Below are 55679 nucleotides of genomic sequence, written 5' to 3'. Positions count from 1 at the left end.
CCGCGCACCGGAGCGGGCGGCGCGGGCGGGTGCGGTGGCACGTGAACTGCACGCACGCCTGACGGCCGCGGGTCTGGAGGCGGTGCGTCCGGACGCCGCGGTCGTCTCCGTGCGCGCCCCGTCCCCGGAGAAGGCCGTGCGCTGGGCGGCCGAGTGCCGTGCGGCGGGCCTCGCCGTGGGCTGTTTCCGTCCTCCCTCCGTCCCCGACGGCATCTCACGGCTGAGGCTGACCGCCCGCGCGGACCTCTCCGAGGCCGAGATCGAGTGCGCTGTTCGAGTGATCGGCGAGACACGACCATGAGTCGGCGTGACACGGCCCTGCTCGCACGCGGGATGGAACTGATCAGAAACGGTCAGAGTTGATCGGACTGGTCAGGGCTGGAACGCGGCCGTGAATCCCGCCCAGCTCTCGGGGGAGAAGAGCAGCGCGGGGCCGGCCGGGTTCTTGGAGTCGCGCACCGCGAGCAGCCCGGACCATGGGCCGCAGCGTGCTCGCGCCGTCTCGACGCAGTTGTTCGCACCGGTGCTGTAACTGCTGCGCAACCAGCGCGCACCTGCTAGTTCGGTGCTCGACATGACGTTCCGAGGCAGTGCTGTCATGGTGCCTCCTTACGCGCCGCCACCTAGCGCGGCGATGTAATCCAACGATTCCTCGGGCGAAAGGGCGTGGATCCGAAGGGCGTCGAAGGCCTCCGTGTAGGCCTGGAGGTCTTCTTTCCGTTCGAGATAGAGGCTACTCGTCAAGTGGTCGAGAACAACCACATCCAGATCAGAAGTGCTCGAAAATGAGAAGATAACGAAAGGGCCCGTCAGGCCGATATGTTCGCCGGCTCTGAACGGCAGCACCTGAAGGCGGACTTGGGGCAGCCGCGCCGCCTCCATCAGCCGGCTCAGCTGCCGCGCCATCACCTCCGGCCCGCCGATCTCCCGGCGCAGCACCGCCTCGTCCAGCACCGCGCTCAGCTTCAGCGGGGGATCCGCGCGCAGCACGTCCTGCCTGGCCAGACGCACCGCGACCAGCGCGTCCAGACGGTCGTCCGCATCGCCGTCCAGCCCGCCGACGGCGGCCCGGGTCACCGCTCTGGCGTACTCGGGCGTCTGGAGCAGTCCGGGCACCACCGACGTCTCCAGCGTGCGCATCGCCCTCGCCTGGGACTCCAGGCTGATGAAGTCCCGGTACGTCGGCGGCAGCACTCCGCGGTACGCGTGCCACCAGTGATGCCGGCCGCCACCTTCGTCGGAGCCCGCCAACACCAGCAGCAACTCCCGAAGTTGGGCATCCTGTACGCCGTAGACGTCGAGCAGTAACCGCACATCGGCCGGTTTCACCCCGCTGGCGCCGGTTTCGATCCGGCTCACCTTGGACTGATGCCAGCCCGCCAGCCGGGCCGCCTCACCGCTGGTGAGCCCCGCCCCGGTGCGTAACGCACGCAGTTCTGCGCCCAGTTTCCGGCGGCGTACCGCGGGACCGTGCTGCATGGGCTACTCCTTACTCCAACCGAGTCGCCCAAATACGGTCTGCCGTCGCAGAGTTCACCGCTTCGAGCGACAGATATATGCATATCTTGGTGGATCGCCACCCGTGACGGGTGCGGTAATGGCAGTCTGGCGACGAAGCACCAGTCCGGGACCGTACTCGAACCATCCGCTCCGTGTCGGACTGCGGTCCCGTGGGAAAGGGACGACGTCGCCATGGCAGATCACCTGGAAGCATCCGTCACTCTGCCGAGCGATCCCGCCTCGGTGTCCGCGGCCCGGGCCTATGTGCTCACCACCCTCGCGGAATGGGGCCTGCCACCGGACACGGAAGTGGCCGACACCATCCGCCTGATCGTCTCCGAACTGACCACCAACGCCGTACAGCACACCCTGGGCCAGTCACCCACCTTCACGGTGGACCTCGTGCTGGACCGTGACGAACACCTGCGCATCGGCGTCACCGACAGCCATCCGCGTTTCCCCAAGCGTCTGCCGGCCGCCGTGCAGCAGGACAACGGACGCGGCATGGTCATCATCCGCTGGCTGACCGCGGAGTGCGGCGGCAAGCTGAGAGTGCGCCCGACACGCGAGGGCGGCAAGACCGTCTCCATCGAACTGCCGTGGACGGTCCCCGCGGCACCCGTGGCGAGCGGTCCGCGAGAACTGCCGTGACGGGCCGTCCGTCCTCCGCGGCGCCGCGGCGCCCGGCGCCACCACGCGGCGCGGCCGCACATCGACACAGCCCCGTGCCCCTCAGGACGGGGACTGCTGGGCCCGGCTGAAAGTGCCGCGCAGGACCGCCCGGAAGGCATCGACCGCGGGAGCCGCCTCGTCGCCGCGATGAGCGACCGAGATCGTACGGCGCAACTGCCCCCCTTCCAGCGCACGCACCCCCACCGGGGCGACCGACGTGCGCGCCACCATCTCCGGTACGACCGCGACCCCGAGCCCCGCACTGGCCAGGGCGCACACCAGCAGATAGCCCGGCGTCGCCACCAGCACCGACGGCATGGCCCCCGCCGCCGTCAGGGCCGCCTCCACACCCCGCCGCGCCGGAGCGTCCGGCGCCATGCTGATCAGCGGCTGCCCCGCCAGCTCGGTCAGCGGCAGCCGCGTGGCGCCGCTGGTGAGCACATGGCCCGGAGCGGACACCAGGACGAGTTCCTCGACGAGGATCGGCTCGACGCGGACGGACGCGGGCAGCTGCGTCGGTCCCCCGGGCTCGTACGCGTGCGTCAGCGCCAGATCGACCTCGCCCGCCGCCACCGCGGCCACGCCTTCCGACGGCTCGTAGTCGGCGACCGTCAGCTCCACGTCCGGATGAGCCCGGCGGAAGGCGCTCAGGGCGGGCGGCAGCAGATGGATGCCCGCCGTCTGGAAGGTGCCGAGGCGCAGCGTGCCGCCGGTCAGGCCGGTCAGCCGGGCCAGTTCGTGCCGGGCCCGGTCCAGCTCGTCGAGCACCCGTCGCGCCCGGCTCACCAGCAGCTCGCCCGCGCCCGTCAGCCGCGTCCCTCGGTGGTGCCGTACCAGAAGGGCCGTGCCCGCCTCGCGCTCCAGCTTGGCCAGCTGCTGGGAGAGCGCGGGGGTGGTGTACCCGAGCCGTTCGGCGGCACGGGTGATGGATCCCGCCTCCGCGACCGCCACCAGGGCGGCGAGCCGGACCGGGTCGTACATGCGGCCCTCCTGCCACCTCGGTCACGCATCTGCCTTAAGAAGTGCTTTAGGGATTGCCAGACTATTCGAAATACCTACTGAAGGCTTGCGGACGGCACGCTGGGCTCCATGGACGCACAGCTCATCGCCTTCACCGGGGTCTCCGCCGGCCTGGTCGCCATGCCCGGGGCCGACTTCACCGTCGTCGTACGCAACGCCCTCGTCTCCCGCCGGGCCGGCATCGCCTGCGCGCTCGGGATCGGGGCGGGGCTTCTGGTGCACGTGACGATGGCGGTGGTCGGGGTGGCCGCGGTCCTGGCCGCCGTACCGGCGCTGTTCCGCGCGCTCCAGATCGTCGGCGGTGTCTATGTGCTGTACCTGGGCGTGCAGACGCTGCGGCAGCGGCCCACCGAAGTGGTGGACACGCGCGCGGAGTCCACCGCGCGGCCACTGCGGCAGGGCTTCGTGACCAACGCCCTCAACCCGAAGGCGTCGCTCACCTTCCTCAGCGTGCTGCCGCAGTTCGTGCCCGCGGGCGCTCCGGCGCTGCCCCGGACGCTGCTGCTGGCCCTGATCGTGCTGGCGATCGCGCTGGTGTGGTTCCAGGTGGTCGCCCTGCTGGTGGACCGGCTCGGCAGGTGGCTGCGCCGGCCGCGGGCCGCCCGTGCGGTCACGGTGGCCACCGGCGCGGCGCTGACGGCCTTCGGCGCGGCCCTGCTCGCGGGACCGCTGCTCGCCCTGTGAGGCCCCGGGGGCGGTGACGGCGCGTCAGGACGCCGCCCCCGCCCCCGGGAAGGTCACTTGACCCGGCCGTACCAGACGCTCCTGGTCCAGATCTTCTGCAGCTTGACCACGTCCCCGGTCTTGGGGGAGTGCCAGATCTTTCCCTTCCCGGCGTAGATGCCGACGTGGTAGACGTACGACCCCGAGTGGAAGAACACCAGGTCTCCGGCCCTGCGGTTGCCGGCGGAGATGTGGCGGGTCTTGTTGTACTGCTGGGCAGCCGTGCGGGGCAGCTTCTTGCCCGCCTTCTTGAACGAGTAGAGCGTGAGCCCCGAGCAGTCGAACCGGTTCGGCCCGGTGGCGCCCCAGCGGTACGGGGAGCCCTTCTTGGAGGCCGCGACCTGAAGTGCCTTCGACGCCGGCGTGGCAGCCTCCGCCTCGGAGGTGAAGCCGGGCGCCACGATCGAGCCGCCCACTGCGGCGATGGTGAGGGCCGAAGCCGTGCCGGCCCGAGCCATCAGCGACGGGACACGATTGAGCGCAGTCATGCGCAACCCTTCGTCAGCCGCCTGAGAAGGATGACCTGTCGGATTCGGGCTGGCGAAGTTGCCCGGCCGCGTTGCCGCGGCTTCACCCCAAGGGCTGCTCGGATCGAACGAACGTCCGCTCCGGCGACCCGTCTTGCTCGGGTCCTCCACTCCTGCCGATCCACTCCTGTCGACCGGTCATCCGGGCGGCGGCAGGACTCGGCGTCCGCCCGGACCGCCCCGCCGCTGTGGCGGGGGCTTGTCGTCAGACAGGGATCTTGACGCACGGATGAGCGAAATACCCAACGGAATCGGGGGTTTGTGGTGTTACTCACCACTCACCCGTTCGGGTGGGTGACCCCCCTTTCGGGTGAGTGTCCAGATGCCCGAGGAGTCTCGGACCAGGGACGGAGCGTCTGATTCCGGCTGGCACTCATGCCCGTTGCGCAACCCTGACGGCCACGCGGAAGGAGGAGCGGATACGCCGAAAGGGGGTACGCCGTTCGGTCCGTTTGAGCTCGGCCCCGGACGCCTCGTCAGTGGGTCGGGACGCCCGGAACCCGGCTGTACGGATCGTCAACTGTCGGAGCGCGGGGGCACCGTGACACGAGCCGTGCGGCGCTCTCCGTCCAGCACGCGCAACGCACGCGCCAGCGTGGGAGCGTGCAGCTCCGTCTCGCCCCGCTGGTGCATGAGCGCCAGCGCGTCCCGCAGCTCGGTGGCCCTGCTCACGAGCGCCTGGGCGGCCCGCAGTCCGCGATAGGTGTCGCCGTGGTGTGCCGGGTTGATCCGGCCGAGCAGGTCGACGACGTCCAGATAACGGTCGATCAACTCGCCCTCCGCACGCGTCAGTGCAGGCAGAGGCGGCAATTCAGGTGGAAGCACCGGCCGCTCACCGCCCTGTCGGCGGAGCGATCGTGTGTGTACGGCTGGGGATGATCCCATCCACCAGTCCGTACTCCAGCGCCTCTTGGGCGGTCAGGATCTTGTCCCGCTCGATGTCCCGCGCCACCTGCTCGCGAGGGCGCCCGGTGTGCCGCGCGAGCATCTCCTCGAGCCGGGTCCGCACCCGCAGCAGTTCGTCGGCCTGGATCGCCAGATCGCTCGCCTGTCCTTCGACCGGTTCGGGCAGCGCCGGCTGATGGATCACCACCCGGGCCCCCGGAAGCGCGAACCGCTTGCCCGGCGTGCCCGCCGCCAGCAGCACGGCGCCGGTCGAGCCGGCCTGGCCCAGACAGATCGTCTCCACGTCACAGGAGACGAACTGCATCGTGTCGTAGACCGCCGACATGGCGCTGAACGAGCCGCCCGGCGAGTTGATGTACAGCGAGATGTCCTGGTCGGGGTCCTTGTGCTCCAGGTACATGAACTGGGCCATCACGTCGTTCGCCGACGTGTCGTCGACCGGCGTGCCGAGAAAGACGATCCGTTCCTCCAGCAGCTTCGAGTACGGATCCTGCGTCCTGACGCCTGAGCTCGTGCGTTCGGTGAACTCGGGCAGTACATAGCGGGCGGACGGTCGGGTCATGGCTCGCGCCTCCCTTGCCGGGGTGCCTGTAAAAAATGTACAGGACGTACATGACGTAATGTGGGGAGCATGGCCTACGAGATTCCGGTGACGCAAGCCAGGGCTGAGCTCGCCGATCTGATCAATCGCGTGGTGTACGGCGGTGAGCGCGTCGTGGTGACGCGCCACGGGAAGCCCCTTGTCGCCCTCGTCTCCGCCTCTGACCTCGAACGACTCGAAAAGCTCGGGGAGCCGGCGGACCTCGCCGAGGAGCAGGTGATCAGCGCGGTCTCCAGCGTCCGCGAGGTCGCTTCCGCTCCCCGCGAACGCCGGCGTTTCGGCATCGCGGCCGAGCACCGCGGGCCGAGCCCTTCCTAGCGCCGGCCCCCGCCGGCTCCGGAAACGACGAGACCGTGCACCCCCGTCCGCTACAGCGGGGGTGCACGGTCGGTTCGGTGTGACCGCGTGCGGCCGGCGGACGCCGGTCAGCCGATGGCGGCCAGTTCCCGGTCGGGTGCGGGCTCGGCCCTCCTCGCGCGGGCCTTGAGCGCGCTCCCCAGCAGGACGGCGCCCAGTCCCAGCGCGGCCCACCAGGCCAGGGTCAGGGCCGGCCCGGTCGCCGCCGCGCCGTCGAAGAAGGACACCGAGCGCAGCAGGGTCGTGCCCGCCCCCGGCGGCAGCCACTGGCCGATGACGCCGACCGGCTCCGGCAGCATCTGCGGGGCCGAGGCCGCCCCCGAGAAGGGGTTGCCGATCAGCATGATCGTGGCCGCCGTGATCCCGATGCCGGCGGTGCCGACGAGGGCGGCGAGCCCCGCGACCGCGGCGCCTACGGCCAGGGTCGTCAGTGCGAACACCCCGGCCTCGGCCCACCAGTCCCCGGCGAGCACGCCCAGCCAGCTGTGCGCGATCGACGCCGCGACCACGCCGATCAGGGCGGCGGCACCGACGAGGGCCCCGACGGCGCGGACGCCGCGCAGCCCGAGCAGGGTCACCGCGGCGCCCGCGGCCAGGCCGGCCAGGGCGAGCGGCAGGACGCTGGAGGTCAGGCCCGCACCGCGCGGGTCGTTCTCCGGCGCGGCCACGACGTCGACGGTCCTGACCGGGGTCCCCTCGGCGGCTGTCTGCTGTGCCACCGCCTGCTGGAGCAGCTGGGCGACGGCCGGGCTCGCCGCGGACGCGGTCAGCAGCTCCGGGCCCTGCGGGGTCACGACGACCGCGCCGTACACGGTCCGGTCCTCGATGGCCGCCCGGGCGGCGGCCTCGTCGGCGTAGCGGTGGATGTCGAAGGCGCCTTCGTGCGCGCCGAGCCGCTGCTCCACCTGTGCGGTGGCGGCGGTCGGCCCGGCCACGCCCAGCGGCAGGTCGCGCGGGGCGGTGCGGGCGGCCGGCCAGGCGAAGGCCCACAGGGCCAGGGCGGCGAGGAGCGGGACGAGGACGACGACCGCGATCAGGCGCCGGGGTGCGGCGTTCCTGGGCGGTGTAGCGGACCGGGTGGACATGCGGGCTCCCTGAGATCTCTAAAAAGAAGGATCGTTCGTTTTACCTGTGCTCCCACCGTGCGCGCAGCGGCCGTTGCTTGTCAAGAAGGAATGTTCGTTTTAGTTTTGGGGCATGGCCCGCGTATCCCAGGAACACCTCGACGCCCGCCGCCGGCAGATCCTCGACGGCGCCGCGATCTGCTTCGCCCGCAACGGCTTCCACGCCACCTCCATGCAGGACGTGCTGAAGGAGGTCGACCTGTCGGCGGGGGCCGTGTACCGGTACTTCAGCGGCAAGGAGGAGCTGATCGGCGCGATCGTCGCCGAGGTGCTCGGCTCGGTCCGCGAGGCCTTCGAGGAGGCGGCGCGGCAGAGCCCGCCCCCGCCGCCGGACGAGCTCGTCACCGCGGTCCTCGGCCGGACGCTCGCCGCCCGCGAGTCCCTCGTCGTCGACGGCAGGCCCGCCTTTCCGCGCCTGGTCGTCCAGGTGTGGACGGAGACGCTGCGCAACGAGGAACTCGCGGCCGTCCTGCGCGAGGGCTATCTCTCGGTGCGCGCGGCCTGGGGGCGGATCGTCGAGGGCTACCAGAAGGCCGGGATGATGCGGACCGACATGGAGCCGGACCGTGTGGCCCGCACCATGATCGCCGCCGTGCTGGGCTTCATCGCCCAGCAGTCCCTCTTCGGTCCCGCTCCGGTCGAGGTCCTGCGGGACGGACTGCGGGCACTGATGAGCATGCGGGACGACGGCGCCGTAACCGATGGATCACAGCTTGGTTAACTTGCCCGAAACGCGGTCCAACTAGCCTGCCGATCCACGCCACCAGGCCCTTTTGCCAGGTGGCCGCGGCAACCGGACCCCGCACGGTCCGGAGCGAGGACTGTGAGGTGGGACGTGCAACTGACCCCGCACGAGCAAGAGAGGCTGCTCATCCACGTGGCGGCCGACGTCGCCGAGAAGCGCCGGGCCCGCGGGCTGAAGCTGAACCACCCCGAGGCGGTCGCCCTCATCACCTCGCACATCCTGGAGGGCGCCCGGGACGGCCGTACGGTCGCCGAACTCATGTCGTCCGGACGTAAGTTGCTCACCCGGGACGACGTCATGGAGGGCATCCCCGAGATGATCCACGACGTCCAGGTCGAGGCGACCTTCCCCGACGGCACCAAGCTGGTCACCGTCCACGACCCGATCGTCTGAGGGGGCCTCGATGATTCCCGGAGAGATCCTGTTCGCCGACGGGCCGATCGTCTACAACGCAGGCCGTGAGGTCACCCGGCTGACCGTCCTCAACGCCGCCGACCGGCCCGTCCAGGTCGGCTCCCACTACCACTTCGCCGAGGCCAACCCCGGCCTGGACTTCGACCGCGGGGCGGCCCGCGGCAGGCGGCTGAACGTCGCCGCCGGCACCGCCGTGCGCTTCGAGCCCGGCATCCCCGTCGAGGTCGAACTCGTCCCGCTCACCGGCGCCCGAGTGGTGCCAGGACTGCGCGGGGAGACCGGAGGTGCCCTCGATGCCTGAGATCTCCCGTGCCGCGTACGCCGACCTGTTCGGCCCCACCACCGGTGACCGTATCCGGCTCGCCGACACCGATCTGCTCGTCGAGATCGAGGAGGACCGCTCCGGGGGGCCCGGACTCGCCGGGGACGAGGCCGTGTTCGGCGGCGGCAAGGTCATCCGCGAATCCATGGGCCAGTCCCGCGCCACCCGCGCGGACGGCACCCCGGACACCGTCGTCACCGGTGTGGTGGTCATCGACCACTGGGGCATCGTCAAGGCCGACGTCGGCATCCGCGACGGCCGGATCACCGGCATCGGCAAGGCGGGCAACCCCGACACCATGGACGGGGTGCATCCGGACCTCGTCATCGGCCCCGAGACGGAGATCATCGCCGGCAACGGGCGGATACTCACCGCCGGCGCCATCGACGCGCACGTCCACTTCATCTGCCCCCAGATCGCCGACGAGGCCCTCGCCTCCGGGATCACCACGCTCGTCGGCGGCGGCACCGGACCCGCCGAGGGCTCGAAGGCCACCACGGTGACGCCCGGCCCCTGGCACCTGGCCCGGATGCTGGAGGCGATGGAGGAACACCCCGTCAACTTCGGCCTGCTGGGCAAGGGAAACACCGTCTCCCACGAGGCGATGCTGTCCCAGATCCGCGGCGGCGCGCTCGGTCTGAAGCTGCACGAGGACTGGGGCTCCACCCCGGCCGCCATCGACGCCGCGCTGACCGTCGCCGACCGGACCGGCATCCAGGTCGCCATCCACACGGACACCCTGAACGAGGCCGGTTTCGTGGGCGACACGCTCGCCGCGATCGCCGGACGCGGCATCCACGCCTACCACACCGAGGGTGCGGGCGGCGGACACGCGCCGGACATCATGAGCGTCGTCTCCGAGCCGCACGTGCTGCCGAGCTCGACGAACCCGACCCGGCCGTTCACGGTCAACACCGCCGACGAACACCTCGACATGCTGATGGTGTGCCATCACCTCAACGCGGCCGTGCCCGAGGACCTCGCCTTCGCCGAGTCACGGATCCGGCCGTCGACCATCGGGGCCGAGGACATACTCCACGACCTGGGCGCCATCTCGATCATCTCGTCGGACTCGCAGGCCATGGGACGGGTGGGCGAGGTCGTCCTGCGGACCTGGCAGACCGCCCATGTGATGAAGCGGCGGCGCGGGGCGCTGCCGGGGGACGGGCGGGCCGACAACCATCGGGTGCGGCGCTACGTCGCCAAGTACACGATCAACCCCGCGCTCGCGCAGGGCCTGGCTCGTGAGATCGGTTCCGTGGAGACCGGCAAGCTCGCCGACCTCGTGCTGTGGGAACCGGCGTTCTTCGGTGTGAAGCCGCAGCTCGTCATCAAGGGTGGGCAGATCGCCTACGCGCAGATGGGCGACGCCAACGCGTCCATCCCGACGCCGCAGCCGATCCTGCCCCGGCCGATGTTCGGCGCGATCGGACGGGCCCCGGCCGCGAACTCGGTGAACTTCGTGGCGCCGCTCGCCATCGAGGACGGGCTTCCGGAGCGGCTCGGGCTCGGGAAGCGGTTCGTGGCCATCGACTCGACGCGGGGGGTCACCAAGGCCGACATGCGGGAGAACGACGCGCGGCCCGACGTACGGATCGACCCCGACAGCTTCGCCGTGCACATCGACGGGGAGCTGGTGGAGGCGACGCCCGCCGCCGAACTGCCCATGGCACAGCGATACTTCCTCTTCTGACGGCCGGAACCGCGATGACACGAGCAGCACTTCTCGTCCTGGCCGACGGCCGCTTTCCCGCCGGCGGGCACGCGCACTCCGGCGGGGCCGAGGTGGCCGTCGAGGCGGGGCGGATCACCGGGGCCGCGAGCCTGGAGGACTTCTGCCGGGGGCGGCTGCACACGGCCGGGCTGGTCGCGGCCTCGCTCGCGGCGGCGGCCGCCGCCGGGGGTGACGCGGTGGAGCTGGACGTCGCCGCCGACGCCCGTACACCGTCGCCCGCGCTGCGGGTCGCCGCGCGGAAGCTGGGGCGGCAGTTGACGCGGGCCGCCCGGGCCACATGGCCCTCGGCGGAGCTGGACGAGCTGGCCCGGCGGTTTCCCAAGGGGGCCCATCAGCCGGTCGTGCTGGGGGTCGCCGCTCGGGCGGCGGGGCTGGGGGCCGTGGAAGCGGCGTACTGCGCGGCGTACGAGAGTGTGAGCGGGCCGGCGAGTGCGACGGTGCGGTTGCTGAGTCTGGATCCCTTCGACGCCACGGCCGTGCTGGCTCGGCTGGCGCCGGAGATGGACCGGGTGGTGGATCGGGCCGTGGAGGCCGGGCGGGAGGTGGTCGTGGAGGGGGTCGATGTGCTGCCCGCGGCTTCGGGGCCGTTGCTGGAGATCGGGGCGGAGGTGCATGCGGCTTGGGCTGTGCGGTTGTTCGCATCCTGAGTGTTCTCGCCCCCGCCGCCCCTGCCCGTCCCTTCCTGAGGGGGCTCCGCCCCTTCGACCCCGCCGGGGCTGCCGCCCCGGACCCCGCTTCGGCCTGAACGGCCTCGTCCTCAAACGCCGGACGGGCTGAAAGACACGGACGGGCTGAAAGACCAGTCGGGCTGAAAGACGCGGGCGGGCTGAAAGATCAGTCGGGCTGAAAGTCCAGTCGGGCTGGAAGACGCGGGCGGGCTGAAAGATCAGTCGGGCTGGAAGACGCGGGCGGGCTGAAAGACCAGTCGGGCTGAAAGACGCGGGCGGCTGGAAAGACACGGGCCGGCGCTGGAAGCGAAGGCCCCTATGAAAGGAACCGTCGATGCACCTCGACCACTCCCACGACGGCCCCGCCGCGATCGGCGCGGACGCCCGGCGTCCCGACGGCTCGCGTCGTGCGCTGCGTATCGGGCTCGGTGGGCCCGTCGGATCCGGGAAGACGGCCACCGTCGCCGCGCTCTGCCGGGCCCTGCGCGAGGAACTGTCCCTCGCCGTCGTCACCAATGACATCTACACCCGTGAGGACGCCGAGTTCCTGCTGCGGGAGGCCGTGCTGCCGCCCGAGCGGATCACCGCCGTGGAGACGGGGGCGTGCCCGCACACCGCCATCCGGGACGACATCTCCGCGAACCTGGAAGCCGTCGAGGACCTGGAGGACGAGGTCGGGCCCCTCGATCTGATCCTCGTCGAATCCGGCGGCGACAACCTCACCGCCACCTTCTCCAAGGGACTCGTCGACGCGCAGATCTTCGTGATCGACGTGGCCGGCGGGGACGACATCCCCCGCAAGGGAGGCCCCGGCGTCACCACGGCCGACCTGCTCGTCGTCAACAAGACCGACCTCGCGCCGTACGTCGGCTCCGATCTGGCGCGGATGGCGGCCGACGCCAAGGCGCAACGCGCCGAACTGCCGGTCGTCTTCCAGTCGCTGAGGAGCGAACCCGGGGTGACGGACGTCGCCGCCTGGGTGCGGGGCCGGCTCGCGGCGTGGACCGCGTGACGACCGCGACCGGGGGCGTACGGGCGCACGCGCGGATCGTCGCCCGGGACGACGGGCGGGGCGGCACGTCACTGCCCGTGCTCGACGGCGGCGGGCCGCTGGCGGTCAGACGGACCCGGGGCAGCGGGGACGGGGCGCGGGTCGCGCTGGTCGGCGCGATGAGCGGGCCGCTCGGCGGCGACCACTTCACCGTCGAGGCCGACGTCGAGGAGGGCGCCCGGCTGAGCGTCGGATCGGCCGCCGCCACGATCGCGCTGCCCGGGCAGAGCAAGGGCGAGGCCCGCTACGACGTACGGCTGTCCGTCGCGGACGGGGGCGAACTGCAGTGGCTGCCGGAGCAGTTGATCTCCGCGCGCGGCAGTGACCTGCGGGTCACGACCCACGTCGAGGTCGGCGCCGCCGGGCGGCTCGTGCTGCGCGAGGAGCAGGTGCTCGGGCGGGTGGGGGAGGAGCCGGGGCGGCTCGGCAGCCGGATCCGGGTGCGTGTCGCGGGGCGCACGGTGCTCGACCAGGAGCTGGCCTGCGGGCCCGGCGCGCCGGGCGGCTGGGACGGACCCGCTGCTCTTGGTGGGTTTCGCGCCGTCGGTCAACTCGTCGTCGTACGGCCCGAGTTCGCCGAGCGTCCGATGGCGGCCCGGACGCTGGGGGAGAGTGCCGCGGTGCTGCCCCTGGCCGGGCCCGCCGTGCTGGTGAGCGCGGTGGCGGCGGACGCGCTGCGGCTGCGCGGGCTGCTCGACGAGGCGCTCGACGCCGTCGCCTGAGCAGCCACTCGGCCGACGCCGCCGTCAGCTGATGGGCAGCCTCGGGAACCTGCGTTCCTTCTCCGCCTTGGCCGCCTTCGCCGCCGCCTCTTCCTCGGCCTTGACGACGGCCGCGTACTGGTCGACGTACTCCTGCTCGGACAGTGTCAGGATCGCGTACATGATCTCGTCGGTGATGGCGCGCAGGATCGCTTTCTCGTTCTCCATGCCGGCGTAGCGGGAGAAGTCGAGGGGCTTGCCGAAGCGGATCTTCACCGGGTGGATGTTGGGGATGACCTTGCCGGGCGGCTGGGCCTCGAACGTGCCGATCATCGCGCAGGGGACGACCGGGACGCCCGCCTTGAGGGCCATCACGGCGACGCCGACCTTGCCCTTGTAGAGGCGGCCGTCGTGCGAGCGGGTGCCCTCGGGGTAGATGCCGAGGAGTTCGTCCTTGCTCAGGACGCCGAGCCCCTCTCGGATCGCGGCCTGGCCCGCCTCCTTGCCGGTGCGGTCGACCGGGATCTGGCCGGCGCTGCGGAAGAACGCGGCCGTGAGGCGGCCCCTGATGCCCGGGCCGGTGAAGTACTCCTTCTTCGCCAGGAAGGTGATGCGCCGCTTGAGTATCGCCGGCATCAGGAAGTGGTCGGAGAACGACAGGTGGTTGCCGGCGACGATGGCCGCGCCCGTGGCCGGTACGTGCTCGAGGCCTTCTATGCGCGGCCGGAAAACCAGTCTCAGCAGCGGTCCCAACAATACGTATTTGAGTACGTAGTAGAACAAAGGGGCGCTCCTCACTCAGGGGGATCAGCTCGGGCCGCCGCGTTCTGGCAGGTCAACCAGCGTGCCGTGGGGAGGCCAGTGTAGGCGCAGGGTTGAACGGCCGGAACCGGGCCGGACGGGACCGATACCGACTCATGCCGACTTTCCTGACCGGATGTCAGGCTGCCGGTGGGCGACGTCGTTTGCGGGTGGGGAGGACCGCCGGACCAGCCTTGTCCGCGGGACGGGTGCGCGGCAACCCGATGGCCGGGTTTGGCGTGATCACGATCGCCAGGCGGCGGGTGGTCCGTCCGCGCGATCGGCCGCCGCCGCTGCCCGTCCATCACAGGCGCACGATGATCAGTGCCGTGTCGTCGGTGGCGCCGCCCGGCGGCAGCAGCTCCAGCAGGACGGCGTCGGCGAGGCGCTCCGGGTCGGCGGTGCGATGGCGCACGAGCGAGTCGGCCAGGCGGGCCAGCCCGGTGTCGATGTCCTCGCGACGGCGTTCCACCAGGCCGTCCGTGTACAGCGCGAGGGTGGCGCCGTCCGTGTAGGTGGTGACCGCCTGGGGTCTGGGGATCGGGTCGGGGCGGGCGTCCAGCGGCGGGTCGGTGGCCTGGTCGAGGAACTCCACCCGGCCGTCGGGATGGACCAGCACGGGCGGCGGATGGCCGGCGCTGCTGTAGGTGACGGTGCGGGCGTCGAAATCGACGAACGTCGTGACCGCGGTGGCCGATTCGGCGCCGTCGACGACATGGGCGTACCGCCCCAGCACGTCCAGCGCCTGTGCCGGGCCGTCCGCGACCCGGGAGGTGGCGCTCAGGGCGCTGCGCAGCTGCCCCATCACGCCGGCCGCGCCGAGGCCGTGCCCGACCACGTCGCCCACGGAGACGCCGATGCGGTTGCCGCCGACGAGGTCGACCAGGTCGTACCAGTCGCCGCACACGTTCAGCGCGCCGACCGCGGGCCGGTAGCGCACGGCGGCCCGGCGGGTGCGGACCTGCCGGCGCGGCGGCAGCATCGCCTCCTGCAGGGCGAGGGCGACCTCGCGCTCGCGGGCGTGGGACTGCCGCAGCCGTTCGTTGACCTCCTGCAGCTCCCGCGCCCGCGTGTACAGCTCGGCCTCCAGCACCCGCGCCCGGCTGTCGGTGCCCGCGCCGCCGCGCATCCGGATGAGTTCGGTGACCTCCTCCACCCGGTGCACGACGAGCGCCACCTTCCCGTCGGGGCCGAAGACGGGTGCGTTGACCGGGCTCCAGTAGCGCTCGGTCCACTCGCCGGGGGGATCCTCGACGTCGTAGCGCTGCAGTGCCATGGCGTCCCGCTCGCCGGTGCTCACCACGCGCAGCAGCGACGCCCGAAGGTTGCGCATGCCGGTGGCCGTGACGTCGTTCGGGTTGTCGGGGAAGACGTCGAAGAGGTACCGGCCCACCAGGTCCGCCCGGGGACGTCCCGACAGGCGCTGGAAGTCCTCGTTGGCATCCACGTAGACCAGGTCCGGGGTCAGCAGTGCCACCATGCCGGGCAGGCACTGGAAGACCCCCTCGTAGTCGACAGCCGTCTCGTCCATGGCTCCCGCCTTACCACCGGATCTGGCCCAGTTCGTCACGCCACAGTGCGTATCTATCGATGTACTACATTCATCACTGTTCGTCAGGTTGAGGAGGTTGTTCCGTCAGAGGCTGCTCGGCCCAGATGATCTTGCCTTCGGGGACGAACCGGGTGCCCCAGCGCTGGGTGAACTGGGACACCAGCAGCAGTCCGCGCCCGCCCTCGTCCGTGGTGCGCGGGTGGCGGAGGTGCGGGGCGGTCGCGCCGCCGTCGAAGACCTCGCAGACCAGCGCGCGCTCCCTGATCAGACGCAGCCTGATCGGGCCCTCGGCGTACCGGATCGCGTTGGTGACCAGCTCGCTGACCACCAGCTCCGTCGTGAAGGCCAGCTCGTCCAGGCCCCACTCCGTCAGCAGCCGGGCGGCCGTCTTACGGGCGTCGGCGACGGCAGCCGGGTCCGCGGGCAGGTCCCAGTCGGCGACCTGCTCGGTGCCGAGCACCCGGGTGCGGGCCATCAGCAGGGCCACGTCGTCGTGCGGGCGGTCCGGCGTCAGGACGTCCACCACCGTCCGGCACTGGAGGTCGAGCGAGTCCACACGTCCCTCCAGGGCTCGCCGCAACCGGTCCCGGTCCGTCTCCACGGGCCGTTCGCCGTCGCCGCCCTCGCCTTCGCCCTCGCCCGAGCGGGAGGCGTCCCCGTCCTCCCGCGCCAGCAGACCGTCGGTGTGCAGGGCGAGCGTGCTGCCGGCCGCCAGCGCCAGCTCCACCGACTCGAACGGGGCGCCGCCCACCCCCAGCGGCGCTCCCTGCGGCAGATCCACGAACGTGACCTCGCCGTCCGGCAGCACCACGGCGGGCGCGGGATGCCCGGCGGCCGCCATCGTGCACTGCCCGTCGACCGGGTCGTAGACGACGTACAGGCACGCGGACCCCACCGACTGTTCGATGCCCTCCTGCGTGCCCGCCTCGCTGCCCTCCTCGCGGGCGGAGCGCGCGACCAGGTCGTCGAGGTGGGCCAGCACCTCTTCCGGCGGCAGGTCCAGGGCGGCGAGGGTCCGCACAGCGGTCCGCAGCCGGCCCATCGCCGCGGCGGCGTCGATGCCGTGCCCGGGAACCTCGCCCACCACCAGCGCGACCCGCCCGCCGGACAGCGTGATCAGGTCGTACCAGTCGCCGCCCAGGCCGGTCAGCTCGTCGGCCGGCCGGTAGCAGGCGGCGACCTCGACCGCGTCCTGCTCGGGCAGCCGGTGGGGAAGCAGGCTGCGTTGCAGGACCAGGGCGGCGTCGCGCTCCCGGGTGTAGCGGCGGGCGTTGTCGACGCAGACGGCCGCGCGCGAGACCAGGTCCTCCGCCAAGGTCAGGTCGTCCTCGTCGAAGGGGTCCTGGCGGCGATGCCGGAAGAAGGTCGTGACGCCGAGGGTGACACCACGGGCGTGCACCGGGACGATCATCACGCTGTGCAGCCCCAGCTCCAGGAAGGTCGACCTCCGGGCGCCGGAACCGTCGGTGGCCCAGTCCCTGGCGAGCGGGTCGAGACGCGCCTGACGCCAGGGCAGGGCCGTCGCCAGGACCCGCATCGGCGGGGATCCGGGGACATAGGCGGCCACGTCGCCGACGGCGAAGGTCGCCTCCGGCACGTTCTCGTTCACGGACTGCTGCCCCGCGCGGCGCAACGGCACGGCGAGCTCACCGTCGGGCGGCCCGGCGGTGAGCTCGGCGCCCGCCAGGACCGGTTCCAGCAGGTCCACGGAGACGAAGTCGGCGAACGTCGGGACCACCACATCGGCCAGTTCCTGGGCGGTCTGCATGATGTCCAGGCTGCGGCCGATGTGCTCGCCGGCCCGGTCGAGCAGGTCGAGCCGCTGCCGGGCCCGATGCCGCTCGCTGACGTCGACGACGGTGTAGTAGACGCCCATCGGATGGCCGTCCTCGTCCTCGAGCCGGGTGAACGACATCATGTGCGCCGTCTCCCGGTGCGGTGCGGACCGCACCAGACCCACGTGTTCGTAGCCCACCACCGGCTCACCGGTGTCCAGCACACGGCGCATCTGCGCCTCGATCGACCGGGAGTTCAGACCCGGCTGGACATCCGCCAGCCGCCTGCCCAGCCGGGTCCTCGCCGGACCGCCGCCGAACTGCTCCAGGGCGGCGTTCGACCACACGTACCGCAGCTCGGCGTCCACGATCGCTATACCGACGGGGGACCCGGCGACCATCTGCTCCAGCACGCGCCGGCTCATCGCCCACCCAGGGGCGTCGCCCATCTCGGACAGCAGCACCAGCCAGCGCGAGGGTCCGGGCGCCTCCTGCGCGGAGGTGATCCGCACCATGACCTTGACCTGCTCGCCGTTCCTGCGCGCCACCGTCAGCAGTCCCGACCAGCCGCCGTCCTCGCGGCACCGCCGGGCGAGGTCGGGCACGCGCAGGGCGTCCTCGGGCGACAACAGGCTCCCGGCCCTTCCGCCCACCACTTCGGCGGCCGAGTAGTTCAGCAGCCGCTGAGCGTCCCTGGTCCAGCCCGTCACCCGCCCCTGGGCGTCGAGCAGCAGAGCCGCGGCGTCAGCCACGTCGAACCACTGCCGGGCAACGTCCTGCTCCTCGTATGCGCCCACGGCCGACCTCTCTGTCGCTGAGAGCGGTCTACCACCTCTTGTCCCCATCTTCACCCTTCCGCTCACACCTGCCTCCTGGCGAGGGCTACGCGTGTGCGGGGAACGCGGTGGGACGACGGGGCAGCGTCGGACGCCGGCGGCCCGGTTCCCCGCCTACGGGGAACCGGGCCGACGGGCGGTGGTCCCTTACCCGAGCACCTTCTCCAGCGCCCCGAGCGCCCCGGTCAGCTCCTGCGGGGTGATCGTGAGCGGGGGAGCGATCCGGATCGTGGAGCCGTGCGTGTCCTTGACCAGGACGCCCTCGCGCATCAGGCGCTCGCTGATCTCGCGACCGGTCCCGAACGCCGGGTCGATGTCGACGCCCGCCCACAGGCCGCGTGCGCGGAAGCCGACGACGCCCTTGCCGAGCAGCGCCGACAGCCCGCCGCGCAGCACCACGCCCAGTTCGGCGGCCCGGCGCTGGAACTCGCCCGTCTCCAGCAGCTCGACCACGGCCGTGCCGACCGCGGCGGCCAGCGGGTTGCCGCCGAACGTCGAGCCGTGCTCGCCGGGCCGCAGCACCCCGAGCACCTCGCGGCTGCCCACCACCGCCGACACCGGCACGATGCCGCCGCCCAGCGCCTTGCCCAGCAGCAGCACGTCCGGCACGACCGACTCGTGCTCGACGGCGAGCGTACGGCCCGTGCGGCCGAGGCCCGACTGGATCTCGTCCGCGATGAACAGGCAGCCCTTGCGGCTGGTCAGCTCGCGCACGCCGGCCAGATAGCCCTGGTCCGGGATGAGCACGCCCGCCTCGCCCTGGATGGGCTCCAGCAGCACCGCGGCGGTCGTCTCGTCGATCGCCGCCTCCAGCGCCGGCAGGTCGTTGTACGGCACGACCCGGAAGCCCGGCGTGAACGGGCCGAAGCCCTGCCGTGCGGTCTCGTCCGTCGAGAAGCTGACGATGGTCGTCGTACGGCCGTGGAAGTTGTCGGCCGCGACCACGATCGTCGCCCGGTCGGCGGGGACGCCCTTGACGTCGTACGCCCACTTGCGGGCCACCTTGATGCCGCTCTCCACGGCCTCGGCGCCCGTGTTCATCGGCAGCACCATGTCCTGGCCGGTCAGCGCCGCCAGCCGCTCGGCGAACTCGGCGAGCCGGTCGTTGTGGAAGGCGCGGGACGTCAGCGTCAGCCGGTCGAGCTGCGCGTGCGCCGCTTCGATCAGCGCCGGATGCCGGTGGCCGAAGTTCAGCGCCGAGTAACCGGCCAGCAGGTCGAGGTAGCGGCGGCCCTCCACGTCCTCCACCCAGGTGCCCTCGGCGTGGGAGACGACCACGGGGAGCGGATGGTAGTTGTGCGCCAGGACCGGTTCCTCGGCGCGGATCAGATCGGCGGACGAACGGGTCTGCGCGGGCGCGGTCATGAGCGGATCTCCTGAGTGCAGCACTTGATGCCGCCGCCGGCCTTGCGGAACTCCGACAGGTCGACGGGGACGGGGACGTAACCGCGCTCGTCCAGCCGGGCGGCGAGTGCCTCGGCCTGGGGCGCGATGAAGACGTGACGGCCGTCGGACACCGAGTTCAGGCCGAAGGCGGAGGCGTCGTCGCGGGTCGCGAGCACCGCGTCCGGATACAGCCGCTGGAGCACCTCACGGCTGCCCGGCGAGAACGCCTCCGGGTAGTAGGCGATGTTGTCGTCGTCGAGCACGAACAGCGCCGTGTCCAGGTGGTAGAAGTACGGGTCCACCAGCGTCAGGCTGACCACGGGGTGACCGAAGAACTCCTGCACCTCCCGGTGGGCGTCCCGGGTGGTGCGGAAACCGGTGCCGGCGAGCACATAGCGGCCCGTCCACACCAGATCGCCCTCGCCCTCGCACACGGACTCGGGCCGGTACACGTCGAAGCCCGCCGTCTTGAACCACGTCTCGTAGTGCGTGGACTCGGGGCGGCGCTCGGGCGCGTGGAAGAGGGAACCGAAGACACGGCCGCCGACGACGACCGCCGAGTTGGCGGCGAACACCATGTCGGGGAGACCGGCGACCGGCTCCAGCGTGTCGACCGCGTGGCCGTGGGAACGGTAGGCGCTGATCAGCGACTGCCACTGCTCCTGGGCCAGGTCGACGTCGACCTGGATGTCGGGCTGCATCCAGGGGTTGATCGCGTACTGCACGGCGAAATGTCTGGGTTCGCAGACGAGGAAGCGCCGCCGGCGCGGCACACGGGTTTCGGGCACAGAGGGGTTCCTCCGCTTCCTACGGTGTCGATGAGGATTGACACCAAGGTAGAAAGACACGCCGACGCTCGACAAGAAACAAGAATTGCGTCTTCACGCAGGAATGCTGCAAATTCTGCGGTCTCAGCGCACGTTCGCTGCGTCGATTGTCGAGCCGGTGTCCTGTGGAGGAACGGCCTGCGTGGCGCCCGCCTCCGGACTGTCCGGGATCAGGTGCGACAGCACCATCACGCTGATCGTCTTCCGGATGAACGGCTCGACACGAATGCGCTCCAGCACCTCCTCGAAGTGCTCCACGTCCCGCGCCCGCACATGCAGCAGCGCGTCCGCGCCCCCGGTCACCGTCATCGCCGCGGTGATCTCCGGATGGTTGCGGACCACCTCCGCGAGCCGCCGCGGCGGCGCCGCGCCCTCGCAGTACACCTCGACGTACGCCTCCGTACGCCAGCCCAGCGCGGCCGGCTTGACCGTGGCCGTGAAGCCGGTGATCACGCCGGTCTCGCGCAGCCGGTCCACGCGCCGCTTCACCGCCGTCGCCGACAGCCCGACGCTGGAGCCGATCTCCGCGAAACTCGTCCTGGCGTTCGCCATGAGAGCGGTGATGATCTTCCGGTCGAGTTCGTCGAAGGAGGCCGCGCCGCTGTTCATGAGGGCACTGTAAGCGGCACGGCACCCAGCGGAGACGTCCACGCGGAGCACATGTCCAGGCGTGCCCATTGCTCTTACACTCCCGTTCATGCTGCGCGCCCTGGCTGTCGACGACGAACGCCCCTCACTGGAGGAGCTGCTCTACCTCCTGAACGCGGACCCGCGCGTCGGCAGCGCGGAAGGCGCCGGCGACGCGACCGAGGCACTGCGGCGCATCAACCGCGCCCTGGAGTCGGGACCCCACGGCCCCGAATCGATCGACGTCGTCTTCCTCGACATCAACATGCCCGGCCTCGACGGCCTCGACCTGGCCCGGCTGCTCACCGGACTCGCCAAGCCGCCGCTCGTCGTGTTCGTCACCGCCCACGAGGACTTCGCCGTCCAGGCCTTCGACCTCAAGGCCGTCGACTACGTCCTCAAGCCCGTGCGCAAGGAACGCCTCGCGGAGGCCGTGCGCCGCGCCGCCGAGCTGCGCGACGCGGCCCCCCGAATACCCGTGAGCGAACCCGACCCCGACCACATCCCGGTCGAACTGGGCGGCGTCACCCGCTTCGTCTCCGTCGAGGACATCACCCACGTCGAGGCCCAGGGCGACTACGCCCGCCTGCACACCGACAGGGGCAGCCACCTCGTCCGCATCCCGCTGTCGACCCTGGAGGAGCGCTGGCGCTCCCGCGGTTTCGTCCGCATCCACCGCCGCCACCTCGTCGCCCTGCGCCACATCGGCGAACTCCGCCTGGACGCGGGCACCGTCAGCGTCATGGTCGGCGCCGAGGAACTCCAGGTCAGCCGGCGCCACGCGCGCGAGCTGCGGGACCTGCTGATGAGGAGGTCGTAGCCGTGCCCCACCAGGACCCCGCCGAGCGCCGCGTCGTCGTCACCGGCCCGCCCCGCCGCAGCCGCCCCGCCTCCGGCTACTACCGCCCCCGCACCGAGATCGACGAGCAGACCACCCTCGGCCACACCTACGTGCGGTCGCTGATGCGCACCCAGCTGCGCGCCGGCCTGGCCGTGTTCGCGGTCCTCGGCCTGCTCATCGGCCCACTGCCGCTGCTGTTCGCCGCCATGCCGGACGCCCGCGGCCTGGAATGGCTGGTCCTCGGCTTCTGCCTCTACGCCCCGCTGGTCCTCCTCGCCCGCTGGTACGTGCGGCGCGCCGAGCGCAACGAGCGCGACTTCGTGCGCCTCGTCGAAGACCGCTGAGCGCTCCGCTGGGAGGGCCGGGATATGTCGTCGTTCGTCTGCGGGGCCGTCGTGGCTGGTCGCGCAGTTCCCCGCGCCCCTTTCGGGGCGCTGCTGGACCGTGAACTCGAGGAGCGGCCGTGAACTCCAGCTATGCCGTCCCTGCCGTCGCCCTCGTCGTCCTCGCGACCGTCCTCGTCGGCGCCTTCGGCCTGCGGATATCCCGCACCACCTCCGACTTCTACGTCGCCTCCCGCACCGTCGGCCCCCGCCTCAACGCCGCGGCCATCAGCGGCGAGTACCTCTCCGCCGCGTCCTTCCTCGGCATCGCGGGCCTGCTGCTCGTGCAGGGCCCCGACATGCTCTGGTACCCCGTCGGCTACACCGCCGGATACCTCGTCCTGCTGCTGTTCGTCGCCGCCCCGCTGCGCCGCTCCGGCGCCTACACCCTGCCCGACTTCGCCGAGGCCCGGCTGTCCTCCCAGGCCGTACGCCGGCTCGCCGGGGCTTTCGTCGTCGGCACCGGCTGGCTGTACCTGTTGCCCCAGCTCCAGGGCGCCGGGCTCACGCTGACCGTGCTGACGGGTGCCCCCGACTCGCTCGGCGGACTGATCGTCGCGGTCGTCGTGGTCGCCATCGTCGCCGCCGGCGGCATGCGCAGCATCACCTTCGTGCAGGCGTTCCAGTACTGGCTCAAACTGACCGCCCTGCTCGTGCCCGCCCTCTTCCTGATCCTCGCCTGGCAGGGCGACGGCGCCCCGCGGCACGCCTTCGACGAACCGGCGACCTTCCGCGAGCAGAGCGTCGTCCGCGTCGACGACAGCATCAAGCTGAAGCTCGACCGGCCGCTCGACGTCACCGTGAGCGGCACGATCGACGGCCGCGCGCACGAGGAGCGCACGCTCGAACTGCCCGCCGGCACCCACCACATCGAGGCCGGCACCCGGCTGACCTTCGCCAAGGGCGCCGTGGTCCCCGAACGCGACCGCAGCGCCGGCGGCGGCCTGTCCCCGTCGCAGGCCGAGAGCCGCGGCGAACGCCCGCTGTACGCCACGTACGGACTGATCCTCGCCACCTTCCTCGGCACCATGGGCCTGCCGCACGTCGTCGTCCGCTTCTACACCAGCCCGCACGGCGTCGCCGCCCGCCGCACCACCGTCGCCGTGCTCGGCCTGATCGGCGCCTTCTACCTGCTGCCCCCGGTCTACGGCGCCCTCGGCCGCCTGTACGCCCCCGAACTCACCCTCACCGGCGACGCCGACGCGGCCGCCCTGCTGCTGCCCGACCGCATGATCGGCGGCCTCGGCGGCGACCTCCTCGGTGCGCTGGTCGCGGGCGGCGCCTTCGCCGCGTTCCTGTCCACGGCGTCCGGGCTGACCATGGCCGTCGCCGGCGTGCTCACCCAGGACGTCCTGCCGTCCCGCGGCGTACGGCACTTCCGGCTCGGCACGGTCCTCGCCATGGCCGTCCCGCTCGCCGCGAGCGTCCTGGTCGGCGGACTGCCGGTGGCCGACGCGGTGGGCCTCGCCTTCGCGGTGTCGGCGTCCTCGTTCTGCCCGCTGCTCGTCCTCGGCATCTGGTGGCACCGGCTCACCCCGCCCGGCGCCGCCGCCGGAATGCTGGTCGGCGGTGGCTCCGCGCTGCTCGCCGTCGCCGCGACGATGGCCGGCTTCCCCGGCTCCGGCGCGGCCCACGCGCTGCTCGCCTGGCCCGCGCTCTGGTCGGTACCGCTGGGCTTCCTCACGATGATCCTGGTGTCCCTGGCCACCCCGGGCCGGGTACCGCCCGGCACGGCGGCGATCCTCGCCCGGTTCCATCTGCCGGAGGAGTTGCGGACGGAGGCGAAGGCATGAGGCACTCCATCGCCGGACGGCGCCAGGTGGTGACGGCATGAGCGGGTTCCTCGCGGGCCTGTGCGTGGCGATCCTGCCGCTGCTCGCCGCCGGCTTCTGGCTGGGCCGGCGCACCGCCCGCCCGCAGAACCTCGGCGACCTCGGCACCCCCGTCGAGCACGCCACCTTCGAGACCCTGCACACCGCGTCCCTCGCCGCACCCCCGCTGCGCGCCGGACTCACCGAGGAGACCGCCCGCAAGTCCGCCCGGCGGCTCCGCTCGCTCCTCGGCACCGACGCGCTGTGCCTCACCGACCACGAGGACGTCCTGGTCTGGGACGGAGTCGGCGGCCATCACCGTACGGAGATCATGGAACTCCTCGCCGGCCCCCTGGAGTCGGGCCGCGGCGAGGCCTTCCCGCTCACCTGCGCCACCCCCGACTGCCCGGTGCGCTGGGCGGTCGTCGCCCCGCTCACCGTCGACGACCGCGTGCACGGCGCCCTCGTCGCCTGCGCGCCCCGCGAGTCGGCGGTCCTGGTGCGGGCGGCGGGCGAAGTGGCCCGCTGGGTGTCGGTGCAGCTGGAGCTGGCCGACCTCGACCAGTCCCGCACCCGCCTCATCGAGGCCGAGATCAAGGCGCTGCGCGCCCAGATCTCCCCGCACTTCATCTTCAACTCGCTCGCCGTCATCGCCAGCTTCGTGCGCACCGACCCCGAGCGCGCCCGCGAACTGCTCCTGGAGTTCGCCGACTTCACCCGCTACTCCTTCCGCAGGCACGGCGACTTCACCACCCTCGCCGACGAACTCCACGCCATCGACCACTACTTGGCGCTGGTCCGGGCCCGCTTCGGTGACCGTCTCTCGGTGACCTTGCAGATCGCCCCCGAGGTGCTGCCGGTGGCCCTGCCCTTCCTGTGCCTGCAGCCGCTGGTGGAGAACGCGGTCAAGCACGGCCTGGAGGGCAAGGCCGACAAGTGCCACATCCAGATCACCGCACAGGACGCGGGCGCGGAGGCCCTCGTGGTCATCGAGGACGACGGCGCCGGCATGGACCCCGCGCTGCTGCGCCGCATCCTCGCGGGCGAGGACAGCCCGTCGGGCGGCATCGGACTGTCGAACGTCGACGACCGGCTCCGCCAGGTCTACGGCGACGCCTACGGCCTCGTCATCGAGACCGCCCCGAACGCGGGCATGAAAGTGACCGCCCGGCTGCCGAAGTACCAGCCGGGCGTGCACTCGGCGGGGCGACTCACCCGGGAGTGAGGCTCACGTCGGACGGCTGACGACCATCCCCAGCGTGATGAGCCCCAGCACCACCCACCCGAACCACAGCCAGCCATTGCTCCCGAGCGCCACCGTGTAGGCCGTCACCGCGACCAGGCCGCCGACGGTGAGCACCCCCATCGCCTTCGTAGAACCGTCCGTAGAACCGGGCATCGCAACACCCTCCTAAGGTTCGTCCCCCTCCATGGTGCCCCCGTTCTGCCGCCGAACGGTGCACACGACGAAATGCGTGCCGCTCTTCCAGGCACCTTCGCTCGTCCAGGAGCCCGCCGTGTAGACGGAAGGATCGAATCCGTAGTCGCGCGGGGGCACCTCCCTGGCGCACGCCGTGTCCGATTCCGTGCGTGCCTCGGCGAGCGTGACGTCGGCGCCCAACCGGGTGAATCCGAGCACCTCCTCGTCGTGCGGCTCCGCGCACGACACCAGTCGGGCGTCCCGGTGCGAGCGGACGTCCAGACAGTCCCGGCGCTGCATGGTCGCCGTGTCCGCGAAGGGCATCCCCGGCCTGCGATGGGCGCCCAGCGGCCCGTAGACCGGCCCGTGCGCGCCCAGCACCAGACAGGCCGTCCGCCGCCCGGCCGCCTCGAACCCGGCCTCGGTCGGTACCACGGCGAAGCTGCGCACGTCCGCGAGCCGCCCGCGCAGGTCCTGCGTCCGCTCCTCGCACGCCGCCGGCCCCTCCTGCCGGGCCTCGGCGGCGGATGCGGCCGCGACGAACCCCATCACCTGCCCGTCGGGTGCCTTCTCCCCGCAACCGGTGTCGAGGTTCAGCCGGGGTGTGCCCTGGAAGGCGGCGGCGCCGGGCCAGTCGGCGAGCACGCAGTCACCGTCCCTCAGCGGCGCCCCGAGCCCCACGGCGTCCCCGTACGGCCGCTCCGTCCCGCCGGTGCCCGCCTCCTGGGACAGGGCGTACCAGACGCCGGCCCCCGCGAGCGCCAGCCCGAGCAGACCGGCGAGGACCGCGTGCAGGACACGCGGGCGGGTCCGGTGTCCTGCACCGTCCCCGGGAACAAAGCCCAGCGGCCCACCGGGAGGCTGCGTCGGCGAACCGCCGGGCTTTCCGCCCACCGTGCCGGAGCCTGGGCCCGATGGCGCGCCGGGACGTCCGGACGGGGGACCGAAGCCCTGGACACCACCCGGTCGCCCCGACACCGGCAGCCCACCGAACCCCGCCGGATCGGGCCCCGGTCCCGGAGGCGGCGCCCCGCCCCAGTGCGGCTGTGAACCCAGGTCGGTCTGCGTGCGCGCGTAGGCGTCCGCATCCGGCGTGACGAGCCGGGAGAGCGCCGCCTCCGCCTCCACCGCCGCCATGCGCCGCGCCGGGTCCTTCTCCAGCAGCGCCCGCAGCACGGGGCCCAGCGCACCGGCCCTCCCGGCCACCCCGGGCTCCTCCATGACCACCGCGGTCAGCTCCGCCAGATGCGACTCGCGGTCGAAGGGACCCCGGCCCTCGACGCCGTAGTACAGCGTGCAGCCCAGCGAGAACAGGTCGGTGGCCGCCGTCGGGGCCCCGCCCGTGACGCGCTCCGGCGCCAGATAGCCCGACGTCCCCACGAGCACCGACGCCAGCGTGTACCGGGTCTCACCGGCGTCCGGCTGCAGCGAGATGCCGTAGTCGGTCAGCAGCACCCGGCCGTACGGCGCCCCGGTGCGGTCCGGCGCCAGCAGGATGTTCGCCGGTTTCACGTCCCGGTGCAGGACACCGCGCTCGTGCCCGGCGGTCAGCGCGTCCAGTACGGCGAGCCCGATGCGGGCGCACTCCGCGGGAGCGAGCGGGCCGTGCCGGTCGACCAGATCCCGCAGGTTCACGGCACCCTCGACGTACTCCATGACGATCCACGGCAGTCCCTCGTGCTCCAGGACGTCGTGCACGGTCACCACATGCGGATGTCCGCGCAGGCCCGCCGCGTGCCGGGCCTCGGCGCGGGCCCGGGCCACCCGTGCCTCGCGCTCGTCGGCCTCGGCCGGGTCCCGGAACACGATCTCCTTGAGCGCGACCTCACAGGCGAGTCTGCGGTCGTGGGCGAGCCAGACATGGCCCATGCCGCCGCTGCCCAGCCGGCTCAGCAGCAGATAACGGCCGGCGACGACCCGGCCCACTCCCGACGTCGGTGATCCTGAGGGCATCCGGTGACTCCCGGGTTCTGCGGGTGTGCGCTGAGCGCGCGATGGCTAGGCGGTGGTGCTCGCGACGGACGGGGCGCCGGTCGCGGGCGCGCCGGTCCCGGGCGGCGGCGCGCTGCCGGTGACCGTCGGCGGCGCGCTGCCGGTCTGCGGTGGCGAGCTGGGCGAGGGCGGCGGAGGCTGTGGTGCCGAGCTGGTCGTGGGCGCCTTGGTCGACGCGGGCGGCGAGGAACCGGCCGGCGGGTCGGAGGCCGGCGGAGCCGTGGACGACGTACCCGAGGACGGCGGTCCGCTCGTGGGACCCGGGCCGGAGGTGTCGGAACTGCTGGGAACGGAACCGCTCGGGTCGGAGCCACCGGGTCCTGTGCTGCCCGGACCTGTGCTTCCGGGACCCGTGCTGCCCGGACCCGTGGTTCCGGGACCCGTGCTGCCGGGGCCGGAGCCGCTCGGCCCGGTGCTCGCCGAGCCGGAGGGGGAGCCGGACGGCGACGAGTCCGAGGGCCTCGGTGGCGCTGAGGCCGACGGATCCCGGGGCGAGGAGGGCGATCCCGAGCCCGGGGGAGTGGACGTCGACCCGTCCGGACTTCCTCCGGCCACGCCCAGCGTCACGTATGCGCCGAACCGCAGCTCGGTCCCGGCCGGCGGATCCGACGAGGTCACCAGGGCGCCGTCCGGCGGCAGCCCTTCGCCCGCGAAGTCGACGGCCAGCCCCGTGTCGGCGAGCGTCCGGCTCGCCTGCCCGAACGTCGCCCCCGCGAGGTCCGGCACCGCTCGGCGCTCGCGTGTGTCGAAGGCGGTGTCCTCGGCGCCGGTGGTGCCGACGGGACGGGTGATGCCCCGGTCCGGTTCATGGACGTCGACGAGGGCGAGCCGCTCCACTTTCCGCGTCGCGGGCCGCACGGCCACCACGGAGGCCTTCTCGTAGCCCTTCCACTCCTCGTTGCGGTCGTCGAAATCGACCTTTATCCGGGTCGTGTCCCCCTCGAAGGGCCGCAGCGGATTTCCGCACGAACACTTCACCGCCGGCAGGCCCTGCTCGTCGACGAGAATGGCGATTCCCGTCTGGAGCAGTGCGTCGAAGGGGGCCGCCTTTCCCTTTTTGTAGTCGTGGTTCTTCACGAGTGTGTCGTGACGAAGGAGAACCGGGGTGAGGCGGTCGAGAAATCCGGGAATCTCTTCCGCGGTGATGGACAGCGCGGTGGCCCACGCCTGTGCCTTGCGGTCATTCGCGGGATCGGTGAGAAACTCCTCGAGCCGTTCCACATCGCAGACCGTCGGCTGTTTCGACCCGCCGTACAGACCCGGTGTGTCCCCCTGCTGCAGACCGCCGTGCGCCGTCCGCGCCGTGACCTGCGCGTCGTCCCGTCCGAGCCCCTGGTTCTCGTCGAAGAACGGGGCCAGCGAGGGAACTCCCGCGGCCACGGCCTTCACCAGGAACAAAGGTGTGCCCCGATCGCACGCACCGAGCGCCAGAACGAGGACCAACAGGACGGCGATCCTCCGAATCACCGCTATGTGGAACCTGTGTACGAAAACACGAAACGCCATGACCGCTCCCCCCGGCGGTTCCCCCGACGCGCTTCATGCTACTGAAAGGCGAAGCCTTTCGGTTTCGTCAGTTTCCACGTGCGTTCAATGAGGCCAAATAGGCGTTGTACGCCTCGAGTTCCTTGTCGCCGTCACGGTCGGCGGCCCGGTCCTTGCGCTTGGCCTGCCGCTGCTCGGAGCCGTACCACTGGAACAGCAGCGCGATCAGCACCAGCACGGACGGAATCTCACTGAACGCCCAGGCGATACCGCCGGCCGCGTTCTGGTCGGAGAGCGCGTCGATACCCAGCGAGCCGGGCGGGTTCTTGAACGTCTCCACCATCGGCTCGGACGCCATCATCAACGCGATACCGAAGAACGCGTGGAAGGGCATTCCCGCGAACAGCTCCAGCATCCGCATCAGATACCCCGGCCGGTGCGGACCGGGATCCACGCCGATGATCGGCCAGAAGAACACCACGCCCACGGCCAGGAAGTGGACCATCATCGCGATGTGCCCGGTCTTCGAACCCATCAGGAAGTCGAAGAGCGGTGTGAAGTACAGCGCGTAGAGACTCGCGATGAACAGCGGGATCGTGAACGCCGGATGCGTGACGATCCGCATGTACCGGCTGTGCAGCAGGGCCAGCAGCCATTCCCGCGGTCCCTTGCGCCCCCGCCCGGCGGGCGGCATCGCGCGCAGCGCCAACGTCATGGGCGCGCCGAGCAGGATCAGGATCGGCGACAGCATGCTGATCACCATGTGCTGCACCATGTGCACGCTGAACATGACCATGCCGTAGTCGTTCAGCCCGGTGCACATCACGAGCATCACGGACAGCACACCGACGACATAGGAGACGGTCCGCCCCACGGGCCATTCGTCCCCACGCCGCCGCAACCGCACGACCCCCCACGCGTAGAGCGCGAGTCCCGCGAGACAGGCGACAAGAAAGAACGGGTCCGCGGACCACGCAAGCCCTCGCCCCAGCGTGAACGGCGGCAGATCCATCATCATGCCGTGCCCGCCGTGATCCATCCTGCGGCTCCTGTTTCGTGGGGGTTGTGCAAGTCTGTCCGCCCAGATTAGAACCACCCCCGGCCACCTTGGTGACCGGGGGTGGGGCAGCCGACCCAGGGGCGCGGGGAACTGCGCGACAAGCCACGAAGCACCCGCACCCGGCGACGAAACAGAGACTCCTACAGGGAGGCCCTCACAGCACGCACTCAGCCTCTTCGTACCGGTCGGCCGGCACCGTCTTCAACGTCTCCACGGCCTCGGCCAACGGCACCATCACGATGTCCGTCCCCTGGAGAGCCGTCATATGACCGAACTCCCCACGGTGCACGGCCTCCACCGCATGCCATCCGAACCGGGTCGCCAGCACGCGGTCGTAGGCCGTCGGCGTCCCACCCCGCTGCACATGCCCGAGGATCACCGGACGCGCTTCCTTGCCCAGCCGCTCCTCCAGCTCGATCGACAGCTGACGGGCGATCCCGGCGAACCGCTCGTGCCCGTAGATGTCCTTGCCGCCCTCGTCGAACGCCATGCTTCCGGGCCGCGGCTTGGCACCCTCCGCCGCCACGACGATCGCGAACCGCTTGCCGGCCTGGAACCGTTCGCCGACGACTCGGGTCAACTCGTCGATGTCGAAGGGCCGTTCCGGTACGACCACGGCGTGCGCGCCGGCCGCCATGCCGGAGTGCAGCGCGATCCAGCCGGTGTGCCGGCCCATGACCTCGACGACGAGGACCCGCTGGTGGGATTCGGCGGTGGTCTTGAGCCGGTCCAGGGCCTCGGTCGCCACGGTCACCGCCGTGTCGAAACCGAAGGTGACGTCGGTGACGGCGATGTCGTTGTCGATGGTCTTCGGCACACCCACCACGGGCAGGCCGCTGTCCGACATCAGCCGGGCCGCCTTGAGGGTGCCCTCACCGCCGATCGGGATGATCGCGTCGAGGCCGAGCTCCTCGACATGGCCCTTGGCCCGTTCCACGCCGTCCCGCAGATGGGAGGGCTGGACCCGGGAGGAACCGAGGATCGTGCCGCCGCGGGCGAGGATGCCGCCCACCGCGTCGAGGTCGAGCTTGAGGTAGTCGCACTCCAGGAGGCCCTTCCAGCCGTCCCGGAAGCCGATGACCTCGTCGCCGTGGTCGACGACGGCACGGTGCACGACGGACCGGATGACGGCGTTCAGGCCGGGGCAGTCGCCGCCGGACGTGAGGACACCAATGCGCATAGCCCGAAAAACCTTCTCAACGTGGGCCGGGACCGGACCACGCTGTCCGGCTCGAATCCCCGCCACCCTAGCGGCATCGGGGGGCGGGGCCGAACCGTGCGTCCGCCTGCTGGACGACCCCGCTCACCTGTGCGGACGTGCCGTCAGACGGGCTGCCGAGCGACCGGGCTCAGGCGGGCTGCTGGGCGGACGTGATGCGCTCGTTGCGCAGTGCCTCGTACCACCGGTCGTCGGTCGGCGGCAGAGCGTTCACGTCGAGCGCCAGCTTCAGCAGCAGGTCGGCGATCAGCGGGTTCCGCGCCAGCACCGGGCCGTGCATGTACGTACCGAAGACGGTGTCGTTGTACGCGCCCTCCGTGCCGTCGCCCGTGCCGTTGCCGTTGCCGAGGCGGACCTGGGCGAAGGGGCGGGCGGTCGGGCCGAGGTGGGTGACGCCCTGGTGGTTCTCGAAGCCGGTCAGCGGAGGCAGACCGAGGCGGGGGTCGATGTCGCCGAGCACGTCGCCGACGCACCGTGCCCCCTCGCCCCGCACGGACACGACGTCGATCAGCCCGAGTCCGGGCTCGCGCTGGCCGAGGTCGTTGATGAACTCGTGGCCGAGGATCTGGTAGCCGGCGCAGACGGAGAACACGATGGCGCCGTTCTCCACGGCCCGCTGCAGACCGCCGTCCCGGCGCAGCCGCTCGGCCGCCAGCCGCTGCGGGCGGTCCTCACCGCCGCCGATCAGGTAGATGTCACCGGACGTCGGGATCGGCTGGTCGCTGCGCACGTCGAGACGCGCCACGTCGAGGCCGCGCTGGCGGGCACGGCGTTCCACGACGAGGACGTTGCCCTGGTCGCCGTAGGTGCTGAGCAGGTCCGGGTAGATCCAGACGACCCGCAGTTGGTTGTCGCTCACTTAAGTCCCCTGAAGTCTCTTGGCTCAGTTGCCGACCCGGCGGCGCAGGTCCTGGAACGCGGTGTAGTTGGCGATGACCTCGATCCGGCCCGGCGGGCACTTCTGCACGGCCTGGTCGAGGTTCTCGAACACCTGGAACTGCTGGTTCGCGACCTCCAGGCGCACCGCGAGGTCGAGCCTGCGATCGCCGATGACGCAGATCGGGTGCCCGGTCAGCCGCGTGTAGTCGACGTCCCACAGCCAGGAGGTGTCGGTGCCGTCGGCGCCGCGCGCGTTCACCGAGAGGATCACCGGGGTCGGCGGCGGGTCGATGAGGGAGAACGTCTCCAGCCAGCCGGCCGGGTTCTTGGCCAGCAGCAGCCGCAGGTCCCGCCCCTCGAACTGCACGACGTCGTAGCGTCCGGCGACGGCCTGCACCTGGTACATGCGCTCCAGGGCGACCTGCGGCGGCACCCCGAACACGGCGGCGACGGCCGCCGAGGAGGTGGCGTTGGCCTTGTTGGCGCGCCCCGGGAGCTGGAGGTGGATCGGCCAGGCCGAGCCGTGCGGGTCCAGGACGTGGTCGCCGGACAGGGCCCAGCTCGGCGTCGGACGCCGGAAGCCGCACTCGCCGCAGAACCAGTCGTCGCCGGGGCGCTGCATCACACCGCCGCAGGACGGGCAGGACCAGGCGTCGTCCTTCCACATCTGCCCGGCGGCGACCCAGATCACATTGGGGGACGACGACGCGGCCCACACGACCAGCGGGTCGTCCGCGTTGGCCACGATCACGGCCTTCGAACCCGTCAGGCCCTCGCGCCAGTTCTCGGCGAGCATGCGGGTCTCCGCGGCCCTGTCGAGCTGGTCGCGCGAGAGGTTGAGCAGCGCGATGCACTTCGGGTCGGTGTCCCGGGCGACGCCGGCGAGGTACTTCTCGTCGACCTCGATGACGCCGTAACGGGCCTCCGAGCCGCCCGCGAGCGCCGAGGTGATGCCCGCGGGCATGTTGGCGCCCAGGGCGTTGGAGACGACCGGCCCGGCGGCCCGCAGGGCCTCCGCGATCAGCCGGGTCGTCGTCGTCTTGCCGTTGGTCGCCGAGACCAGGACCACGTCCAGGTTCTGCGCGAGCCTGGCGAGGAGGTCGGGGTCGAGTTTGAGCGCCACCCGGCCGCCGATCACCGAACCGCTGCCGCGCCCTGCGGCGCGAGATGCCGCCGCGACCGCCTTGCCCGCGGTCACGGCGATCTTGGCCCGCGGCGTGAGCGGGTCCGAGTTGCCTGCCATCAGTTCTCGATCCTCCTTGCGTACGCGCCGCGCTTCTGCCCTACGGCAACGTGGTGGTGGTCAGCCTATCGAGATCCATTCGCACTCCCGAATCGCCGTACCCTTGCGGCCATGCGCAACGGCTCCATTCCGGGCACTCACGGACGTGTTCGGCCCCTGACCCTGCTCGGAACTCCCGTCCTGCACGCCCCCTGCGAGGAGGTCACCGACTTCGGTCCGGAACTGGCGACGCTCGTGGACGACTTGTTCGCGACGATGTACGCCGCGCAGGGCGTCGGCCTCGCCGCCAACCAGGTGGGGGAGTCGCTGCGGGTCTTCGTGTACGACTGTCCCGACGACGAGGACGTACGGCACCTCGGTCATGTGGTGAACCCCCGGCTCGTGGAAGCGGACGGTGTGGTGATCCGGGGACCGGAGGGCTGTCTGTCCCTGCCGGGCCTGGAGGCCGGGACGGAACGGTACGACCACGCGGTGGTCGAGGGTTTCACGGTGACGGGGGAGCCGGTCACGATCCACGGGACGGGCTTCTTCGCGCGCTGCCTCCAGCACGAGTGCGACCACTTGGAGGGCCGGGTGTACGCGGACCGCGTCACGGGCCGGCGCCACCGTCGGCTGATGCGACAGGTGACCCGCGCCTCCTGGCGCCGGTCCGGTTGACACCCTCAGGGGCACGGTGAGCCGTGCGACCGGCCCCCACGAACCCGCACCGGGGGCGCAGCGGTCAGAACCCCGGACCGCCCATCCTGTCCCCGGCGGCAGCGAGCCGCCCCCACAGCAGGTCGGCCAGACTCCGTACCAACTCCGCCCGCGAGCACGGTCGTTCCCCCAGCCACCAGTCCCCGGCGGCGTGCATCATTCCGACTATCCCGTGCCCCCACACCCGGGCCAGCTGCTGACTGCCGGGACCGAGATCCAACCGCTCCTCGATGACGGTCGCCAGCTCCTCGCCCATCGTGCGGAGCAACGGCATCGAGTGCTTGCCGACGTCGAATCCCTGATCCGCCGTCTGGCCCCCCTCGGTCGGATGCATCAGGAACCGGTACACCTGCGGGCGGGCCTCGATCGCGGCGAGATACGTGTCCAGCGTGGCCTCGACCCGCTCGCGCCGGTCCGCTGGAGCGTCCAGCGCGGCTCGCAGCGAGTCCAGCAGGGCGTCCGTGTGACGTTTGGCCAACGCGGCGTAAAGTCCGCCCTTGTCGCCGAAGTGCCGATACAGAATCGGCTTGGTGATGCCCGCCTCGGCCGCGATCGCGTTCATCGAGGCCTGTGGGCCGTCGCGCAGCACCACCCGGTCGGCGGCCTCCAGCAGCTCGCGCCGACGACGATCGGCGGACCGTTGCTGGTCGGTCCGCTGTGTGGTGTCCATGATCTCTCCCCACCCGTACTGATTCGGTGACGCCTGCGCAAACTAACACTCAACCTGCCACAAGCATCGAACGGGCTGCCGATCGAGGATCCCGAGTTGACTTTACCTACTCGCTAGTAACAAACTAGGGTTACCGCAAGTAACAAGCATGCACGAAGCCATGCACGTACGCCGCTGGAGGGGACATGGCCGAGTTCACCATGGAGCTCAACGACGAACAGAAGGAGGTCCGGGACTGGCTGCACGGTTTCGCCGCCGATGTGATCCGCCCCGCGGCCGCCGAATGGGACGAGCGTGAGGAGACTCCCTGGCCGGTCATCCAGGAAGCCGCGAAGGTCGGCATCTACTCACTCGACTTCTACGCCCAGCAGTACTTCGACCAGACCGGCCTCGGCATCCCGATGGCCATGGAGGAGCTGTTCTGGGGCGACGCGGGCATCGCCCTGTCGATCGTCGGCACCGGTCTCGCCGCCGTGGGCGTCCTCGCCAACGGCACCGAGGAGCAGATCGGCACCTGGGTGCCGCAGATGTACGGCGACGCCAACGACGTCAAGCTCGCCGCCTTCTGCTCCTCCGAGCCCGACGCCGGCTCCGACGTGGCCTCGATGCGTACGCGCGCCGTGTACGACGAGGCCAAGGACGAGTGGGTGATCAACGGCACGAAGACCTGGGCGACCAACGGCGGCATCGCCAACGTCCACGTGGTCGTCGCCGTCGTCGACGCCGAGCTCGGCTCCAAGGGCCACGCGTCCTTCATCATCCCGCCGAACACGCCGGGCCTGTCCCAGGGCCAGAAGTTCAAGAAGCACGGCATCCGCGCCTCGCACACCGCCGAGGTCATCCTGGACAACGTGCGGGTGCCGGGCTCCTGCCTGCTGGGCGGCAAGGAGAAGCTGGACGAGCGCCTCGCGCGGGCCCGCGAGCGGGCCAAGGCCGGCGGCGAGCGCGTGAAGAACGCGGCGATGGCCACGTTCGAGGCCTCGCGGCCCGCCGTCGGCGCGATGGCCGTCGGCACCGCCCGTGCCGCCTACGAGGTCGCCCTCGACTACGCGATGACGCGCGAGCAGTTCGGGCGCCCGATCATCGACAACCAGGGCGTGGCCTTCCAGCTGGCCGAGATGCGGACGTCGATCGACGCGGCCCGGCTGCTGGTGTGGCGTGCCTCCTGGATGGCGATCAACGGCAAGCCGTTCACCGCGGCCGAGGGCTCGATGTCGAAGCTGTTCGCGAGCGAGACGTCCAAGAAGGTCACCGCTCAGGCCATACAGATCCTCGGCGGCAACGGCTACACGCGGGAGTACCCCGTGGAGCGCATGCACCGCGACAGCGCGATCTACACGATCTTCGAGGGGACCAGCGAGATCCAGCGGCTGGTGATCGCGCGCACGTTGTCGGGTATGCCGATCCGGTAAGCGCCGCAGGGGCTTCTGCGCGATGCGGTCCGCGGGGTGTGCCGTGGCCGGTCGCGCGGTTCCCCGCGCCCCTGGGGGTGTCGACCGCAGCCGAGTCGATGGAGGACGTCGATGACGGACAACCCGCTGGTGCCGCTGATCGCCCGGGGAGAGGCCGATCTCGGCACCCTGGCCGCGCTCGCGCTCGAACAGAGCCGGGTGATCCCCGCGGACCGTCTCGCCTTCCTCCATCTGGCCCAACGGGCCATGCCCGACGCTCCCGAGTCCGCCGCCTTCTTCACCTTCCTGGCCGAGGGGGAGGTGCTGGCGGGGCAGCGCCTGGGGGCGTTCGCGGCGGCGTGCGGTGTGACGGAGACGCGGTCGGCGGCCTACGCACCCCTCCCGGGCTGCCAGGGATACCCCGCCTACGTGGCCTGGCTGGCCCTGAACGCCGCACCGGCCGAGGCCGTTTTCGCGCTGACGGCCAACTTCGCGGCCTGGGGCGGCTACTGCGCCACGATCGCCGAGGCCCTGCGCCGCCACTACGGCTTCACGGACGAGGCCTGCGCCTTCTTCGACTTCTTCGCGGAACCGTCCCCGGAACTGGACCGGCTGGCCCGGGCGGCCCTGGAGGCGGGAGAACCGGACGAGTCCCGGGCTCGCGGGTATGCGCGTTTGCTTCAGTCCTATGAGGAACAGTTCTGGTCATCGCTGCGCGGCCCCACGTCCTAGGGGCGCGGGGAACTGCGCGACCGACCCCCCCACGAACCCGCACCCGGCCCCGAGCGGCCCCCCTTACGGAGTAGTCCCGCTGCTGTGCGCGATGCACGCCACGTCGATCCGGTCGGCCAGCTTCGCCAGCTCGATGGTCAGCGCGGCCACCGTGTCCTCGTCGAGCCCGTCCTCCCCGGCCTCGACAAGGTGCAGCCACCGACCACCCACCGTACGCAGCAGCTTGCTCACATCGGCGGCAGCAACCTGCAGGGTCCCCCGGTCGTCGACGATCAGCGGCAGAGTAACTTCGCGGTTCACACCCGGGATCGTAGCTGCGCGGTGCTCACGCGCCCTGCCAAACCGTAGTGATGTTGCAGAACTCGCGGATTCCGTGCCCGGACAGCTCACGCCCGAATCCGGACCTCTTCACTCCGCCGAACGGGAACGCCGGATGGGACGCCGTCATCCCGTTGACGTACACACTTCCGGCCTCCAGGTCACGTACGAACCGGTCGACCTCGGTCTCGTCACGGGTCCACACGTTCGAACTCAGTCCGAAGGGGGAGTCGTTCGCGATCAGCACGGCCTCGTCCAGGTCGCTCGCCCGGTACAGCGTGGCGACCGGGCCGAACGCCTCCTCGCGGTGGATCCGCATCTCGCGGGTGATCTCGGCGAGGACCGTGGGCGGGTAGTACCAGCCGGGCAGCTCGGGCCGGCGCAGCCGGTGGCCGCCGCACAGCACGGCCGCCCCGCTGCGCCTGGCGTCGTCGACCAGTTCCTCCAGGTCCGCGCGTCCCTGCTCGCTGGAGAGTGGACCGACCTCCGTCTCGTCCAGCATCGGGTCGCCGACCACCAGCGCCTTCATTCCCTCGACGAAGCGCTCGGCGAAGGCGTCGTACACGTCCGTGTGCACGATGAACCGCTTGGCGGCGATGCAGGACTGCCCGTTGTTCTGCACCCGCGCCGTCACGGCGATCTGCGCGGCGCGGTCGATGTCGGCGGACGGCATGACCACGTAGGGGTCGCTGCCGCCCAGCTCCAGCACCGTCTTCTTGATCATCTCGCCGGCGGTGGAGGCGACCGCGCGGCCCGCGGGCTCGCTGCCGGTCAGCGTCGCCGCCCGGACACGCTCGTCGCGCAGGACGTCGTCGACCTGGCCGGAGCCGATCAGCAGGGTCTGGAAACAGCCCTCGGTGTAGCCCGCGCGGTGGAACAGGTCCTCGATGTAGAGGGCGGTCTGGGGGACGTTCGAGGCGTGCTTCAGCAGCCCCACATTGCCCGCCATCAGCGCCGGCGCCGCGAAGCGCATCACCTGCCAGAGCGGGAAATTCCACGGCATCACCGCGAGGACCGGCCCCAGCGGGCGGTAGCGCACCCGTACGCGCGAGGCGCCCGAGTCCTTCACGTCGGAGTCGGCCGGCTCCTCGTCCGCGAGCAGGCCCTCGGCGCGTTCGGCGTACCAGCGCATCGCCTTGGCGCACTTGGCGGCCTCCGCGCGGGCCTGCTTGATGGGCTTGCCCATCTCGGTGGTCATCACCCGGGCGATGTCCTCCCGGTCGGCGTCCAGGAGGTTCGCGGCCTGGATCAGCAGGCGTGAGCGGTCGACGAAGGTCGAGGTCCGGTACGTGCGGAACGTGGCCTCGGCGAGCTGGAGCCTGCGCTCGATCTCCTCCTCGCCCATGGGCTCGTACGTCTTGAGCGTCTCGCCGTTCGCCGGGTTGACCGTCGCGATGGGCATGACCGACCTCCTGGGAGCGTGCTGGTGCTTCGACCTTCCCGCGCCGCGGTGGGTACCGCAACGCGTGTACGGCTGCCTAGGCCGAGTGCTCCGCCAGCCGGTCGAGAAACGCGGCCTGTGCCGTGACGACGACCTCGCGCGCCCGGTCGAGGTCCAGCCACTGCACCCGGTCCAGCTCCGGGAACTCCTGGGTGCGGCCCGAGCGCGGAGGCCACTCCATCCGGAACGTGCCGGGGACGACCGTCGCCGGGTCGAGGTCGGCCTCGACGGCCCAAACCGTGACGATCTTGCCGCCCTTCTGTCTGACCTCGCCCAGTGGCAGGGCCTCCCCGTCGGGCGGCGGCAGCCCCAGCTCCTCCTGGAACTCCCGGCGGGCCGCGTCCCAGGCGGGCTCGTCGGGCTCGTACTCGCCCTTGGGGACCGTCCACGCGCCGGCCTCGCGCCCGGCGAAGAAGGGGCCGCCCATGTGGCCGAGCAACACCTCCAGGCCGCCCTCGGTGCGGCGGAAGAGCAGCAGGCCGGCACTGCGCCGCTCGCGGGACGGGGTCACGGCCGCACCTCCGGGTGGGCGGCGAGCAGGGTCTCGACCGTGTCGGCCTCCTGCGGCCGCTTGTCCTCGCGGTAGCGGACCACCCGGGCGAAGCGCAGGGTTACGCCGGCCGGGTAGCGGGTGGAGCGCTGCAGGCCGTCGTAGGCGATCTCCACGACCAGCTCCGGGCGTACGGTCACGACCCAGTCGTCGCTTCGGACGGCCAGCTCCTGGAGCCGCTCGGTCTGCCAGGTCAGCATCGCGTCCGTCATGCCCTTGAAGGTCTTGCCGAGCATGGCGAAGCCGCCGTCCGCCGTGCGCGCCCCCAGGTGGAGGTTGGAGAGCTTGCCGGTTCTGCGGCCGTGGCCCCACTCGGCGGCGAGCACCACCAGGTCGAGGGTGTGCACGGGCTTGACCTTCAGCCAGGAGGCGCCGCGCCGGCCGGCGCTGTAGGGGGCGTCGAGGGCCTTGACGACGACGCCCTCGTGGCCGCGCCCGAGGGTCTCGGTGAGGAATTCCTCGGCCCGCGGGAGGTCCTCGGGTCCGGACACCAGCGCGCGGCGCACCCGCATCGGCTCGGGGACCAGGCGGGCCAGCTCCGCGTGCCGCTCGGTGAACGGCAGGTCGAGCAGGTCGTGTCCGTCGACGGACAGGGCGTCGAAGAAGACGGGGGAGACGGGGATGTCCTCGGCCGCCTTCGCCACGTCCGTCCGGGAGCCGACGCGGCCGGCGGTCTCCTGGAAGGAGCGGGGGCGGCCGGTGTCGTCGAAGGCGATGACCTCGCCGTCCAGGATGAAGCGCTCACCCTTCAACTCCAGCGCGGCGGCGGTCACTTCGGGCAGGCGGTCGGTGATGTCGTCGAGAGTGCGGGTGTACAGCCGCACCGAGTCGCCGTCGCGGTGGACCTGGACGCGGATGCCGTCCAGCTTCTCCTCGACCGCGCAGGTGCCGAGCTTGCCGATCGCCTCGGACACCGAGGACGCGGTGTGCGCCAGCATCGGCAGGACGGGGCGGCCGACGGTGAGCCGGAAGCGTTCCAGTGACGGAGGTCCGTCCGCGAGCAGCGCCCGGGCGACTTCCTGGAGGGAGCCGGCGAGCATGACGGCGCGGCGTACGTCCGCCGGTGGTGCCTCCGTCGCCTGGGCCAGGCCCTCCACCGCCACGGCGTCCAGCGCGCCCTGTCGTACCTCGCCGGTGATCAGGCCGAACAGGAAGCGTTGCTCGTCCTCGGTCGCGGAGCCCATCAACTCAGCCACCAGCCGGGCTCGTTCGGCCTGCGAGCCGGTGCCGGACACCTTGCCGAGTTCGGTGAGCCGGGCGTCCACCTCGCGGACGGTGAGCGTCGGCTCGGCGGCCGGTGGGACCGGGCGGCTCAGCACCTTCCAGCCGATGCCGAGCCGGCCCTGCGGGAGGCGGCCCGCCAGATACGGGATGACGATCGGCGCGTCGTCCGCCTCGGCGTCCCGGAAGAGCTCGGCCAGCAGAGCGATCTTCCGGGAGCGCGCCGAGGTCGCGGAGACCTCCTGGGACACACGGGCGAGCCGGGTCAGCAGCATGCAGCCATGGTGCGATGCGCTCCGCCGGTTTTCACCCCGACGAACGGGTCGTGTTTCGGCTGCGGCGACGTCGTGGCTCGTCGCGCAGTTCCCCGCGCCCCTTACAGGGCCGCGTCCAGGTCCGCCATCAGCAGCTCCCCGTTGATGAAGGCCCCCGCCCGGTAGCCGCCCGCCGCCGCGTTGATGACCTGCTCCGCGTAGCCCATGGCGTTGCCGGCCGCCCAGACGCCCGGTACGGAGGTCAGTCCCGTCGGGTCGACCACCGGGTACGCGCCGAAGGGGGTGTCCTGGAAGTCGGCGCCGAGCTTCTGCAGGAGGCCGGTCTGGGGTAGCGCGCGCGGTGCCGTGAAGACGACCTCACGCGCGTGCACCGTGCCGTCCGCGAGACGCACACCCGTCAGCCGGTCGTCCTCGATCACCAGCGCGGCCACCGCACCCGGGACCACCTTCACGCCGGCCGCCGCGAGCCTGCGCAGATCGTCGTCCGAGAGATCGGCCTCGGCGACCTCGTGCAGGAAGAAGGTCACGTCCTTGGACCACTGCGACACCATCAGCGCCTGGTGGACGCTCAGCGGAGTGGTCGCCAGCACACCGAAGGCCCGGTCGCGGACCTCCCAGCCGTGGCAGTACGGGCAGTGCAGCACGTCGTTGCCGAAACGCTCGGCGACGCCGGGCACGTCGGGCAGCTCGTCCTTGAGGCCGGTGGCGACGACCAGCCGGCGGGCCCGGACATGGCGCCCGCTCGCCAGCGCCACGGTGAAGTCGTCGTCGCGCGTGACGTCCACCGCTCGGTCACGGACCAGTTCCACGCCGTACCGTGCGATCTCCTCCCGCCCCACGGCCAGGAAATCGGCGGGTGACATGCCGTCGCGGGAGAGATAGCCCTGCATATGGGCGGCGGGCGCGTTGCGTGGCTCGCCGGCGTCGACGACCAGGGTCCGGCGCCGGGCGCGGCCCAGGACCAGGGCTGCGGAAAGGCCGGCCGCGCCGCCTCCGACGACTACGACCTCGTAAGGCTCGGTGTGCTTCTCGGTCATGGTGAACACCTCCACCACGACAGTCGCCCCGAAGCACGGGATTGACAAATCAACTTGCCGATTCTGCAATACAGAGATGAGTACCGACGACGTTCTCGCCGAAGTGGGGCCACGCCTCAGGAGGCTGCGCAAGGACCGGGACGTGACGCTCGCCGCGCTGTCCGAGACGACCGGCATCTCGGTGAGCACCCTGTCCCGGCTGGAGTCCGGGCTGCGCAAGCCCAGCCTGGAGCTGCTGCTGCCGATCGCGCAGGCCCACCAGGTGCCGCTGGACGAGCTGGTCGGCGCCCCACCGGTCGACGATCCGCGGGTGCGCTCCAAGCCGATCGAGCAGCACGGCCGCACCTTCTGGCCGCTCACCCGGCAGCCGGGCGGGCTCCAGGCGTTCAAGATCCTCGCGCCCCCGCGCAACGAGGAACCGGAACAGCGGACCCACGAGGGCTACGAGTGGCTGTACGTGCTGTCCGGGCGGCTGCGGCTCGTGCTGGGCGAGCACGACCTGGTGCTGGAGCCTGGGGAGGCGGCCGAGTTCGACACCCGGGTGCCGCATTGGTTCGGGTCGACGGGGGAGGGGCCGGTGGAGTGCCTGAGCCTGTTCGGGCCGCAGGGCGAACGCATGCACGTGCGGGCGCGTCCCCGGAAGGCGTGACGGACGCGACTGTTCCCCGGCGGACTGTTCCCTGATCGGCAAGCGACCGCTTAGTATGCGAACCGACCCCGGTCAGACGAAGCAGTCCCCCGTGGAGGCCCCGCATGCAGGCATGGCAAGTGCACGAGAACGGCGAGCCGAGCGAGGTGATGCGTCTCGACGAGATCGAGACGCCCACGCCCGGCGACGGCCAGGTCCTGCTGAAGGTGCGCGCCGCGAACATCAACTTCCCGGACGCGCTGCTGTGCCGGGGGCACTACCAGGTCCGCCCGCCGCTGCCGTTCACGCCCGGCGTGGAGATCTGCGGCGAGACCGAGGACGGGCGCCGCGTCATCGCCAACCCGGCCCTGCCGCACGGCGGCTTCGCCGAGTACGCCGTCGCGGACGCCGCCGCGGTCCTGCCCGCCCCCGAGTCGCTGGACGACGCCGAGGCCGCCGCCCTGCACATCGGCTACCAGACCGGCTGGTTCGGCCTGCACCGCCGGGCCCGCCTGGAAGCCGGGGAGACGCTGCTCGTCCACGCTGCCGCAGGAGGGGTCGGCAGCGCGGCCGTGCAGCTCGGCAAGGCCGCCGGCGCGCGGGTCATCGGGGTCGTGGGCGGCGCCGACAAGGCGGCCGTGGCGCGGGACCTGGGCTGCGACGTCGTGGTCGACCGGCGCTCCGAGGACGTCATCGGAGCCGTGAAGGAAGCCACCGGCGGCCGCGGCGCCGACGTCATCTACGACCCCGTCGGCGGCGAGGCGTACGACCAGTCCGCCAAGGTCGTCGCCTTCGAGGGCCGGATCGTGGTCGTCGGCTTCGCGAGCGGTCGGATCCCCAGCCCGGCGCTCAACCACGCCCTGGTGAAGAACTACGCGATCCTCGGCCTGCACTGGGGCCTGTACAACACCAAGAACCCGAAGCTGATCATGCACTGCCACGAGCAGCTCACCGAGCTGGCCGCCCGCGGTGCCATCAAGCCGCTGGTGAGCGAGCGCGTCCCGCTGGGCGGGGCCGCCGCCGCCGTGCAGCGGGTCGCCGACGGCGTCACCACGGGCCGCGTCGCCGTGCTCCCGGGACTCACCGAAGGAGGAGCGGCATGACCGACGCCGCCGAACTGCGCCGCCGTACGGCCGAGTTGCTGGCCGCGCACCCGCCGGCCACCACCGACCGCCTGGACTTCCTGCGCGCCCGCTTCGACGCCGGACTCGCCTGGGTGCACTACCCCGAAGGACTCGGCGGTCTCGGCGCGCCCCGCTCCCTGCAGGCCGTCGTGGACGCCGAACTGGAGGCCGCCGGCGCCCCCGACAACGAGCCGCGACGCATCGGCATCGGCCTCGGCATGGCCGCCCCGACGATCCTCAAGTACGGCACCGAGGAGCAGAAGCAGCGCTATCTGCGGCCCCTGTGGACCGGCGAGGAGGTCTGGTGCCAGCTCTTCAGCGAGCCCGGCGCCGGATCCGACCTCGCGGCGCTCGGCACGCGTGCCGTCCGGGAGGGCGACAGCTGGGTCGTCAACGGGCAGAAGGTGTGGACGTCCAGCGCCCACATCGCCCGCTGGGCCATCCTCATCGCCCGCACCGACCCGGACGTGCCCAAGCACGCCGGCATCACGTACTTCCTGTGCGACATGACCGACCCCGGGGTCGAGGTCCGGCCGCTGCGCCAGATCACCGGCGAGGCCGAGTTCAACGAGGTGTTCCTGACCGACGTCCGCATCCCGGACTCCCGCCGCCTCGGCGAGATCGGCGACGGCTGGAAGGTCGCCCAGACCACGCTGAACAACGAGCGCGTCGCCATCGGCGGCATGCGGCTGCCCCGCGAGGGCGGCATGATCGGCCCCGTCGCGAAGACCTGGCGCGAACGGCCCGAACTGCGCACCCACGACCTGCACCAGCGGCTGCTGAAGCTCTGGGTCGAGTCCGAGGTCTCCCGCCTCACCGCCGAGCGGCTGCGCCAGCAGCTCGTCGCCGGCCAGCCCGGCCCCGAGGGCGCCGGCATGAAGCTCGCCTTCGCCCGCCTCAACCAGGAGATCAGCGGCCTGGAGGTCGAACTGCGCGGCGAGGAGGGCCTGCTGTACGACGACTGGACCATGCGCCGCCCGGAGCTCGTGGACTTCACCGGCCGCGACGCCGGCTACCGCTACCTGCGCTCCAAGGGCAACAGCATCGAGGGCGGGACCAGCGAGGTCCTGCTGAACATCGTCGCCGAACGCGTCCTCGGCCTGCCCGCCGAGCCGCGCACCGACAAGGACGTCGCCTGGAAGGACCTGTCCCGATGACCGACCTGCTGTACTCGGAGGAGGAAGAGGCGCTGCGGGCCGCCGTACGGGACCTGCTGACCGACCACTGCGACGCGCCCGGCGTCATCGCGCGCACCGAGTCGGAGACCCCGCACCACCTGGAGGCGTGGAAGGCGCTCGCCGACGGCATGGGCCTGGCCGGGCTCCTGGTCCCGGAGGACCGCGGCGGACAGGGCGCCACGCACCGCGAAGCCGCCGTCGTCCTGGAGGAACTGGGGCGCGCGGTCGCCCCCGTGCCCTACCTGACGAGCGCCGTGGTCGCGACCGAGGCACTGCTGGCCTGTGACGCCGAGGGCGGCCTGCTCGCCGAGCTCGCGTCCGGGCGGCGCATCGGCGCCCTCGCCGTCGCGCTGAACGTCGCCCCCGGCGGCGCCTACCAGGTCGTACGGCACGAGGACGGCGCCCTGCACGGGGAGTTGACCGGCATCGCGGACGCGGGCGTCGCCGATGTGCTGCTGGTGCCCGCGGACGACGGCGGGCTGTACGCCGTGGACACCGCCGCCGCGACCGTCACCCCGCAGCCCTCCCTGGACCTGACGCGGCCCGTCGCCACGGTCACCCTGGACGGCGCGCCGGGCCGACTGCTGGGCGACGCCGAGCCCGCCGTACGACGCGCCCTGCGTGCCGGCGCCGGACTGCTCGCCTCCGAGCAACTCGGCCTCGCCGAATGGACGTTGACCGAGACGGTCCGCTACCTGAAGGAACGCAAGCAGTTCAACCGTCCCGTCGGCGGCTTCCAGGCCCTCAAGCACCGGCTCGCCCAGCTGTGGCTGGAGGTCGTCAACCTGCGCGCCGCCGCACGCAACGCCGCCGACGCGCTCGCGACCGGCGAGGACGTCGACCTGGCGGTCGCCGTCGCGCAGGCGTACGCGGCGCCCGTCGCCGTGCACGCCGCCGAGGAGGCCCTCCAACTGCACGCCGGTATCGGGATGACCTGGGAACACCCCGTGCATCTGTACCTGAAGCGGGCCAAGGCCGACTCGATCGCCTACGGCACCGCCGGCGCCCACCGCGCGGCCGTGGCCGAAATGGTGGACCTCCGAGCCCCCTGACGTACACCTGGACAAAGCCCGCGAGAAGCCCGCCCCACCTGGGGCGGGCTTTTTCGTGCGCCCGATACGGAGGAAGTGAACGAGGGACGGCAGTCCGGCCAACTCCCCGCAAGGGCACTGCTGTTCGGGCCGTTCGGAATCGCATACTCGCAGCGGTTCCATCCGACCCTGTCAGGGAGGCAGAGCATGGCCCTCACCACCCGTCGCAGAGCCCTCACCACCCTCGGCGCCGCCCTCGCGGGCGCCCTCGCCCTGCCCGCCGCCCCGGCGCTGGCGGGCGAACGGGGGCACGGCCCGCGCCCGTTGTGGCGGGCCCACGCCCACAACGACTACGAGCACCCGCGTCCCCTCCTCGACGCCCTCGACCACCGCTTCGGCAGCCTCGAGGCCGACATCTACCTCGTGGGCGACCAGCTCCTCGTCGCCCACGACCCCGAGGACCTCGACCCCACCCGCACCCTGGAGTCCCTCTACCTCGACCCGCTGGCCGCCCGTGTCAAGGCCAACCACGGCTCCGTGTACCGGGGGCACCGGGGGCCGATCCAGCTGCTCATCGACATCAAGACCGAGGGCTCCTCGACGTACCTCGAACTCGACCGGCACCTGGCGCGCTACAAGCACCTGTTCACGACCTACGCCCACGGCCGGGTGTTCCGGGGTCCCGTCACCGCCGTGATCTCCGGCGACCGTGCCGCCCGCGCGCCGATGGAGGCGCAGAAGCTGCGCCGCGCTTTCTACGACGGCCGCCTCGCCGACCTCGGCACCTCCGCGCCCGCCTCCTTCGTCCCGCTGATCAGCGACAACTGGACGCTGAACTTCACCTGGCTCGGCGTGGGCGCCTTCCCGGACGCCGAGCGGCGCAAGCTGCGCGGCATCGTCCAGGCGGCGCACTCCCGGGGGCAGAAGGTCCGCTTCTGGGCCACCCCGGACGTGGCGGGCCCCGCGCGCGACGCGCTGTGGGGCGAGCTGCTCGCCGCCGACGTCGACTTCCTCAACACCGACGACCTCGCCGGTCTCGAGGCGTTCCTCGACGCCCACCGGACGGTCTAGCGGCGCCTCGCGGAACACCACTCGTTCGGCCTACAGGTCAGCCGCCCGGACGAACCCTCCGCTACGCCACACTTGCCGCCGAACGCCGTGAACCGGGCAAGGCGGCGTGGCGGAGGAGGTTGACGATGGCCATTTCCATCTCTGTGGTGCTGCTGCTGTTCATCCTGGCGGTGATCTTCGTACGCAACGGCGGGCTGAAGATCACCCATGCGCTGGTGTGCCTGCTGCTCGGCTTCTACCTGGCCAGCACGAGCATGGCGCCGACCATCAACAGCGGCCTGACGGCCACGGCGGACATCGTGAGCAGTCTCAGACCGTGACCGTCGGCGGCGCCGTCAGGAAGCCGAGAAGACCCCGATGCCATTGGGGACGGGACGCTCCCTGCCGTCGGACGGGTGGTTGCGCACCGACACCGCCGCCGCTCCCGGCTCGCGCGCGACCAGCGTCGAGGAGCCGCCGCCGTCCAGGCTGAACGCGTCGTCCGAGCCCAGGTCGCGCATCACGGAGGCGACCTCCGCGATGGTCAGGCCGGTGCGGTACTCGGGGGCGCCGTCCAGTGCGAGCAGCACCAGGCGCCGGCCACGGTCCGCGATGCCGACCGCGGTCCGTACCGCCGAGGTCCGGTTGTCCAGGCCGGGCAGGGGCTGCCCGTCGTCGAGCACCGGATAGCCGCCGAGGGCGAAGCTGTACGGGATCCGGGACCCGGACGCCACCAGGCGGTGCCGCACCGACACCGGTTCGCCCGTGAAGAACTTCCGCAACTGCTGCGCGCCCGCCTCCCGGCCCACCAGCACGGTGGTGCCCGGGGCGATCGCACCGCTGCCGGGGGTGTCCGCGGCGGACACCACGCGGCCGTGACGGACCGTCACCTCGTAGGTGTCCGTGCTGCACGGGGCCGCCCGGTCGGTGTCCGTGCCGCAGGTGGCGCGCACCCGGGAGACGCTGCCCCACTTGGACGTGAACGCCCCGATGGTGCCCACCGGCAGCGCGTACTGGTTGAGCCCGCCCAGCGGCAGGCGGCCCTCGGGGGTGCGGATCGAGCCCGACAGGCTCAGTCCGTCCAGCCGGGCCCGCCGGTCCACGCCCACGCCGAACACGTCCTCGGTGCTCGTGCCGGGCGGCAGCGCGGGACCGAAGCGCTGGCCGTTGGGCACCGCCGCCTTCAGGGCCCGGCCGCGCGCGATCACCGGCCCCACGCTCGCGCCGGTCGCCTCGACGCCGGGGTGCTGGGTCTCGCTGATGTTGAAGAAGTCGCCGTTCACGCCCGCCACGGCGCCCTGCGCGGTCGCCTGCTGCGAGACGGTGGCCCGCGCCGCGGCCGCACCCGGGTACAGCAGGTCGAGCCGGACGCGCGGATCACGGAGGTCGACCGTGATGACGTGGGCGTGCGCCGTGCCCTTGGCCGCCGGGATGTCGAACTCGTCGTAGCCGACACCCGGCGCGATCAAAGTGGCCTGCTGCGCGGCGCCGGCCGGTGCCGCCCCCACCAGGGCCGCGCCGGCCAGCGCACCGAGTGCCGTGAACAGAGTGAGTGCCGCTCTCGCTGATCCGAATCGTCTCTGACGAAGCGTCACAAAGGCCCCCTGAGGTCTCGTCAAATGTCGCAGGACTCAGGGGAAGTGCACCAGACCGCGATGGCCGGCCGGGGATCTAGGAGCCGACTACGCGAGAACGGGTGAGGAAACGCACCCCCTCGGGTGCCTCCAGGGAGAAGCCGCTGCCCCGCCCCTCGACCACGTCGACGATCAGCCGGGTGTGGCTCCACACCTCGTACTGACTGCGCGACATCCAGAACGTCACGGGCTCCACCACCCCCTCGACGTGCAGCTCCGCGAGCAGGACGTCCGAGTCGCCCGTGCGGAACTCGCCCTCCGGGTAGCACATGGGCGCGCTGCCGTCGCAGCAGCCGCCCGACTGGTGGAACATCAGCGGGCCGTGTGTGGCGCGCAGTCGGCGCAGCAGCTCGGCGGCCGCGGGGGTGAGTTCGACACGCGGGGTCTCCTCATACATGGGAGCAAGGGCAGCACGGCCGACGTTGCGAGAGGGTTGCACCCTTCCGACCCCCTGCTCACCACCCGTTCTGACTAACCTGCACGGGTGACCATCGAGTTGACGCTGCTGACGTCCGTCGCCCACCGGGGCAAGGAGATCACCGCGCCCCGGCTGCGCGGCCTGCTCGCGCTGCTGGCCGGCGAGCCGCGGGTCGGATGCGGCACCGGACGGCTCGTGGCCGGGCTGTGGCCCGACGAGCAGCCGGAGAACCCGACCAAGGCGCTGCAGGTCCTGGTCTCCCGGGCCCGGTCCCTGCTCGGCGGCGACGTCATCGCCGGCACCCCCACCGGCTATCGCATCGCCCTGCGCGAGGACCAGGTCGACGCCTGGGCCGTGCAGCTGCATGTCGCCGCGAGCACGGAGAAGGCGAGGGCCGGCGACCATCACGGCGCGGTCGCCGAGGCCGAGGCCGGTCTCGCGCTGTGGGACGCCAATCCCGCGGAAGGCGGATCCCTCGATGACCCCGTGGCGGGGCTGCGGCGCGAACTCGCCGCCGCACACGCGGCGTTGACCCGGCTGCGGGCGCTCTCGCTGGCCCGTGCCGGGCGCCGGGAGGAGGCGGTGGGCCCGCTCGCCGAGCTGGTGGACGCACACCCGCTGGACGAGGAACAGCTGCTGGAACTGATGCGTTGTCAGACGGCCACCGCCGGAGCGGCCGCGGCACTGGCGGCGTACGACAGCCACCGGCGCCGCCTGCGCGAGGAGCTCGGCACGGACCCGGGCCCCGCCCTGCAGGAGCTGCATCAGGAACTGCTGCGCGGGCAGGCGCCCGCCGTGCGGCGCGGGGTGCCGCACGAGCCGAACCCGCTGCTCGGGCGGGAGGCCGACATCGCCACCGTGACCCGGCTGGTCCACAGCTCCCGGGTCACCTCGATCGTCGGTCCGGGCGGGCTCGGCAAGACCCGCCTGGCCGCCGCCGTCGCCCGGGACGCCGAGCACCGGGTCGTGCACCTGGTGCCGCTCGCGGGGGTCGGCAGCGACGCGGACGTGGCCGCCGAGGTCGCCTCCGCGCTCGGCGCGGCGGGCGACGCCGGGCCGCTCGCCGGCATCGTCGGCGCCCTCGGCCCCGGGCCCGCGCTGCTCGTCCTGGACAACTGCGAGCAGGTCGTCTCCGGCGTCGCCGACCTGGTGCGGGCCCTGGTGTCCATGACCCGGCACGTCCGTGTCCTCACCACCAGCCGCGCCCCGCTCGGGCTGTCCTCCGAGGCCGTCCACCCCTTGCCCGAGCTGGACCCGCGCACCACCGTCGAACTGTTCGAACAGCGGGCCCGCGCCGCCCGGCCGGACGCCGAGCTCCCCGCCGGCGCCGTCGCCGCCCTGTGCCGCCGCCTCGACGGACTGCCCCTGGCCATCGAACTCGCCGCCGCCCGGGTACGCGTGCTGTCGGTCGCCGAGATCGCGCGCCGGCTGGAGGACCGGTTCGCCCTGCTGCGCGGCGGACCGCGGGACGCACCCCGGCGGCACCGCACCCTGCACGCCGTCGTCGACTGGAGCTGGAACCTCCTCGAACCCGACGGCCGGGCCGCCCTGCGCGCCCTGTCCGTCCTGCCCGGCGGCTTCACCACCGAGGCCGCCGAACACCTGGTCGGCGGCCAGGACGTGCCGGATGTGCTGGACGTCCTGGAAAACCTCGTCGACCAGTCCCTGCTCAAGGTCACCGACACCACGCACGGCACACGCTTCAGGATGCTGGAGACGGTTCGGGAGTTCGCCGCCGCGCACCGGGAGCGGGCCGGGGAGGAGGAGACGGTCGGGGACCGGTACACCGGATGGGCGCGGGAGTTCGGGATCACGCATCACGACGCGCCGTTCGGCTCCGACCCGGTGGCCTCCTGGCAGCTCATCCGCGCCGAGCAGGACAACCTGGTGCAGGCGCTGCGGCTCGCGCTCGCCCGCGACGACGCCGACACGGTCGCCGCCGTGGCCGCCGTACTGAGCTCCCTGTGGACCACCGAGGCCGACTACACGCGGCTGATGGCGCTGGCCGACGACACCGCCCCACTGCTCTCCCGCCACCGGCCCGCTCCCGCGTACGTCGAGCCGACCCGTACCGCCCTCACCCTGATGACGGCCACTCTCTTCCTCGCCCACGGAACCGGCGCCGCGCGCCCGCTGGCCGGCCTGCGCCGGCTTCCCGCCGCCCCGCCCGACACCCTGGTCAGGGCCGCGTCGACGGTGCTGTGCGTACTGCCGGAGGTGCTCGTGTCCGGTGACCGCAAGCCGCTGGAGGAGTTCCGCGCCGGCGACGAGCCACTGCTCGCGGGTGCCGCCAACTGCGTGGCGAGCTATGTGTGGGACAGCGAGCACGACCCGGAACGCGCCCTGGAGGCCGCCCGCGGCATGCTCGACGCCTTCGCGGACCGGGATGTCCCCCTGCTGCGGTACTGGCCGCGGGCCCGGATCGGCGAGCTCTGCCTGCGCATGGAGCGCGGCGCGGAGGCGATCGGCCCCATGGAGAGCGCGATGGCCGAGCTGGCGCACTTCGCCGAGGGACAGGACCGGGTCGGACTGAGCTGGGGGCTGATGCTCGCCCACCTCCAGACCGGCGACCTCGAAGCGGCCGAGCACTGGCTGGAACACGCGCTGCGGCACCAGCCCGAAGGCATGACACCGGACGCCTACGCCCCCGACCTGGGCGCCCGCGCCGAGATCGCCCTCGCCCGGGGCGACACCGTCACCGGCCTCGGCCTCTGGCGCAGGGCCGTCGCCCGCATGGAGCGCGGCGCCCGTCCCGGTGCAGGCGGCGAAGCCCTGCTGGCGGACTGGCGGCTGGAGTTGCAGGCCGTCGCCCTGACCGCCCACGCCCGGCACGGCCGTACCGACCTCGTGGCACCCCTGGCCGCCGCGCTGCCCGAGCGTCTGGTGTCCCTGCTGACCCGGCACCCGAACGCCGCGCACGCCACGACGGCCGCCCTCCCGGTCCAGGGCACGCTGCTGCTGGCGCTCGGCATCACCGACCTCGGCGGCGAGGACTCCGCGCGCGGGGCGCGGCTCGTGGCGCTGGCCGAGCGCTTCCACTGCCTGCGCAACTTCCAGCCGACGATGTCCTCGGCCCGCGCCCGGCAGGACGCACAGAAGGCCGATCGGACGGCGTACGCGGACGCGGTGTCCGAGTACGCCGCCCTCGGCCCCGACGCGCTGCGCGAGGCCGCGCTCGCCCTGCTCGGGCAGCGGACCGGCTGAAGCCGGAACGTCAGAGCCGTACCGGGAGGCTCAGCAGGTGGAAGCCGTCGCCGGGCCAGTGGCCGAAGCGGACGTCGGCCCGGTCCACGGCCAGTGCCGGGGACGGCCGCCGCACGAGGAGTTCGTCGAGGACGACGCCCGTCACCAGCCGGCCCAGGGCCGCTCCGATGCAGTAGTGCGGGCCGTGTCCGAAGGCGAGATGGCCGTCGCCGCGCCCGAACTCCCTGCTGATGTCCAGCCGTTCCGGCTCCTCGTACGCGGCGGGGTCGTGGTCGGCGCCGAACAGCGCGACCGTCAGGGCCTCCCCCTTGCGCAGGAAGGAACCGGCGAACTCGAAGTCCTCGGTGGCGTACAGCGTGGCGCCGATGCGCACCAGCGTGACGAACCTGAGGAGTTCGGGCACCGCGCGGGAGAGCAGCTCGGGCTCGTCGCGCAGTCGCCGCAGCTGTTCCGGGTGGTCGAGCAGGGCGAGCAGGCCGTGGGCGAGGAACAGGGCGGGCGGGGTGATGCCGGTGTTGATGAGCAGGAAGAAGACGGTCACGATCTCGTCGTCGTTCATCCCGCCGTCGGCGAGCAGGGCGGAGACCAGGTCGTCGGTGGGCTCGGCGCGGCGGCGGGCCACCAGGTCCTTGGTGTACTCCACGATGCCGGCCAGTCCCTCGGCGATCCTGCTGCCGTCGCCGTAGGCGAAGTCCCGGATCCATGCGCACACCCGGTCCTGGTCGGCGGGGTCCACGCCGACCAGCTCGCAGATCACGGCCGTGCTGAGCGGGTAGGCGAACTCGCCCAGCAGGTCGGCCCGTTCTCCTTCGGCGAGGGCGGCGATCAGCTCCCGGGCGGTCTTCTCCACGAAGGGGCGCAGCGCGGACACACGGCGGGCGGTGAAGGCGCGGGTGAGAGGGTTGCGGCGCCGGGTGTGCTCGTCGCCGTCGAACAGCGCCAGGTGCCCGGACAGATACGGGAGGTACTCCGGCGGGAAGCCCTCGATGCCCTGGGCCAGCAACTCGGCCTGCGGGTCGGGCATGTCGGAGCCGCCGGGGACGGCGGAGCGGTCCCGGATCAGCCGCGGCTCGGTGAGCGCGGCCCGCGCGTCCTCGTACCGGGTGACGAGCCGCACGGGGGTGTCCAGCCCCGGCAGCACCGCGTGCCCCAGACCGGCGCGCGAGCGCAGGTCGGCGTAACCGCGGACGGGGTCCTCGATGAGTTCGGGGGTCAGCTGGAGGGGGGCGGCGTCCATGGGTTGTGCCTCTCTGGCTCCGGGTCGTCGGAATGACCAGAGCGTGCGGGAGGCCGCCTTCGGCGCGGTTTCAGGGCGGTTTCAACGGGACCGGGGGACGCGAGGCAGCTGCCGTTCTCCCGGCTCACGGCCGCGCCCTGAGCCGGGCCGAGGTGCCGGCGTCGGCTCAGGGCAGGGGAAGGCCGCTAGCGTCGGCCGTCGCCGACGGTGACGAAGCCCGCGAGCCGCGCGCCGGTGAGGTTGTCGTAGACGACGTCACCGGTGGACTTCCGCCAGATCCTGATCCGGAAGGTGTCCGGAGCGTCGGTCGCGGTGACCCGGAAGCCGTAGCCGCCGTCGCCGTTCAGGGTGCCGCTGCCCTGGTAGACGGCCCGCGACCCGCTGACGACCAGCCAGTCGGAGCCGGTGGAGCGGAACTTCAGCCCGGCTCGGCCGAGTGTGAAGTCCGCCTTGCCGGTGGGGACCGTGGCGCCCTTCGGGTAGCCGGCGGCGAAGGAGAGGACGGCCTTGCCGGTCAGGTCCGGCTGGGCCGGGAACGCGCCGGCGGGCGAGGTGAACACGCCGGTCCCGAGCGCCGGGCCCGCCGCGCGGTCGTAGACGATCAGCTCGGGGAGGGTCGTGCTGTCCGAGACGCCGTCGTCGTCCTCGACCGTGACCACCGGGCGGTGGATGCCGGCCTCGGTGTAGGTGTGCGCGGACCGGCAGGTGGTGCCGCTCACCGTGCCTCCGCGAGGGCGCGTGCCGTCCTTCCAGTCGACCCGGCAGGTGTGGGTGTCGCCGGTGCCGGGATCGCTGAACTCGGCCGTGACCACCGTCCGCGCGCCGACCGACACGGGGGACGCCGGCCCGCGCACGGCGGTGATCACCGGTGCCGCGCCGGCGACTTCGACGGTGGCCGAGTCACTGCTGCGTCCGCCGGTCAGCGTGACCGTGTAGGTGCCGTCGTCCGTGCAGGTGAGGGTGGTCCTCGCCGACCCGGCGTCGGAGAACGAGCAGGGTGCGCCCGCCTCGACGGTCCACCGCGGGCCTCCCGCACCGGAGAGGGTGCCGTTGAGCGCGATCCGGTCGCCCTCCCGGCCCGAGGCGTCCGGGCCGGCGTGCACGACGGTGACCGGATCGACGCCGGTCAGGGTGGGCACGACCTTCCGGATCAGTCCGTCGGAGCCGAACTCCAGTTTGTCCACGGTCGTTTCGCGATGGGTGCCGTCACCGCCGGGGAGCGCGAAGCGGTGGTAGGCGATGTACCAGTCGTCGGTGCCCGGTACCTGGACGATCGAGTGGTGGCCGGGCCCCTTGATCCCGAGGGAGAGGTCCTTCTCCAGGATCACACCCCGCTCGGTCCACGGGCCGGTGGGGGAGGGGCCGGTGGCGTAGGCGACACGGTAGTCGGGGTCGCGGGTGTCGTTCTCCGACCACGTGAAGTAGTAGGTGCCCTGGCGTTTGATGACGAAGCTGCCCTCGTTGTAGCCGCCGGGCGTGATGTCCTTCGCCTTCGTGAGGTCGAGCGAGGTCATGTCGTCGTTCAGCGGAGCCACGTAGGCGCGGCCGTTGCCCCAGTAGAGGTACGACTGGCCGTCGTCGTCCGTGAACACGGCCGGGTCGATCATCTGGCCGCTGAACCGGCCCGCCTCCACCAGCGGTTGCCCCAGGGCGTCCGCGAACGGGCCGGTCGGCGAGTCCGACACCGCGACACCGATGTTGGCGTCGGCGCAGAAGTAGAAGAAGTACGTCCCGTCCTTCTCGGCGATCGTCGGCGCCCACGCCCTGCTGTCCGCCCAGGAGACGTCCGGACCCAGGTCGAGAATGACGCCGTGGTCCGTCCAGTGCACCAGGTCGGTGGAGGAGTACGCCTTGAACTGCGTGCCGCTCCAGCCCTCGAAGCCGTCGGTCGTCGGGTACAGGTAGAAGGTGTCGCCGAAGCGGACGATGTTCGGGTCGGCGTTGAGACCCGGCAGGACCGGGCTCTTCATGACGAGCGCCGACACCGTCCAGGTGCGCCTCCTGCCGTCCGACCCGGTCACCTCGTACGTCACCGGCTCGCTGAAGTCGTGCACGCTGCCGGAGGCGGGACTGATCGTCGCGCCGCGGGCGAGAGTGAACTCCGGCGCCAGCGAGGTGAGATCGGTGCCCTCGGTGAGAGGCAGCGTGACCTTGTCGCCGGCGTCGTCGACGATCGCGTCGACCTTCAGGTCCGGGTGCGTGGCCTTGGCGATGCCCGCGGTGTTGCCGCCGAGCTCCATGACCTCGGAGGCCGACAGGGCGCGGTCGTAGATCCGGAAGTCGTCGACCTCGCCGCCGAAGTAGGGGTCGGCGGAGTACAGGGAGCGGCCGATGTAGCCGCTGTAGTCCTTGTCCGCGTCGTACAGGTCCGACGGCCTGATGGTGGTCGTGGTGCGGGCCGCCTCGATGCCGTCGACGTAGAGGACCATCGTGCCGGTCGACCCGTCGAGGGTGACGGTGACGTGCTCCCACTCGCCCGGTGTGAGCCCTGTGCCGCCGGTCAGCTTGGACTCCGCCGGCCAACTCGCCTTGGTGATGGCGGAGTAGAGCGCGGAGGCGCCGTTGGAGGGGGTCGCGAACAGGTACTTGTCGCTGTCGGGGCCGAGTCCGAACAGCCACTGGAAGCTGCTGCCGCCCTTCC

The 55679-nt window shown here is 71.9% G+C and carries 55 protein-coding genes and 1 riboswitch (2 of these 56 running past the window's edge); of the genes, 25 read left to right on the top strand and 30 right to left on the bottom strand.

Annotated features, from left to right (window positions below; translation table 11 throughout):
* On the top strand, positions 1 to 301 hold the 3' end of the coding sequence (locus tag ACGFW6_RS23740; protein WP_393513199.1) for an 8-amino-7-oxononanoate synthase. It extends 827 nt beyond the left edge of the window; only the last 301 of its 1128 coding nucleotides appear in the window; its start codon lies off the left edge, out of view; the stop codon is at positions 299 to 301.
* A 71-nt stretch (positions 302 to 372) separates the two neighbouring features.
* On the opposite strand, the gene ACGFW6_RS23735 is transcribed toward ACGFW6_RS23740, so the two are convergent.
* A complete protein-coding gene (locus tag ACGFW6_RS23735) occupies positions 373 to 600 on the bottom strand; it encodes a DUF397 domain-containing protein (RefSeq protein ID WP_393513197.1) in 228 nt (75 codons plus the stop codon).
* A gap of 9 nt (positions 601 to 609) precedes the next feature.
* A complete protein-coding gene (locus ACGFW6_RS23730) occupies positions 610 to 1479 on the bottom strand; it encodes a helix-turn-helix domain-containing protein (protein ID WP_393513195.1) in 870 nt (289 codons plus the stop codon).
* Positions 1480 to 1692: 213 nt separating this feature from the next.
* Between ACGFW6_RS23730 and ACGFW6_RS23725 the strand changes: the two genes are divergently transcribed.
* A complete protein-coding gene (locus ACGFW6_RS23725; RefSeq protein WP_393513193.1) occupies positions 1693 to 2151 on the top strand; it encodes an ATP-binding protein in 459 nt (152 codons plus the stop codon).
* A gap of 81 nt (positions 2152 to 2232) precedes the next feature.
* Here the strand turns inward: ACGFW6_RS23725 and ACGFW6_RS23720 are convergent, their stop codons facing one another.
* A complete protein-coding gene (locus ACGFW6_RS23720; RefSeq protein ID WP_393513190.1) occupies positions 2233 to 3153 on the bottom strand; it encodes a LysR family transcriptional regulator in 921 nt (306 codons plus the stop codon).
* 108 nt (positions 3154 to 3261) lie between these two features.
* On the opposite strand from ACGFW6_RS23720, the gene ACGFW6_RS23715 reads away from it, so the two are divergent.
* A complete protein-coding gene (locus tag ACGFW6_RS23715; protein WP_393513187.1) occupies positions 3262 to 3876 on the top strand; it encodes a LysE family translocator in 615 nt (204 codons plus the stop codon).
* Between the two features lie 53 nt (positions 3877 to 3929).
* On the opposite strand, the gene ACGFW6_RS23710 is transcribed toward ACGFW6_RS23715, so the two are convergent.
* From ACGFW6_RS23710 to ACGFW6_RS23700, 3 genes are all read right to left on the bottom strand, one after another.
* A complete protein-coding gene (locus ACGFW6_RS23710) occupies positions 3930 to 4403 on the bottom strand; it encodes a C40 family peptidase (RefSeq protein WP_393513184.1) in 474 nt (157 codons plus the stop codon).
* 3 nt (positions 4404 to 4406) lie between these two features.
* A riboswitch (cyclic di-AMP (ydaO/yuaA leader) is annotated at positions 4407 to 4617 on the bottom strand.
* 341 nt (positions 4618 to 4958) lie between these two features.
* Positions 4959 to 5267, bottom strand: coding sequence for a hypothetical protein (locus tag ACGFW6_RS23705; protein ID WP_107912070.1), 309 nt, complete (start codon positions 5265 to 5267; stop codon positions 4959 to 4961).
* 7 nt (positions 5268 to 5274) lie between these two features.
* Positions 5275 to 5910 carry an ATP-dependent Clp protease proteolytic subunit gene (locus tag ACGFW6_RS23700; RefSeq protein WP_393513180.1) on the bottom strand — a complete coding sequence of 212 codons (636 nt, stop codon included), beginning with the start codon at positions 5908 to 5910 and terminating at the stop codon, positions 5275 to 5277.
* Positions 5911 to 5979: 69 nt separating this feature from the next.
* Here ACGFW6_RS23700 and ACGFW6_RS23695 point away from each other — a divergent pair, with 69 nt between their 5' ends.
* Positions 5980 to 6267 carry a type II toxin-antitoxin system Phd/YefM family antitoxin gene (locus ACGFW6_RS23695; protein WP_393513177.1) on the top strand — a complete coding sequence of 96 codons (288 nt, stop codon included), beginning with the start codon at positions 5980 to 5982 and terminating at the stop codon, positions 6265 to 6267.
* 107 nt (positions 6268 to 6374) lie between these two features.
* On the opposite strand, the gene ACGFW6_RS23690 is transcribed toward ACGFW6_RS23695, so the two are convergent.
* Positions 6375 to 7391: an ABC transporter permease gene (locus tag ACGFW6_RS23690; protein WP_393513174.1), complete on the bottom strand. Its 1017-nt coding sequence runs from the start codon at positions 7389 to 7391 to the stop codon at positions 6375 to 6377.
* A gap of 112 nt (positions 7392 to 7503) precedes the next feature.
* Here ACGFW6_RS23690 and ACGFW6_RS23685 point away from each other — a divergent pair, with 112 nt between their 5' ends.
* The 7 genes from ACGFW6_RS23685 (at position 7504) to ACGFW6_RS23655 (ending at position 13087) form a co-directional block, all read left to right on the top strand.
* Positions 7504 to 8151, top strand: coding sequence for a TetR/AcrR family transcriptional regulator (locus ACGFW6_RS23685; protein ID WP_393513172.1), 648 nt, complete (start codon positions 7504 to 7506; stop codon positions 8149 to 8151).
* A 114-nt stretch (positions 8152 to 8265) separates the two neighbouring features.
* Positions 8266 to 8568 (top strand): urease subunit gamma, encoded by a 303-nt coding sequence (locus tag ACGFW6_RS23680; protein ID WP_010988499.1) that lies wholly within the window; start codon positions 8266 to 8268, stop codon positions 8566 to 8568.
* A 10-nt stretch (positions 8569 to 8578) separates the two neighbouring features.
* Positions 8579 to 8890: an urease subunit beta gene (locus ACGFW6_RS23675; protein ID WP_393513169.1), complete on the top strand. Its 312-nt coding sequence runs from the start codon at positions 8579 to 8581 to the stop codon at positions 8888 to 8890.
* A complete protein-coding gene (locus ACGFW6_RS23670) occupies positions 8883 to 10604 on the top strand; it encodes an urease subunit alpha (RefSeq protein ID WP_393513166.1) in 1722 nt (573 codons plus the stop codon). Before ACGFW6_RS23675 ends, ACGFW6_RS23670 begins: the two co-directional genes overlap by 8 nt.
* Before the next feature lie 14 nt (positions 10605 to 10618).
* Positions 10619 to 11293, top strand: coding sequence for an urease accessory protein UreF (locus ACGFW6_RS23665; RefSeq protein ID WP_393513163.1), 675 nt, complete (start codon positions 10619 to 10621; stop codon positions 11291 to 11293).
* Between the two features lie 355 nt (positions 11294 to 11648).
* Positions 11649 to 12326: an urease accessory protein UreG gene (gene ureG / locus ACGFW6_RS23660; RefSeq protein ID WP_393513161.1), complete on the top strand. Its 678-nt coding sequence runs from the start codon at positions 11649 to 11651 to the stop codon at positions 12324 to 12326.
* A complete protein-coding gene (locus ACGFW6_RS23655; RefSeq protein ID WP_393513158.1) occupies positions 12314 to 13087 on the top strand; it encodes an urease accessory protein UreD in 774 nt (257 codons plus the stop codon). Before ureG ends, ACGFW6_RS23655 begins: the two co-directional genes overlap by 13 nt.
* 24 nt (positions 13088 to 13111) lie before the next feature.
* Here ACGFW6_RS23655 and ACGFW6_RS23650 read toward each other — a convergent pair whose 3' ends face one another.
* The 6 genes from ACGFW6_RS23650 to ACGFW6_RS23625 form a co-directional block, all read right to left on the bottom strand.
* The gene (locus ACGFW6_RS23650) at positions 13112 to 13849 is read right to left on the bottom strand and encodes a lysophospholipid acyltransferase family protein (protein ID WP_393513155.1); all 738 of its coding nucleotides are present in this window, start codon (positions 13847 to 13849) and stop codon (positions 13112 to 13114) included.
* 322 nt (positions 13850 to 14171) lie between these two features.
* Complete coding sequence (locus ACGFW6_RS23645; RefSeq protein ID WP_393513152.1) at positions 14172 to 15398, bottom strand: PP2C family protein-serine/threonine phosphatase; 1227 nt, start codon at positions 15396 to 15398, stop codon at positions 14172 to 14174.
* Positions 15399 to 15471: 73 nt separating this feature from the next.
* Positions 15472 to 17991, bottom strand: a complete 2520-nt coding sequence (locus ACGFW6_RS23640) for a SpoIIE family protein phosphatase (protein WP_393513149.1) — start codon at positions 17989 to 17991, stop codon at positions 15472 to 15474.
* A 186-nt stretch (positions 17992 to 18177) separates the two neighbouring features.
* Entirely contained in the window at positions 18178 to 19395 is a 1218-nt protein-coding gene (gene rocD, locus ACGFW6_RS23635; protein ID WP_393513146.1) for an ornithine--oxo-acid transaminase, read from the bottom strand.
* Entirely contained in the window at positions 19392 to 20204 is an 813-nt protein-coding gene (gene ddaH / locus ACGFW6_RS23630) for a dimethylargininase (protein ID WP_393513143.1), read from the bottom strand. Before ddaH ends, rocD begins: the two co-directional genes overlap by 4 nt.
* A 123-nt stretch (positions 20205 to 20327) precedes the next feature.
* Positions 20328 to 20852 carry an Lrp/AsnC family transcriptional regulator gene (locus ACGFW6_RS23625; RefSeq protein ID WP_393513140.1) on the bottom strand — a complete coding sequence of 175 codons (525 nt, stop codon included), beginning with the start codon at positions 20850 to 20852 and terminating at the stop codon, positions 20328 to 20330.
* A gap of 88 nt (positions 20853 to 20940) precedes the next feature.
* Between ACGFW6_RS23625 and ACGFW6_RS23620 the strand changes: the two genes are divergently transcribed.
* The 4 genes from ACGFW6_RS23620 (at position 20941) to ACGFW6_RS23605 (ending at position 25130) form a co-directional block, all read left to right on the top strand.
* The gene (locus ACGFW6_RS23620) at positions 20941 to 21690 is read left to right on the top strand and encodes a LytR/AlgR family response regulator transcription factor (protein WP_393513137.1); all 750 of its coding nucleotides are present in this window, start codon (positions 20941 to 20943) and stop codon (positions 21688 to 21690) included.
* Positions 21691 to 21692: 2 nt separating this feature from the next.
* The gene (locus tag ACGFW6_RS23615) at positions 21693 to 22055 is read left to right on the top strand and encodes a hypothetical protein (RefSeq protein ID WP_393513134.1); all 363 of its coding nucleotides are present in this window, start codon (positions 21693 to 21695) and stop codon (positions 22053 to 22055) included.
* Between the two features lie 119 nt (positions 22056 to 22174).
* Positions 22175 to 23887, top strand: coding sequence for a cation acetate symporter (locus ACGFW6_RS23610; RefSeq protein WP_393513131.1), 1713 nt, complete (start codon positions 22175 to 22177; stop codon positions 23885 to 23887).
* Positions 23888 to 23924: 37 nt separating this feature from the next.
* Positions 23925 to 25130, top strand: coding sequence for a sensor histidine kinase (locus tag ACGFW6_RS23605; protein ID WP_393513128.1), 1206 nt, complete (start codon positions 23925 to 23927; stop codon positions 25128 to 25130).
* Between the two features lie 3 nt (positions 25131 to 25133).
* Here the strand turns inward: ACGFW6_RS23605 and ACGFW6_RS23600 are convergent, their stop codons facing one another.
* The 7 genes from ACGFW6_RS23600 to ACGFW6_RS23570 all read right to left on the bottom strand — a co-directional run bounded on the left by ACGFW6_RS23600 (position 25134) and on the right by ACGFW6_RS23570 (position 33203).
* Entirely contained in the window at positions 25134 to 25304 is a 171-nt protein-coding gene (locus ACGFW6_RS23600) for a membrane protein (RefSeq protein WP_030960607.1), read from the bottom strand.
* Positions 25305 to 25316: 12 nt separating this feature from the next.
* Positions 25317 to 27278: a protein kinase gene (locus ACGFW6_RS23595; protein WP_393513125.1), complete on the bottom strand. Its 1962-nt coding sequence runs from the start codon at positions 27276 to 27278 to the stop codon at positions 25317 to 25319.
* 45 nt (positions 27279 to 27323) lie between these two features.
* The gene (locus ACGFW6_RS23590; protein ID WP_393513122.1) at positions 27324 to 28706 is read right to left on the bottom strand and encodes a DUF6777 domain-containing protein; all 1383 of its coding nucleotides are present in this window, start codon (positions 28704 to 28706) and stop codon (positions 27324 to 27326) included.
* 184 nt (positions 28707 to 28890) lie between these two features.
* Positions 28891 to 29841 (bottom strand): cytochrome c oxidase assembly protein, encoded by a 951-nt coding sequence (locus ACGFW6_RS23585; RefSeq protein ID WP_393513119.1) that lies wholly within the window; start codon positions 29839 to 29841, stop codon positions 28891 to 28893.
* Positions 29842 to 30016: 175 nt separating this feature from the next.
* Positions 30017 to 31042: a 6-phosphofructokinase gene (locus tag ACGFW6_RS23580; protein ID WP_030967223.1), complete on the bottom strand. Its 1026-nt coding sequence runs from the start codon at positions 31040 to 31042 to the stop codon at positions 30017 to 30019.
* 169 nt (positions 31043 to 31211) lie between these two features.
* The gene (locus ACGFW6_RS23575; protein WP_393513116.1) at positions 31212 to 31940 is read right to left on the bottom strand and encodes a type 1 glutamine amidotransferase; all 729 of its coding nucleotides are present in this window, start codon (positions 31938 to 31940) and stop codon (positions 31212 to 31214) included.
* Between the two features lie 24 nt (positions 31941 to 31964).
* Positions 31965 to 33203, bottom strand: a complete 1239-nt coding sequence (locus ACGFW6_RS23570) for a MurT ligase domain-containing protein (protein WP_393513113.1) — start codon at positions 33201 to 33203, stop codon at positions 31965 to 31967.
* A 111-nt stretch (positions 33204 to 33314) separates the two neighbouring features.
* Between ACGFW6_RS23570 and def the strand changes: the two genes are divergently transcribed.
* Entirely contained in the window at positions 33315 to 33860 is a 546-nt protein-coding gene (gene def / locus ACGFW6_RS23565) for a peptide deformylase (protein ID WP_393513110.1), read from the top strand.
* A gap of 64 nt (positions 33861 to 33924) precedes the next feature.
* Here the strand turns inward: def and ACGFW6_RS23560 are convergent, their stop codons facing one another.
* Positions 33925 to 34569 carry a TetR family transcriptional regulator gene (locus ACGFW6_RS23560; protein WP_393513107.1) on the bottom strand — a complete coding sequence of 215 codons (645 nt, stop codon included), beginning with the start codon at positions 34567 to 34569 and terminating at the stop codon, positions 33925 to 33927.
* Between the two features lie 185 nt (positions 34570 to 34754).
* On the opposite strand from ACGFW6_RS23560, the gene ACGFW6_RS23555 reads away from it, so the two are divergent.
* Positions 34755 to 35981 (top strand): acyl-CoA dehydrogenase family protein, encoded by a 1227-nt coding sequence (locus tag ACGFW6_RS23555; RefSeq protein ID WP_393513105.1) that lies wholly within the window; start codon positions 34755 to 34757, stop codon positions 35979 to 35981.
* A 111-nt stretch (positions 35982 to 36092) separates the two neighbouring features.
* Positions 36093 to 36692: a transcriptional regulator gene (locus ACGFW6_RS23550; RefSeq protein ID WP_393513102.1), complete on the top strand. Its 600-nt coding sequence runs from the start codon at positions 36093 to 36095 to the stop codon at positions 36690 to 36692.
* A gap of 63 nt (positions 36693 to 36755) precedes the next feature.
* Here the strand turns inward: ACGFW6_RS23550 and ACGFW6_RS23545 are convergent, their stop codons facing one another.
* From ACGFW6_RS23545 to ACGFW6_RS23525, 5 genes are all read right to left on the bottom strand, one after another.
* Positions 36756 to 36992 carry a DUF6213 family protein gene (locus tag ACGFW6_RS23545; protein ID WP_030054037.1) on the bottom strand — a complete coding sequence of 79 codons (237 nt, stop codon included), beginning with the start codon at positions 36990 to 36992 and terminating at the stop codon, positions 36756 to 36758.
* Positions 36993 to 37017: 25 nt separating this feature from the next.
* The gene (locus ACGFW6_RS23540; RefSeq protein WP_393513099.1) at positions 37018 to 38412 is read right to left on the bottom strand and encodes an NADP-dependent succinic semialdehyde dehydrogenase; all 1395 of its coding nucleotides are present in this window, start codon (positions 38410 to 38412) and stop codon (positions 37018 to 37020) included.
* 76 nt (positions 38413 to 38488) lie between these two features.
* Positions 38489 to 38962, bottom strand: a complete 474-nt coding sequence (locus ACGFW6_RS23535) for an NUDIX domain-containing protein (RefSeq protein ID WP_393513096.1) — start codon at positions 38960 to 38962, stop codon at positions 38489 to 38491.
* Entirely contained in the window at positions 38959 to 40497 is a 1539-nt protein-coding gene (locus tag ACGFW6_RS23530) for an ATP-dependent DNA ligase (protein WP_393513093.1), read from the bottom strand. The genes ACGFW6_RS23535 and ACGFW6_RS23530 overlap by 4 nt, the downstream gene beginning before the upstream one ends.
* A gap of 101 nt (positions 40498 to 40598) precedes the next feature.
* On the bottom strand, positions 40599 to 41534 hold the full coding sequence (locus ACGFW6_RS23525; RefSeq protein ID WP_393513090.1) for an NAD(P)/FAD-dependent oxidoreductase: 936 nt from the start codon (positions 41532 to 41534) through the stop codon (positions 40599 to 40601).
* Between the two features lie 76 nt (positions 41535 to 41610).
* Here ACGFW6_RS23525 and ACGFW6_RS23520 point away from each other — a divergent pair, with 76 nt between their 5' ends.
* The 6 genes from ACGFW6_RS23520 (at position 41611) to ACGFW6_RS23495 (ending at position 46886) form a co-directional block, all read left to right on the top strand.
* A complete protein-coding gene (locus ACGFW6_RS23520; RefSeq protein ID WP_393513087.1) occupies positions 41611 to 42183 on the top strand; it encodes a helix-turn-helix domain-containing protein in 573 nt (190 codons plus the stop codon).
* Between the two features lie 104 nt (positions 42184 to 42287).
* Positions 42288 to 43265, top strand: a complete 978-nt coding sequence (locus ACGFW6_RS23515) for an NADPH:quinone oxidoreductase family protein (RefSeq protein WP_393513084.1) — start codon at positions 42288 to 42290, stop codon at positions 43263 to 43265.
* A complete protein-coding gene (locus tag ACGFW6_RS23510) occupies positions 43262 to 44443 on the top strand; it encodes an acyl-CoA dehydrogenase family protein (RefSeq protein WP_393513081.1) in 1182 nt (393 codons plus the stop codon). The genes ACGFW6_RS23515 and ACGFW6_RS23510 overlap by 4 nt, the downstream gene beginning before the upstream one ends.
* Positions 44440 to 45516 carry an acyl-CoA dehydrogenase family protein gene (locus ACGFW6_RS23505; protein WP_393513078.1) on the top strand — a complete coding sequence of 359 codons (1077 nt, stop codon included), beginning with the start codon at positions 44440 to 44442 and terminating at the stop codon, positions 45514 to 45516. Before ACGFW6_RS23510 ends, ACGFW6_RS23505 begins: the two co-directional genes overlap by 4 nt.
* Positions 45517 to 45702: 186 nt before the next feature.
* Positions 45703 to 46566, top strand: a complete 864-nt coding sequence (locus tag ACGFW6_RS23500; RefSeq protein WP_393513075.1) for a phosphatidylinositol-specific phospholipase C/glycerophosphodiester phosphodiesterase family protein — start codon at positions 45703 to 45705, stop codon at positions 46564 to 46566.
* 125 nt (positions 46567 to 46691) lie between these two features.
* On the top strand, positions 46692 to 46886 hold the full coding sequence (locus ACGFW6_RS23495; RefSeq protein WP_107912016.1) for a hypothetical protein: 195 nt from the start codon (positions 46692 to 46694) through the stop codon (positions 46884 to 46886).
* Between the two features lie 15 nt (positions 46887 to 46901).
* Here ACGFW6_RS23495 and ACGFW6_RS23490 read toward each other — a convergent pair whose 3' ends face one another.
* Together ACGFW6_RS23490 and ACGFW6_RS23485 are read right to left on the bottom strand one after the other, a co-directional pair.
* Entirely contained in the window at positions 46902 to 48140 is a 1239-nt protein-coding gene (locus tag ACGFW6_RS23490; RefSeq protein ID WP_393513071.1) for a phosphodiester glycosidase family protein, read from the bottom strand.
* 76 nt (positions 48141 to 48216) lie between these two features.
* Positions 48217 to 48576, bottom strand: a complete 360-nt coding sequence (locus ACGFW6_RS23485; RefSeq protein ID WP_393513068.1) for a DUF779 domain-containing protein — start codon at positions 48574 to 48576, stop codon at positions 48217 to 48219.
* An 87-nt stretch (positions 48577 to 48663) separates the two neighbouring features.
* Here ACGFW6_RS23485 and ACGFW6_RS23480 point away from each other — a divergent pair, with 87 nt between their 5' ends.
* Entirely contained in the window at positions 48664 to 51801 is a 3138-nt protein-coding gene (locus ACGFW6_RS23480; protein ID WP_393513065.1) for an ATP-binding protein, read from the top strand.
* A gap of 10 nt (positions 51802 to 51811) precedes the next feature.
* On the opposite strand, the gene ACGFW6_RS23475 is transcribed toward ACGFW6_RS23480, so the two are convergent.
* Both ACGFW6_RS23475 and ACGFW6_RS23470 read right to left on the bottom strand, forming a co-directional pair.
* Positions 51812 to 53038: a cytochrome P450 gene (locus ACGFW6_RS23475; RefSeq protein WP_393513062.1), complete on the bottom strand. Its 1227-nt coding sequence runs from the start codon at positions 53036 to 53038 to the stop codon at positions 51812 to 51814.
* Between the two features lie 185 nt (positions 53039 to 53223).
* Positions 53224 to 55679: the 3' end of a family 43 glycosylhydrolase gene (locus ACGFW6_RS23470; RefSeq protein ID WP_393513059.1), read on the bottom strand. It continues 2788 nt past the right edge of the window; only the last 2456 of its 5244 coding nucleotides appear in the window; its start codon lies beyond the right edge, outside the window — the gene reads right to left on this strand; it ends in the stop codon at positions 53224 to 53226.

This window comes from Streptomyces sp. Y7 (genome assembly GCF_043195415.1).
Taxonomy (GTDB): Bacteria; Actinomycetota; Actinomycetes; order Streptomycetales; family Streptomycetaceae; genus Streptomyces.
Note: the sequence above shows the minus strand (reverse complement) of the source record. Positions and strands in the feature narration are given on the sequence as shown.

Coding starts and splice junctions, on each gene's coding strand:
- ACGFW6_RS23735 (WP_393513197.1), bottom strand. CDS start 600: ATGACAGCACTGCCTCGGAACGTCATGTCGAGCACCGAACTAGCAGGT.
- ACGFW6_RS23730 (WP_393513195.1), bottom strand. CDS start 1,479: ATGCAGCACGGTCCCGCGGTACGCCGCCGGAAACTGGGCGCAGAACTG.
- ACGFW6_RS23725 (WP_393513193.1), top strand. CDS start 1,693: ATGGCAGATCACCTGGAAGCATCCGTCACTCTGCCGAGCGATCCCGCC.
- ACGFW6_RS23720 (WP_393513190.1), bottom strand. CDS start 3,153: ATGTACGACCCGGTCCGGCTCGCCGCCCTGGTGGCGGTCGCGGAGGCG.
- ACGFW6_RS23715 (WP_393513187.1), top strand. CDS start 3,262: ATGGACGCACAGCTCATCGCCTTCACCGGGGTCTCCGCCGGCCTGGTC.
- ACGFW6_RS23710 (WP_393513184.1), bottom strand. CDS start 4,403: ATGACTGCGCTCAATCGTGTCCCGTCGCTGATGGCTCGGGCCGGCACG.
- ACGFW6_RS23700 (WP_393513180.1), bottom strand. CDS start 5,910: ATGACCCGACCGTCCGCCCGCTATGTACTGCCCGAGTTCACCGAACGC.
- ACGFW6_RS23695 (WP_393513177.1), top strand. CDS start 5,980: ATGGCCTACGAGATTCCGGTGACGCAAGCCAGGGCTGAGCTCGCCGAT.
- ACGFW6_RS23690 (WP_393513174.1), bottom strand. CDS start 7,391: ATGTCCACCCGGTCCGCTACACCGCCCAGGAACGCCGCACCCCGGCGC.
- ACGFW6_RS23685 (WP_393513172.1), top strand. CDS start 7,504: ATGGCCCGCGTATCCCAGGAACACCTCGACGCCCGCCGCCGGCAGATC.
- ACGFW6_RS23675 (WP_393513169.1), top strand. CDS start 8,579: ATGATTCCCGGAGAGATCCTGTTCGCCGACGGGCCGATCGTCTACAAC.
- ACGFW6_RS23670 (WP_393513166.1), top strand. CDS start 8,883: ATGCCTGAGATCTCCCGTGCCGCGTACGCCGACCTGTTCGGCCCCACC.
- ACGFW6_RS23665 (WP_393513163.1), top strand. CDS start 10,619: ATGACACGAGCAGCACTTCTCGTCCTGGCCGACGGCCGCTTTCCCGCC.
- ureG (WP_393513161.1), top strand. CDS start 11,649: ATGCACCTCGACCACTCCCACGACGGCCCCGCCGCGATCGGCGCGGAC.
- ACGFW6_RS23645 (WP_393513152.1), bottom strand. CDS start 15,398: ATGGACGAGACGGCTGTCGACTACGAGGGGGTCTTCCAGTGCCTGCCC.
- rocD (WP_393513146.1), bottom strand. CDS start 19,395: ATGACCGCGCCCGCGCAGACCCGTTCGTCCGCCGATCTGATCCGCGCC.
- ACGFW6_RS23625 (WP_393513140.1), bottom strand. CDS start 20,852: ATGAACAGCGGCGCGGCCTCCTTCGACGAACTCGACCGGAAGATCATC.
- ACGFW6_RS23620 (WP_393513137.1), top strand. CDS start 20,941: ATGCTGCGCGCCCTGGCTGTCGACGACGAACGCCCCTCACTGGAGGAG.
- ACGFW6_RS23605 (WP_393513128.1), top strand. CDS start 23,925: ATGAGCGGGTTCCTCGCGGGCCTGTGCGTGGCGATCCTGCCGCTGCTC.
- ACGFW6_RS23600 (WP_030960607.1), bottom strand. CDS start 25,304: ATGCCCGGTTCTACGGACGGTTCTACGAAGGCGATGGGGGTGCTCACC.
- ACGFW6_RS23595 (WP_393513125.1), bottom strand. CDS start 27,278: ATGCCCTCAGGATCACCGACGTCGGGAGTGGGCCGGGTCGTCGCCGGC.
- ACGFW6_RS23585 (WP_393513119.1), bottom strand. CDS start 29,841: ATGGATCACGGCGGGCACGGCATGATGATGGATCTGCCGCCGTTCACG.
- ACGFW6_RS23580 (WP_030967223.1), bottom strand. CDS start 31,042: ATGCGCATTGGTGTCCTCACGTCCGGCGGCGACTGCCCCGGCCTGAAC.
- ACGFW6_RS23570 (WP_393513113.1), bottom strand. CDS start 33,203: ATGGCAGGCAACTCGGACCCGCTCACGCCGCGGGCCAAGATCGCCGTG.
- def (WP_393513110.1), top strand. CDS start 33,315: ATGCGCAACGGCTCCATTCCGGGCACTCACGGACGTGTTCGGCCCCTG.
- ACGFW6_RS23560 (WP_393513107.1), bottom strand. CDS start 34,569: ATGGACACCACACAGCGGACCGACCAGCAACGGTCCGCCGATCGTCGT.
- ACGFW6_RS23555 (WP_393513105.1), top strand. CDS start 34,755: ATGGCCGAGTTCACCATGGAGCTCAACGACGAACAGAAGGAGGTCCGG.
- ACGFW6_RS23550 (WP_393513102.1), top strand. CDS start 36,093: ATGACGGACAACCCGCTGGTGCCGCTGATCGCCCGGGGAGAGGCCGAT.
- ACGFW6_RS23540 (WP_393513099.1), bottom strand. CDS start 38,412: ATGCCCATCGCGACGGTCAACCCGGCGAACGGCGAGACGCTCAAGACG.
- ACGFW6_RS23530 (WP_393513093.1), bottom strand. CDS start 40,497: ATGCTGCTGACCCGGCTCGCCCGTGTGTCCCAGGAGGTCTCCGCGACC.
- ACGFW6_RS23525 (WP_393513090.1), bottom strand. CDS start 41,534: ATGACCGAGAAGCACACCGAGCCTTACGAGGTCGTAGTCGTCGGAGGC.
- ACGFW6_RS23520 (WP_393513087.1), top strand. CDS start 41,611: ATGAGTACCGACGACGTTCTCGCCGAAGTGGGGCCACGCCTCAGGAGG.
- ACGFW6_RS23515 (WP_393513084.1), top strand. CDS start 42,288: ATGCAGGCATGGCAAGTGCACGAGAACGGCGAGCCGAGCGAGGTGATG.
- ACGFW6_RS23510 (WP_393513081.1), top strand. CDS start 43,262: ATGACCGACGCCGCCGAACTGCGCCGCCGTACGGCCGAGTTGCTGGCC.
- ACGFW6_RS23505 (WP_393513078.1), top strand. CDS start 44,440: ATGACCGACCTGCTGTACTCGGAGGAGGAAGAGGCGCTGCGGGCCGCC.
- ACGFW6_RS23500 (WP_393513075.1), top strand. CDS start 45,703: ATGGCCCTCACCACCCGTCGCAGAGCCCTCACCACCCTCGGCGCCGCC.
- ACGFW6_RS23495 (WP_107912016.1), top strand. CDS start 46,692: ATGGCCATTTCCATCTCTGTGGTGCTGCTGCTGTTCATCCTGGCGGTG.
- ACGFW6_RS23485 (WP_393513068.1), bottom strand. CDS start 48,576: ATGTATGAGGAGACCCCGCGTGTCGAACTCACCCCCGCGGCCGCCGAG.
- ACGFW6_RS23475 (WP_393513062.1), bottom strand. CDS start 53,038: ATGGACGCCGCCCCCCTCCAGCTGACCCCCGAACTCATCGAGGACCCC.